The organism is Novosphingobium endophyticum (genome assembly GCF_014640675.1).
In the GTDB taxonomy this organism is placed as follows: Bacteria; Pseudomonadota; Alphaproteobacteria; order Sphingomonadales; family Sphingomonadaceae; genus Novosphingobium; species Novosphingobium endophyticum.
Map to the genome: position 1 here is coordinate 1 of NZ_BMHK01000029.1, position 45755 is coordinate 45755.

At 66.5% G+C, this 45755-nt stretch carries 39 protein-coding genes; 20 read left to right on the top strand and 19 right to left on the bottom strand.

All coding sequences use genetic code 11. The features are described 5' to 3' along the window. The first annotated feature begins 354 nt into the window (after window positions 1-354). The 3 genes from gltX to IEX32_RS16225 all read left to right on the top strand — a co-directional run bounded on the left by gltX (window position 355) and on the right by IEX32_RS16225 (window position 3423). The gene (gene gltX / locus IEX32_RS16215; protein WP_188772595.1) at window positions 355-1689 is read left to right on the top strand and encodes a glutamate--tRNA ligase; all 1335 of its coding nucleotides are present in this window, start codon (window positions 355-357) and stop codon (window positions 1687-1689) included. A 349-nt stretch (window positions 1690-2038) separates the two neighbouring features. Beyond that, window positions 2039-2314, top strand: coding sequence for a ubiquitin family protein (locus IEX32_RS16220; RefSeq protein WP_229736425.1), 276 nt, complete (start codon window positions 2039-2041; stop codon window positions 2312-2314). 17 nt (window positions 2315-2331) lie between these two features. Beyond that, a complete protein-coding gene (locus IEX32_RS16225; RefSeq protein ID WP_188772597.1) occupies window positions 2332-3423 on the top strand; it encodes a WD40/YVTN/BNR-like repeat-containing protein in 1092 nt (363 codons plus the stop codon). A gap of 10 nt (window positions 3424-3433) precedes the next feature. Here IEX32_RS16225 and IEX32_RS16230 read toward each other — a convergent pair whose 3' ends face one another. Further along, complete coding sequence (locus tag IEX32_RS16230; protein WP_188772598.1) at window positions 3434-4807, bottom strand: glutamate--cysteine ligase; 1374 nt, start codon at window positions 4805-4807, stop codon at window positions 3434-3436. Window positions 4808-4880: 73 nt separating this feature from the next. Continuing rightward, the gene (locus IEX32_RS16235) at window positions 4881-5624 is read right to left on the bottom strand and encodes a 16S rRNA (uracil(1498)-N(3))-methyltransferase (protein WP_188772599.1); all 744 of its coding nucleotides are present in this window, start codon (window positions 5622-5624) and stop codon (window positions 4881-4883) included. A 105-nt stretch (window positions 5625-5729) separates the two neighbouring features. Here IEX32_RS16235 and ubiA point away from each other — a divergent pair, with 105 nt between their 5' ends. Continuing rightward, a complete protein-coding gene (gene ubiA / locus IEX32_RS16240; RefSeq protein ID WP_188772600.1) occupies window positions 5730-6662 on the top strand; it encodes a 4-hydroxybenzoate octaprenyltransferase in 933 nt (310 codons plus the stop codon). A gap of 61 nt (window positions 6663-6723) precedes the next feature. Here the strand turns inward: ubiA and IEX32_RS16245 are convergent, their stop codons facing one another. After that, entirely contained in the window at window positions 6724-7095 is a 372-nt protein-coding gene (locus IEX32_RS16245; RefSeq protein WP_188772601.1) for a VOC family protein, read from the bottom strand. Between the two features lie 94 nt (window positions 7096-7189). On the opposite strand from IEX32_RS16245, the gene soxR reads away from it, so the two are divergent. Further along, the gene (soxR, locus tag IEX32_RS16250) at window positions 7190-7630 is read left to right on the top strand and encodes a redox-sensitive transcriptional activator SoxR (protein WP_188772602.1); all 441 of its coding nucleotides are present in this window, start codon (window positions 7190-7192) and stop codon (window positions 7628-7630) included. A gap of 4 nt (window positions 7631-7634) precedes the next feature. Here the strand turns inward: soxR and IEX32_RS16255 are convergent, their stop codons facing one another. From IEX32_RS16255 to IEX32_RS16280, 6 genes are all read right to left on the bottom strand, one after another. Next, entirely contained in the window at window positions 7635-7916 is a 282-nt protein-coding gene (locus tag IEX32_RS16255; protein ID WP_188772603.1) for a BrnA antitoxin family protein, read from the bottom strand. Continuing rightward, complete coding sequence (locus IEX32_RS16260) at window positions 7876-8148, bottom strand: BrnT family toxin (protein ID WP_188772604.1); 273 nt, start codon at window positions 8146-8148, stop codon at window positions 7876-7878. The genes IEX32_RS16255 and IEX32_RS16260 overlap by 41 nt, the downstream gene beginning before the upstream one ends. A 135-nt stretch (window positions 8149-8283) precedes the next feature. Next, window positions 8284-11718, bottom strand: coding sequence for a chromosome segregation protein SMC (smc, locus tag IEX32_RS16265; RefSeq protein ID WP_188772605.1), 3435 nt, complete (start codon window positions 11716-11718; stop codon window positions 8284-8286). Between the two features lie 27 nt (window positions 11719-11745). Next, complete coding sequence (locus IEX32_RS16270; RefSeq protein WP_188772606.1) at window positions 11746-12501, bottom strand: DsbA family protein; 756 nt, start codon at window positions 12499-12501, stop codon at window positions 11746-11748. A gap of 115 nt (window positions 12502-12616) precedes the next feature. Then, window positions 12617-13354 carry a DsbA family protein gene (locus IEX32_RS16275; protein ID WP_188772607.1) on the bottom strand — a complete coding sequence of 246 codons (738 nt, stop codon included), beginning with the start codon at window positions 13352-13354 and terminating at the stop codon, window positions 12617-12619. Next, window positions 13354-13908, bottom strand: coding sequence for a DUF721 domain-containing protein (locus tag IEX32_RS16280; protein WP_188772608.1), 555 nt, complete (start codon window positions 13906-13908; stop codon window positions 13354-13356). Before IEX32_RS16280 ends, IEX32_RS16275 begins: the two co-directional genes overlap by 1 nt. Window positions 13909-13937: 29 nt before the next feature. On the opposite strand from IEX32_RS16280, the gene IEX32_RS16285 reads away from it, so the two are divergent. The 3 genes from IEX32_RS16285 to nudC are packed head-to-tail and all read left to right on the top strand — an operon-like array spanning window position 13938 to window position 17195. Further along, window positions 13938-14996 carry an A/G-specific adenine glycosylase gene (locus IEX32_RS16285; RefSeq protein ID WP_188772609.1) on the top strand — a complete coding sequence of 353 codons (1059 nt, stop codon included), beginning with the start codon at window positions 13938-13940 and terminating at the stop codon, window positions 14994-14996. Beyond that, window positions 14993-16300 carry a serine hydrolase domain-containing protein gene (locus tag IEX32_RS16290; protein WP_188772610.1) on the top strand — a complete coding sequence of 436 codons (1308 nt, stop codon included), beginning with the start codon at window positions 14993-14995 and terminating at the stop codon, window positions 16298-16300. The genes IEX32_RS16285 and IEX32_RS16290 overlap by 4 nt, the downstream gene beginning before the upstream one ends. Window position 16301: 1 nt before the next feature. Beyond that, window positions 16302-17195 carry an NAD(+) diphosphatase gene (gene nudC, locus IEX32_RS16295; RefSeq protein ID WP_188772611.1) on the top strand — a complete coding sequence of 298 codons (894 nt, stop codon included), beginning with the start codon at window positions 16302-16304 and terminating at the stop codon, window positions 17193-17195. 7 nt (window positions 17196-17202) lie between these two features. On the opposite strand, the gene IEX32_RS16300 is transcribed toward nudC, so the two are convergent. The 4 genes from IEX32_RS16300 to mgtE all read right to left on the bottom strand — a co-directional run bounded on the left by IEX32_RS16300 (window position 17203) and on the right by mgtE (window position 20617). Continuing rightward, window positions 17203-18066, bottom strand: a complete 864-nt coding sequence (locus tag IEX32_RS16300; RefSeq protein WP_188772612.1) for a sigma-70 family RNA polymerase sigma factor — start codon at window positions 18064-18066, stop codon at window positions 17203-17205. Then, window positions 18053-18520, bottom strand: coding sequence for a carboxymuconolactone decarboxylase family protein (locus tag IEX32_RS16305; RefSeq protein ID WP_229736426.1), 468 nt, complete (start codon window positions 18518-18520; stop codon window positions 18053-18055). Before IEX32_RS16305 ends, IEX32_RS16300 begins: the two co-directional genes overlap by 14 nt. Before the next feature lie 227 nt (window positions 18521-18747). After that, window positions 18748-19143, bottom strand: a complete 396-nt coding sequence (locus tag IEX32_RS16310) for a DUF1489 family protein (protein ID WP_188772613.1) — start codon at window positions 19141-19143, stop codon at window positions 18748-18750. Window positions 19144-19171: 28 nt separating this feature from the next. Next, a complete protein-coding gene (mgtE, locus tag IEX32_RS16315; RefSeq protein ID WP_188772614.1) occupies window positions 19172-20617 on the bottom strand; it encodes a magnesium transporter in 1446 nt (481 codons plus the stop codon). A gap of 143 nt (window positions 20618-20760) precedes the next feature. Here mgtE and IEX32_RS16320 point away from each other — a divergent pair, with 143 nt between their 5' ends. From IEX32_RS16320 to IEX32_RS16335, 4 genes are all read left to right on the top strand, one after another. Further along, on the top strand, window positions 20761-21228 hold the full coding sequence (locus tag IEX32_RS16320) for a peptidylprolyl isomerase (RefSeq protein ID WP_188772615.1): 468 nt from the start codon (window positions 20761-20763) through the stop codon (window positions 21226-21228). A 571-nt stretch (window positions 21229-21799) separates the two neighbouring features. Beyond that, entirely contained in the window at window positions 21800-21976 is a 177-nt protein-coding gene (locus IEX32_RS16325; RefSeq protein ID WP_373285464.1) for an acyltransferase, read from the top strand. A 156-nt stretch (window positions 21977-22132) separates the two neighbouring features. Next, a complete protein-coding gene (locus IEX32_RS16330) occupies window positions 22133-23041 on the top strand; it encodes a glycosyltransferase family 2 protein (RefSeq protein ID WP_188772616.1) in 909 nt (302 codons plus the stop codon). Between the two features lie 148 nt (window positions 23042-23189). Continuing rightward, window positions 23190-23579: a PilZ domain-containing protein gene (locus IEX32_RS16335; RefSeq protein WP_268236754.1), complete on the top strand. Its 390-nt coding sequence runs from the start codon at window positions 23190-23192 to the stop codon at window positions 23577-23579. Window positions 23580-23620: 41 nt separating this feature from the next. Here IEX32_RS16335 and IEX32_RS16340 read toward each other — a convergent pair whose 3' ends face one another. The 4 genes from IEX32_RS16340 to IEX32_RS16355 all read right to left on the bottom strand — a co-directional run bounded on the left by IEX32_RS16340 (window position 23621) and on the right by IEX32_RS16355 (window position 28952). Further along, window positions 23621-24616, bottom strand: coding sequence for a MarR family transcriptional regulator (locus tag IEX32_RS16340; RefSeq protein WP_188772617.1), 996 nt, complete (start codon window positions 24614-24616; stop codon window positions 23621-23623). Window positions 24617-24700: 84 nt separating this feature from the next. Further along, window positions 24701-25720 carry a ferrochelatase gene (gene hemH, locus IEX32_RS16345; protein WP_188772618.1) on the bottom strand — a complete coding sequence of 340 codons (1020 nt, stop codon included), beginning with the start codon at window positions 25718-25720 and terminating at the stop codon, window positions 24701-24703. Next, window positions 25720-27975, bottom strand: coding sequence for a xanthine dehydrogenase family protein molybdopterin-binding subunit (locus tag IEX32_RS16350; protein WP_188772619.1), 2256 nt, complete (start codon window positions 27973-27975; stop codon window positions 25720-25722). The genes hemH and IEX32_RS16350 overlap by 1 nt, the downstream gene beginning before the upstream one ends. Further along, entirely contained in the window at window positions 27975-28952 is a 978-nt protein-coding gene (locus IEX32_RS16355) for an Mrp/NBP35 family ATP-binding protein (RefSeq protein ID WP_188772620.1), read from the bottom strand. Before IEX32_RS16355 ends, IEX32_RS16350 begins: the two co-directional genes overlap by 1 nt. A 155-nt stretch (window positions 28953-29107) precedes the next feature. Between IEX32_RS16355 and hflK the strand changes: the two genes are divergently transcribed. The 3 genes from hflK (at window position 29108) to IEX32_RS16370 (ending at window position 32759) form a co-directional block, all read left to right on the top strand. Continuing rightward, complete coding sequence (gene hflK / locus IEX32_RS16360) at window positions 29108-30250, top strand: protease modulator HflK (RefSeq protein ID WP_188772633.1); 1143 nt, start codon at window positions 29108-29110, stop codon at window positions 30248-30250. Next, the gene (gene hflC / locus IEX32_RS16365) at window positions 30250-31089 is read left to right on the top strand and encodes a protease modulator HflC (RefSeq protein ID WP_188772621.1); all 840 of its coding nucleotides are present in this window, start codon (window positions 30250-30252) and stop codon (window positions 31087-31089) included. The genes hflK and hflC overlap by 1 nt, the downstream gene beginning before the upstream one ends. 92 nt (window positions 31090-31181) lie before the next feature. Further along, entirely contained in the window at window positions 31182-32759 is a 1578-nt protein-coding gene (locus IEX32_RS16370; protein ID WP_188772622.1) for a Do family serine endopeptidase, read from the top strand. A gap of 168 nt (window positions 32760-32927) precedes the next feature. Here the strand turns inward: IEX32_RS16370 and IEX32_RS16375 are convergent, their stop codons facing one another. Further along, a complete protein-coding gene (locus tag IEX32_RS16375) occupies window positions 32928-35114 on the bottom strand; it encodes a transglycosylase domain-containing protein (RefSeq protein ID WP_188772623.1) in 2187 nt (728 codons plus the stop codon). A gap of 253 nt (window positions 35115-35367) precedes the next feature. On the opposite strand from IEX32_RS16375, the gene IEX32_RS16380 reads away from it, so the two are divergent. The 3 genes from IEX32_RS16380 (at window position 35368) to IEX32_RS16390 (ending at window position 39283) form a co-directional block, all read left to right on the top strand. Continuing rightward, window positions 35368-35886 (top strand): cytochrome b, encoded by a 519-nt coding sequence (locus IEX32_RS16380; RefSeq protein WP_188772624.1) that lies wholly within the window; start codon window positions 35368-35370, stop codon window positions 35884-35886. 148 nt (window positions 35887-36034) lie between these two features. Beyond that, window positions 36035-37786 (top strand): gamma-glutamyltransferase, encoded by a 1752-nt coding sequence (gene ggt / locus IEX32_RS16385; protein ID WP_188772625.1) that lies wholly within the window; start codon window positions 36035-36037, stop codon window positions 37784-37786. Between the two features lie 99 nt (window positions 37787-37885). Beyond that, entirely contained in the window at window positions 37886-39283 is a 1398-nt protein-coding gene (locus IEX32_RS16390) for an aldehyde dehydrogenase (protein WP_188772626.1), read from the top strand. 68 nt (window positions 39284-39351) lie between these two features. Here IEX32_RS16390 and gyrB read toward each other — a convergent pair whose 3' ends face one another. Continuing rightward, entirely contained in the window at window positions 39352-41883 is a 2532-nt protein-coding gene (gene gyrB / locus IEX32_RS16395; protein ID WP_188772627.1) for a DNA topoisomerase (ATP-hydrolyzing) subunit B, read from the bottom strand. 695 nt (window positions 41884-42578) lie between these two features. Here gyrB and guaA point away from each other — a divergent pair. Further along, a complete protein-coding gene (gene guaA, locus IEX32_RS16400) occupies window positions 42579-44138 on the top strand; it encodes a glutamine-hydrolyzing GMP synthase (protein ID WP_188772628.1) in 1560 nt (519 codons plus the stop codon). 371 nt (window positions 44139-44509) lie between these two features. Continuing rightward, window positions 44510-45661: a succinyl-diaminopimelate desuccinylase gene (gene dapE, locus IEX32_RS16405; RefSeq protein WP_188772629.1), complete on the top strand. Its 1152-nt coding sequence runs from the start codon at window positions 44510-44512 to the stop codon at window positions 45659-45661. Window positions 45662-45755: the final 94 nt, after the last annotated feature.

A 45755-nucleotide genomic window follows, 5' to 3' on the forward strand; every position in this document is an offset into this window, starting at 1 on the left:
CTCGTTGCAGGTTGGTCTAGACACCCAAATTCCTACAACAAGCCAATGGTTTACGCTACTCCCGCCAACCATCACGACCAGTCCGATGAATAGGAGAGGCTAGAGCGGCGTGCGGTATATCTGAGGCAACCCCGAAGGGGCGGGCCCCTTTTGGCCGATCGCAGCGTCACTCGTCAGTCACTATGCAAAGGCATGGCTCTTTCCTCGCTCCTCGCGCTCGGCCAAAATCGGCTCCGTCACGGTGGCTCAGATATACCGCACGCCGCTCTAGGGGCGTCCGCGAGGACGACACCCCCGCGGCGCGGCGGCGTAACCCTTTGACGCCGCGCGCCGGCCGCCGTAATCCCGGCGGCCATGACGGCCATCACGCGTTTCGCCCCTTCGCCCACCGGGCATCTGCACGTCGGTAACATCCGCACCGCGCTGCACAACTGGCTTCTCGCGAAGCAGGCGGGCGGCCGGTTCCTGCTGCGGATCGATGATACCGACGCCGCGCGCAGCCGGGAGGAATACGTCGAGGGGATTCGCGCCGATCTGGCATGGCTCGGCATCCTTCCCGAGGGCGAGGAGCGGCAGTCGGCGCGCTTCGACCTCTACGAACGCGAGTTCGAGCGGCTCAAGGCGGCGGGCCGCGTCTATCCGTGCTGGGAAAGCCAGCAGGAACTCGAACTCAGGCGCAAAGTGCTGCTCGGTCGCGGACTGCCACCGATATATGACCGGGCGGCGCTGAACCTTACCGAGGCGGAGAAGGCGGCGAAGCTTTCCGCCGGGGAAGAGCCGCACTGGCGGTTTCGGCTCGACCACGGCCACCCGATCATCTGGGAGGACGGCATTCGCGGCACGCAGCACTTCGATCCGGCGCAGATGTCGGACCCGGTAGTGCGCCGTGCCGACGGATCGTGGCTCTATATGCTGCCTTCGGTGATCGACGACATCGCCATGGGCGTGACCGACATCCTTCGCGGCGAGGACCACGTTTCCAACACGGCCACGCAAGTCCAGATGTTCGGGGCGCTGGGCGCGCCGCCCCCGCGTTTCGCGCACGAGGCGCTTCTGGTGGGGGCCGAGGGCAAGCTGTCGAAGCGACTCGGTTCGCTGGGCGCGGCGCATTTCCGCGGGGCGGGGATCGAACCGCAGGCGCTGGTGGCGCTGCTTGGACGGCTCGGTACCTCCGATCCGGTCGATCCTTCACTCGATGGAGCGGCTCTGGCGGCGGGTTTCGACCTCTCGCGCTTCGGCCGTGCGCCCGCGCGTTTCGACGAGGCGGAACTGGAGCGGGTCAACGCCGCTATCGTCCATGTCCTCCCGTTCGCGGCGGTGAGGGACCGCCTGCCCGAGGGGATGGACGCGGCGGCGTGGGAAGCGGTGCGGCCGAACCTGTCGCATGTTTTCGAGGCGGCGGACTGGTGGCGCGTGGTGAAAGGCCCGGTAGAGGCCCCGGCCTTTTCGGACGAGGATCGCGCCTATCTGGCGCAGGCCGCCGAGGCGCTTTCGACGCTCGATTGGGGCGAGGGCGCCTGGAAGGCGTTGACCGAGACGCTGAAGGCGGCGACCGGGCGCAAGGGCAAGGCGCTGTTCCTGCCGCTGCGCCAGGCGCTGACGGGCATGGACCACGGGCCGGACATGGCGACGCTGCTCCCGCTGATCGGTCGCGATGCGGCCACCATGAGGCTGCGGGCAGCGGCCTGACCCCGACTTGAGCGGAGTCACGCGGTGATTACGTGTGAAAACAATCCATTGACGCGGATCAATGGCGGCATTCACGGACTTTCCTAACCTGGCTCTCGCCGGCACCTGCGAAGAGGTCCGTTGGCGCGCTTCGTCCTACTCGCGGCGCGCGTGTGGCACGGCCTGTCACGCGGCGGATCTTCGAGAACGGCGAGGGGGCTGATCGGGGGGCTTCGCCGTGCCGGGCCAGCCTGCGGGTTCGGGGGGACCTCGCAGGCTGGCGAACCGGCGGGCCGATGAGTCTGGCCTGAAGCGCGCAATCTGGTTACAAAAGCATACCAGCGAATCGGTCGTCGTCCGGGGCCTGCCCATGCCGCGCGTGATCTTCACCAGCCATCTCGGCGGCCTCGTGCCGGAGGGCGAAGCCGTGTTCGCGGGCGAAACCGTGGGCGAGGTGCTGGCCGGGGCTTTCGCCGCCTGGCCCGGCCTGCGGCACTACATTCTCGACGATCAGGAACGCGTACGAAAGCACGTCGTCATCTTCCTCGGCGAGGTCAGGCTGGCGAATGAAGGGGCGCTGGCCGCGCCCGTTTCCGATACATCCGAAATATACGTGCTGCAGGCCCTCTCGGGCGGTGCCTGCTGATAACCGGGAGACACGAGATGTCCGATCGCATCGTCGCCGCGACCCGCAAGGGCCTGTTCTACTTCAGCCGCAACGCCTCCGGCTGGAACCTCGATGGCGAGGCGTTCCTGGGTTCGCCAATGACCAATGTGTTCCCGGACCCGCGCGACGGCATGCTCTATGCCGCCGCGAACCTCGGGCATTTCGGGCCGAAGATGCACCGCTCCGCAGACGGCGGGGTCAGTTGGGAAGAGATCGCCACCCCGGCTTTCGCCAGGGAAGAGCCTGCCGAGGGGGAGGATGAGGCCAGGGGGCCGTCGGTGGTGCAGATCTGGTCGATGGCGCCCGGCAGTGGCGGTGCGGGCGATCTCTGGGCCGGGACCATCCCCGGCGGCCTTTTCCGCAGCCGCGATGGCGGTGCAAGCTGGGAACTGAACGAACCGCTATGGACCATGCCCGAGCGCGAGCGCTGGATGGGCGGGGGCTATGACGAGCCCGGCATTCACTCGATCTGCGTCGATCCCCGAGATGCGGGCCGCATCGCGCTTGCGGTTTCCACCGGCGGGGTCTGGCTCAGCGAGGACGACGGGAAGAGCTGGCGCGTCGCCTCGAAGGGACTGCGCGCCGCGTATATGCCGCCCGACATGGCCTACGACGAGGTCATGCAGGACGCCCACCAGATGGTGCAGTGCGCGGCCTCGCCCGATACGTACTGGATCCAGCACCACAACGGCATCTTCCGCTCGAGAGACAACCTCGCGAGCTGGAACGAGATCGAACCGCAGGTCTGTCCGGCTTTCGGTTTCGCCGTGGCGGCGCATCCCGATGACCCTGAGACCGCCTGGTTCGTGCCGGCGGTGAAGGATGAGTTTCGCTATCCGCGGGACGCCAGGTTCGTCGTCAGCCGCACGCGCGACGGAGGCGAAAGTTTCGACATCCTCGATCGGGGCCTGCCGAGGGAAGCGAGCTACGATCTCGTTTACCGTCACGCCCTTGATGTCGATGCCACGGGCGAGAGGCTGGTCATGGGCTCGACCACCGGCGGCGGCTGGGTTTCCGAGGACGGCGGAGACTCGTGGCAGATGCTGCCCGCGCGTCTGCCGCCGGTCTATGCGATGCGTTTCGTATGAGGCGATCGCCTCAGAAACTCTTCTGCCTGTAAACCTGGCGGAGATCGCCTTCCCATTCGCCGTGATAGCGGTCGAGCAGGCGCTGCGCCGGAACCCTGCCCGTCGTCACGATCTCGTGCAGAGGCTCCAGATAGCCGGTCTCATTGTCCCCGCCCGCATTCAGCCGGCCGCGCGCGGCAAGACCGCACCGTGCGATGTCCAGCACTTCGCCGGCAATGTCGCGCAAGGTGCCGCCGCCGGGGATGGGAGCGTCGAGACCGAGCTTCGGCACCGAACCGCGCAGCGTTTCGCGGCCCTCCATGTCCCAGTCCTTCACCAGATCCCAGGCCGCCTCGAGCGCGGTCTGGTCATAGAGCAGGCCGACCCACAGCGCGGGCAGGGCGCAGATGCGGTTCCAGGGGCCGCCGTCGGCGCCGCGCATTTCCAGGAACGACTTGAGGCGCACTTCGGGGAAGGCGGTGGAGAGGTGGTCCTGCCAGTCGCTCATGCGTGGCAGCTCGCCGGGAAGGGCGGACAATTCGCCCCTGAGGAAGTCGCGGAACGATTGTCCCGCGGCGTCGATGTACCTGCCGTCGCGGAAGACGAAATACATCGGCACGTCGAGCATGTAGTCGACGTAGCGCTCGTAGCCGAAGCCGTTCTCGAAGACGAAAGGCAGCATGCCGGTTCGGTGCGGGTCGGTGTCGGACCAGATGTGGCTGCGGTAGGAGAGATAGCCGTTGGGCTTGCCCTCGGTGAAGGGCGAATTGGCGAAAAGCGCGGTTGCCAGCGGCTGCAGCGCCAGCGAGGTGCGGAACTTGAGCGCCATGTCCGCCTCGCTCGAATAGTCGAGGTTGACCTGGATCGTGCAGGTGCGCAGCATCATGTCGAGGCCCATGGAGCCCACGCGCGGCATGTGCCGCAGCATGATGTCATAGCGCCCCTTGGGCATAATCGGCAGGTCTTCGCGCCGCTTGTCGGGCCACATGCCAAGGCCGAGGAAACCCTTGCCGATGCGGTCGCCGATGGCCTTGACCTGCGTGAGATGCCGCCCGGTCTCCGCGCAGGTCTCGTGCAGGTTTTCGAGCGGCGCGCCGGACAGTTCGAGCTGACCCGCCGGCTCGAGGCTGACGGTTCCGTCCTCGCCTTTCATGGCGATGACGTTGCCGCCCTCGACGATGGGTTCCCAGCCGAACTCGACAAGCGCCATCAGCAGGTCGCGGATGCCGCCGGGTTCGTCATAGGACGGCGCGTGGAGGTCGGCCTTGTCGTAGACGAACTTCTCGTGCTCGGTGCCGATCCGCCACTGCGCGCGCGGCTTTTCGCCCGCTGCCATCGGCGCGGCGAGTTGATCCGGGTTCTCGATCAGCGGATCTTCGCGATCCGTTACCTCGCGGGTACTCATGCGCGGGGAGGTAATGCTCCCGATGACGGGACGCCAGCGTTATTTGTTCAAGTTATAGTCAATTTCTCGCGGGCTACCAATCGCCGGCCAGGGCCATCCAGAGCGCCGTCGCGGCAAGGCTCGCGGTCTCTCCTCTCAGGATGCGCGGGCCGAGTGTGATGGCATGGGCTTGCGGCAAGGCGCGGATCAGGGCGCGCTCGCTGTCGTCGAATCCGCCTTCGGGTCCGATCAGCAGCGCGGCCGGCCCCTTGTGCGCCGCGAACCGCGTGGCGGCGCATTCGCCCCCTGTCTCGTCCGCGAAAAACAGCGCGCGATCCTGGGGCCAGTCGCGCAGGAGCGCATCCAGCTTCAGCGGTTCGCCAATCGCGGGCAGAGCGGTGCGGGCGCATTGTTCGGCCGCCTCGGTGACGATGGTCCGCGCACGTTCCGCATTGAGCCGGTCGGCGACGCAGCGGCGCGTGATTACCGGCTGGATGCTGCGGACGCCCAGTTCGGTGGCCTTTTCGAGCACGAGGTCGAAGTTCGGTTTCTTCAGCAGCGCGGCACACAGCGTGAAGTCGGGTACCTGCTCGCGCGGGCGCAGGCGCTCGCGGGGGATGACGATCACATCGCGCTTGCCCGCCGCCGTGACTTCGCAGGCCCATTCGCCGGTTTCATCGTCGCACAGAATCACGGCATCGCCGGCAGCGATCCGCATGACTTTCGAGAGATAGTGCGCCTGTCCGCCCTCGATGGTGACGGCGGCCCCTTTGGCCAGCGGGCCGGGAACGAAGAGGCGAGGCGCGGAGCGCGGGGGCCAGGCGGGAGTTGCGACCATCGGCGCCCTTCTTGCGCGATCGCACGCGCGGCGCAACGGGTCTGTGCCAGGAACAGCCGGCGGAAACGCGATGACAGCGCGGCCATGATCGACTAGGCCGGCCGCGTGACTGAACCGGCCTTCGTTCCCGACACCCAGCGCCGCGGCCTCGTTTCCATGTTGCCGCCGGCCACGCGCGACTATGCGATGCTGGCGCGCTTTGACCGGCCGATCGGCAGTTGGCTGCTGTTCTGGCCCTGCGTCTGGGGCGTGCTGCTGGCGGGCGGTCAGGATCTTCTGGGCTGGACCGCGTGCGCGGTGCTGATTGCGTGGCTGCTGCTCGGCTCGGTCGTCATGCGAGGCGCGGGCTGCGTCTACAACGATATCGTCGATGCCGAACTCGACCGGAAAGTCGCCCGCACCGCCAGTCGTCCCGTGGCGAGCGGCAGGGTTCCGAAGCGCGCCGCGTGGGTCTGGCTCTTCACGCTTTGCGGCGTGGGGCTGGTGGTCCTGCTGCAACTGCGCTGGCAGGCGCAGCTTGTCGCGCTTGGCAGTCTTGGGCTGGTTGCGGCCTATCCTTTCATGAAGCGCATCACCTGGTGGCCGCAGGTGTGGCTCGGCCTCGTCTTCACCTGGGGTTCTCTGGTCGGCTGGGTGGAGATCCGGGGCGATCAGGTCGGCGTGCTGGCGGCGCTTTATGGCGGCTCGATCTTCTGGTGCATCGGTTATGACACGATCTATGCCCTGCAGGACCGCGAGGATGATGCGCTTGTCGGCATCCGCTCCTCGGCATTACGGCTCGGAACGCGTGTGCGCACGGGTATGGCCGTGTTCTATTCGCTCACGATCCTGCTCTGGGCGCTTGCGTTCTGGATGCTGCGCGGCGACTGGGTGGCGCTCGTCGCACTCTTCCCCGTTGCGGCCCACCTGGGCTTTCAGGTGGTTACGCTGAGGCCCGACGACGGCGCAAACGCCCTGATACGGTTCCGCTCGAACCGCGACACCGGCTTCATCATGGCGCTCGCCTGCTGGGTGGTGGGGAACGCCGGCGTGGTCTGACTTCGCGGGCGGCTGGCAGGGCGCTCACGAACAGCATGACCCCGCCCCGGCGATCAGCGGCTCATTCATAGCTGACCACTTCGAATTCGATACCGTCCCAGTCGAAGAAATAGAACCGCCGTCCGGGCTCGTAGTCGGCATGGTTGAAAGGGACGAGGCCGGCGTCCATCACCACCTGTTCGGCGGCGTCGAGATCGTCGACAAACAGGCCCACATGGTTGAGCGGTGCGCCCTTGGTGAAACGCTCGCGCTCCTTGCGGTCGGTGTAGACGGCGATGTAGCTGAACGCCTCGCCGACGTGGATGGTCTCGCCGTCGTTGAGGGAGGGGCCGCGCCAGCGTTCTTCCCAGCCGCACAGGTCTCGCAGCAGTTTTGACGAGCGCTCAATGTCGCTCACGGTGATGTTGGCGTGTTCCAGTCTTCCCTTGGGCACTTGCGATTCTCCTTCAAGACCGGCGCGAATCAGCCGGCTTGCCCAAGGTGCAACCTCAAGTTAACTTGAGGTCAAACGGATTTTGGGGAGCGCAATGGCAGCGGACCGGTTCATCTCGATCGGCGATCTGGCGCGGCGCACGGGCGTCGCGGTTTCGGCGATCCGCTTCTACGAGGAGAAGGGGTTGCTCACATCGCTGCGCACGAGGGGCAACCAGCGCCGCTTCCTGCGCTCCGACATCCGGCGCGTCAGCTTTGTCCTCATCGCCCAGAAGCTCGGCCTCGGCCTTGCGGAGATCGAGCGCGAACTTTCCTTTTTGCCGCAGGGACGCACGCCCACGCTGGCGGACTGGGAACGTATCAGCCTGTCGATGCGCGAGGCGATCGACGCGAAGATCGCGCTGCTGGAACTGACCCGCCGCAGGCTGGATGGATGCATCGGTTGCGGCTGCCTGAGCCTGACGAAATGCCAGCTCTACAATGCGGACGACGCCGCCGGCAGCGACGGGGCGGGGCCGCGCTTTGTGCTGAAGTAAGGACTCAGATGCCGAGCACCTTGCGCAGCTCCGCGTTGATGCGTGACTGCCAGCCCTTGCCGGTGGCGCGGAACTTCTCGATCACGTCGGGATCGAGCCGCAGCGTGACCTGCTTCTTGGGGTTCGCGGAGGCGGGGCGGCCGGGATGAGAGAATGTGCCTACGGCCTCACGAACGACCTTCCCGCCAACCGAAAGGCGGGCGTAGCGAAAATGGTCTTCGCTCCATTCTGGGGCATCGTCCGGATCAATCCAGGAATCGTCGGTAACGGGCTTGTTCTCGGTCATTGGCTTTTCTCATTGAAATGATGCGGCGTGCTCCGGCGCGAACAGTCCAAGTAACAGCAACCAAACGCTGATCGAGCATTCCGAAGGTGTTGTACCGTACCTCTCCATACTCGACGCGATCATCGATCCAGGTGAACTCGGCGCCATCGAAAATCTCATTGGTCCGGGCAAAATCCAGACCACGCATCCGCAGGGTCAGTTGGCGCTTGGCCTCATCGAATTCAATCTCCACAATCCGCTCCAGTTTTGGACGCTGAAGAACCGACCACTCGGGCAAATGCAGCTTCGTTCCTGGTGTGGACCCCGGAATTGCACAAAAGCCGAGCAATCGCTCGTTAAATAAATGTAACTACAAAAATTGTCAATCCTACTCCGCCGCCAGCAGTTCCTCCGCGCCCACCAGGTCGACGCTGACGAGGCGTGAGACGCCTCTTTCGACCATGGTCACGCCGAACAGGCGGTGCATGCGGCTCATCGTCACGGCATTGTGGGTGACGATCAGGTAGCGGGTGTCGGTCTCGCGCGTCATGGCGTCGAGCAGGTCGCAGAAGCGCTCGATGTTGGCATCGTCGAGCGGGGCGTCGACCTCGTCGAGCACGCAGATCGGCGCGGGGTTGGTGAGGAACAGCGCGAAGATCAGGGCGACGGCGGTGAGTGCCTGCTCGCCGCCCGAAAGCAGCGTGAGCGATTGCAGCCGCTTGCCGGGCGGCTGGGCGTAGATCTCGAGGCCCGCTTCGAGCGGATCGTCCGAATCGACGAGCGCGAGGTGCGCCTGCCCGCCCTGGAAGAGCTGCTGGAACAGGCGGCGGAAATGGGCGTCGACGGCTTCGAAGGCGGCGCGCAGGCGTTCGCGGCCCTCCCGGTTGAGATTGCCGATCGAGCCGCGCAGGCGGTTCACCGCCTCGGCCAGTTCGGCCTTTTCGGTGACGCTGGAACCCAGCTGGGCCTCGGCTTCGGCCAGTTCGTCGGCGGCGACGAGGTTGACCGGGCCGATCCGCTCCCGGTCGGCAACCAGCCTGTCCATGGCCGCCGATTCCTGCTGCGTGCCGGCGACGTCGGCGGAAGCGAAAACAAAGCGTTCGGGAAGGACCGGCGGCGGGCACTGGAAGCGTTCGCCCGAGACACGGGTCATCTCGATGCGGCGCTCGTCCTCGTTCTCGGCGCGGGCGACCGCTCCGGCACGGGCTTCGCGGGCGCTGGCGAGCGTTTCCTGTGCACCTGCCAGCGCGGCGTCGGCCTGGCGCGCGGCCTCCGTCGCCGCGCCAACGGCGGCTTCGGCCCCGGCCAGCTCTTCCGCAAGACGAGAGCGTACAGCCTCGCCTTTTTCGATCTCGGCCATGAGCGAGGCCGGCTTGGCCGCGATCACGGCGCGCTCAGTTTCGATCTCCTCCAGCCGCCCGGCCATCTGCGCGAGGCGGTTGGTGGCATCGCCCGCCCGCGCCTGCCAGTTACGGATGTCGGCGCGCTGGGCCGCCGTGCGCTCGCGGGCGACCGCCAGTGCCTGATCGTGCGCGGCAAGGCCCGCCGTGGCCGCTTGCAGCGCGCCCCTGGCCGTCTCGTTCCTGGACTGCGCGGCCCGCAGGGCGGCGCGGCCGGTTTCGGGGTCTGGCAGCGCCGCGCGTTTCTCCTCCGCGCTGGCAAGATCCCGTTCGGCGGCCTTGCGCTGCTCGGCCAGTTCGCCCACCGAGGCGTCGAGTTCGGCGCGGCGGGCGTGATGGCGCTGGAGCGCGTCCTCGGCCTGATCGACCGCGCGCAAGGCGCCGCGTTCGGTATCGGCGGCCTGCGCGATCGTGCGCTCGGCGGCGATCACCGATGCCTGCAGGGCGGACAGCTGTTGCTGAATCTCGCCTTGCCGCGCATCGGCCTTTGCGACCGCCTCGCGCAGCCGCGGAAGCTGCGTGTCGAGTTCGGCAAAGCGGTTCTCGGCTTCCAGCCGAGCCGCCTCGGCCGCGCCTTCGCCGCGCGCGACGAAACCGTCCCAGCGTCGCAGCAGGCCCGTGCGCGTCACCAGCCATTCGCCGGGGCCGAGCGGGCGCGCGTCATCCTCGTCGGCGACATGGACCAGCGCGAGCCTTGCGGCGAGTTCGGGCGGGCACTGCGTGACGTGGGCGGCAAGGCTTTCCGGAACGGGCTTCGGCGCCTCCGCGCCCGTCCAGAAACGCCCGTCCGCATTTTCGAGATGCCCGAGCGGCGCCTTGGCGTCGCGGCCGAGCACGGCGGCCAGCGCGCGTTCAAATCCGGGCGCGGCGCGCACGGCGTCGATGGCAACGGGCAACCCATGCGCGGCCCTGGCGCCCTTGGCCCGCGCCTCGCGGTCGCGCAGCAGCGCGGCGTGCTCGCGTTCGATACCGGTCAGGTCGGCGCGGGCGCCCGACAGCTCGGAGGCCGCAAGGTCACGCTCGGCCTGCAGCCCGGACTTGCGTGCCTGCTGTGCTTCCAGTCCTTCGCGCGCCTCGGCGAGGGCGGCGGCGGCGGCTTCGGCCCGAGCTTTCGCCTCGGCCACGGCGGCATCGAGGTCGCCTTGCGCCGGGAGCGCCCCGATCTGAGACTGCAGCCGCGCGGCTTCCGAGGCGAGGCGATCGAGCCGGCCGCGCGCCTGTGCCAGTTCGGCATCGGCAATGCGCCATTCCGCTTCGACGCCGGCCTGTTCGGCGGTGGCCTGGGCAAGGCCCAGTTCGGCGGCGCGGGCGGCACGCTCGGCGCCTTCCAGCGCATTGGCCAGGCGCGGGCGGTGGGTCTCGTCCTGTTCGAGCTGCTTCGCGCCTTCGGCAAGCTCGCGTTCGAGGCGTGCCAGCGCCTCGGCCGCATCGCGGGTCAGGCGGTCCGCATCGCGGCGGTCTTCCTCCAGGCGAGTGCGCTGGCGGTCGAGGTCGGCAAGGCGCTGCTCGGCGGCTTCGAGCTGGCTGGTCAGCGTCGCCATGCGGTGGCCCTGCGCGGTGGCGTCGTCGCGCCGGTCGGCGAGTTCGTCGCGTGCTTCGGCCAGAGCCCCGGCAGCGGCGGCCTGCGCGTCCTGAGCCTGTTTCGCCGCTCCCTGCGCCTCGGCGACGCGCGCTTCGGCGGCCTGCGCTTCCTTGCGCGCGGCATCGGCGGCGGCGGCGGCATCGCGCCAGCGGGCGTAGACGAGGCGCGCCTCGGCAAGGCGGATCTGGTCCGACAGCGTCCTGTAGCGCTCCGCCGCCTTGGCCTGCCGCCTCAGCGTGGCGACCTGCTTGTCGAGGCCGGCCATGATGTCCTCGAGCCGCGCGAGGTTGGCCTCGGTCGCGCGCAGCTTCTGTTCGGCGTCCTTGCGGCGCACGTGCAGGCCGGCGATGCCCGCCGCCTCTTCCAGCATGGCGCGCCGTTCGGTCGGCTTGGCGGCGATGACGGCGGCGATCTTGCCCTGGCTGACCAGCGCCGGGGAGTGCGCGCCGGTCGCGGCATCGGCGAAGATCAGCGCGACGTCCTTGGCACGTACGTCACGGCCGTTGACGCGATAGGCGCTGCCCGCGCCGCGCTCGATGCGGCGCACGACCTCGAGTTCCTCGCGCGCGCCGTCGATGGGCGCGGTTTCGCCGGAGAGCACGACTTCGGCGAAACTGCGCGGCGGACGTGTGGACGTGCCCGCAAAGATCACGTCCTCCATGCCGCCGCCGCGCATCGACTTGGGCGAGCTTTCGCCCATGACCCAGCGGATCGCTTCGAGCAGGTTGGACTTGCCGCAGCCGTTGGGGCCGACAACGCCGGTCAGCCCCGGTTCGATGCGCAGTTCGGCGGGCTCGACGAAGCTCTTGAAACCACTGAGCTTGAGCCGCCTTATGCGCATCGGCGCGCGCCTATGGGAGCTGGCGCATCAGCGTGCGCCCGCCTGTTGCAGCTTGGTTTCAAGCGCGGGCCAGCCCATCGAGCCGACGTTGGCGCCGTTGATGAGGAAGGTCGGCGTGCCGGTGACGTTGAATTGCTTGGTCGCCGCCTCGGTCTGGTCGGCGAGGGCCTTGGCCCTGGCGGTATCGGCGAGGCAGGCCTCGGCCTGATCCCTCGCGACGCCGCGCGAAGCGAAGAAGGCGACCATGCCCGCGGCCTCGGCCACGGCTGGGATCTGCTGCGGCGGAGGCATGGCGCCGATGGCCTTGAGCTTGTCCTCGCCCAGCGCCTGGACGTTCTGGAACATGTTTGGCTGCCAGGCCCAGAACTGCTCGGCGAGCGGAATCGCTGCCTCCGTGGAACTGCAGGTGGCGAGCAACGAGGCCGGGACGTCGTACGGGTTGAGCATGAACAAGCGCAGCTCATAGCTGACGCGGCCGCTGGAGACATACTCGTCGCGGATATCGGCGAAGCCTTCCTTGGCGAACTCGGCGCAGTGCGAGCAGCTCAGCGCGCCATACTCGACCAGCTTGATCGGGGCTTCGGGATTGCCGAGGCGATAGCCGCCCTCTTCGGTCTTCGCGACGATCTCCGTCCAGCTCTTGCCCGCTGGCGCGGCGATGGGGGCAATCGGTTCGCTTGACGTGGGGGCGGCGTTTTCCTCCTTCTTGTCCCCGCAGGCGGCGAGGCCGAGGGCGAGCGGGGCGGCGATCAGGCCGAGCGCGATCTGGCGGAAACGGTTCATCGAGGCGAATCCTTTGCGTATAGGAAATGGCTAGCCCATGGCTGGATCAGATCAAGGGCGCAGGGGCGTTTTCCGGGGCATATCTCCACAGCTAACCTGGCGGATTTCGGTGATTTCAGGTGCTACCGGCGCGCAGTGCGGCGATTCGGTCGGAGAGCACCCTGGAGAGCCCGCCCCAATCGTGAACTTCCTGCACCTTGCCGTTGAGGACGAAGCTGGGCGTGCCGCTGATGCCCAGCGTCTGGGCAGTCACCTGCTGTTCCTTGAGCTTCTCCAGCATGGCCTTATCGCCAAGGCACCGGTCGGCCTGCGCGCGGTCGAGCCCCCACTGCTGGACTTTCGCATAGAAACCGAAGTCGCTTGCCACGGCGCGCATGCGGTTGACCATCTCACCCTGGTACCAGCGCGCCTGCTGCTCGCGGCTCAGCTTCTCGACCTTGGGCAGCCACTTGTCCTGCGTGCCCATAAAGGCTCCGTGCCGCACCCAGAAGCGCTTTGGATCGCCGCAGGCGGCGAGCATGGCGACCGTAAGATCGATCGGGTTGCGCAGCAGGTTCGTCACGGTCACCTGTATCTGGCCCTTGGGCACCATGGTCAGGCGCAGCGCGGCGTCCGACTGGCGGTGGAAGTCGGCACAGTGCGAACAGGTGTAGCTGACGTACTCGGTCAGCTTGATCGGCGCGTCGGGATTGCCGAGGGTATGGCTGCCATCGGCAGTCACGCCGATGCGGGCGTTCCAGTTGTTGCCCTTGGCCGGTTCGAGCGGCTTGGGCGGCGTCGCGGCGAGGCCGAGCGCGGCACAGGCGGCGAGGAGTGCTCCCCGTGCGAAGAGATTAACGGCAGCGGATTTCATCACGTGTCTTCCTGGTCCTCTTTCGCTCCGAGGCTGCGCGCCAGCGATTCCAGCACCGCGCGAAGCTCCGGGTCGCCGATGTCGCGCAGCGATTCCCCCAGCTCGAGCGGGACCGGCTTCAGCGACGGCGGTGCGGCCTTGGGCTCTGAAGCAGTCGGAGGCTTAACCTCGCCTTGCCGGATCTTGGCCCGGCCGACGGCGTTGTAGCCGAAAAAGCGGTTCACCCGCTCGATGATCTCGGGGATCACGTGCTGGATCATCGGCGCGTGCGCGGGCACGACGACGAGCTGGAGAATGCCGTCGCTCTTTTCGCCCGGCGGGAAGCGGATCGATTCGGGAGAGCAGACCCTGGCATGGCGCGCGCCCACGATCTCCGGCCATCGCGACACCACGCTCGACTGGACGAAGCCGAAACGGCGGAACGCGGTGCGCCCCACTTCCGGCATGAAGTCCGAAATCGCGCGCGCAGGCCCGCCGCGCGGGCGCTCATAGCGTTTGAGGCCGGACGGTTTCCCGCCCGATTTGCCCGATCGATTTCCGCGTTCCCGTTCCATTGCGCGCGTTCAAATGCCATAGCGCGGCTATGGAAGCCAGTTCCGATACGATCCCGCGCAAGCTTCTCGACTGGTACGACGCCCATGCGCGGGACCTGCCCTGGCGGGCGCGGCCGGGAACCGAGGCGCCCGACCCCTACCGCGTCTGGCTTTCCGAAGTCATGCTCCAGCAGACCACCGTGGCGGCAGTGCGGGGCTATTACGCCGAATTCACGCGCCGCTGGCCGACCGTTGAGGAGCTCGCCGCCGCCGCAGACGAGGAGGTCATGGCCGCCTGGGCGGGGCTGGGATATTACGCCCGTGCCCGCAACCTGCTGGCCTGCGCGCGCGAAGTCGCGGCGCGCGGCGGCGAATTTCCCGGCACCGAAGAGGGCCTGCGCGCCTTGCCGGGGTTAGGGGCCTATACCGCGGCTGCCGTCGCCGCGATTGCCTTCGGCCGGCGCGCCGTGGTCGTCGATGCCAATGTCGAGCGCGTCGTCGCGCGGCTGTTCGCGCTGGACGAGCCGCTTCCCGGCGGCCGCGCGGCAATCCGCGAGAAGGCCGATGCGATCACTCCCGCGACGCGCGGCGGAGACTTTGCGCAGGCCATGATGGATCTGGGCGCGACGGTCTGCACCAGCCGTTCGCCGCGCTGCCTGCTCTGCCCGCTTGCCGCCCGGTGCGCCGCGCGAGCCCTGGGCGAACCCGGGCGCTTTCCGGTCAAGGCGCCGAAGAAAGCCCGTCCGGCCCGCCGCGGTCGCGCGTTCTGGATCGAGTGTGACGAACGCGTCTGGCTGGTCCGGCGTCCCGGCAGGGGCATGCTCGGCGGCATGCGCGCCTTGCCCGATGATGGCTGGCATTCGCGCGCCGACGGATCGGGGGAGGGGCCGCTCGACGGGCCATGGGGGCATGCCGGCAAGGTCGCGCACGTTTTCACCCATTTCGCGCTGGAGCTGCAATTGGCGGTTTATCTCGGCGACCGATGCGATAGTCTCGGCGCCGAGGAAGGCGAGTGGTGGCCGCTGGACCGGCTTGAGGAAGCCGGACTGCCCACGCTCTTTGCCAAGGCGGCGCGGCTCGCGCTGGCCGATACGGGAGAATTGGCATGATCCGGAGCGTGGAGACGCTGGAAGCGGCGATGGACCGACGCGCGCTGCTGGTCATGGGTGCCTGCGCGGGGCTGGGCGCGATGATGCCGCGCCTTGCCCTTGCCGCGAGCGATCCGGAGCTGTTGCCCCGCGTCCGTGCCGTCGTCGAACGCTGGGTAGGTCCGGGCAAGTTTCCCGGCATGGTCGCCTCGCTCGGCATTCCGGGGCGCGAGCCGCAATACGTCGCACGCGGCTCGGAGGGGTTCAACGACGGCGATCCGGTGACCGCCGACAGCCTGTTCCGCATCTATTCGATGACCAAGCCGGTCACCGGGATGGCGGCGATGCAGCTGATCGAACAGGGCAAGCTCGGGCTCGACCAGCCGCTCTACGATATCCTGCCGAAGTACCGGCACATGATGGTGCAGGACACCTACGATGGCTCGATCACCGAACTGCATCCCGCAAATCAGCCGATCACCATCCGCCATCTGATCACGCACACCTCGGGCATCGGCTATTCGATCATCCAGAAAGGGCCGATCAGGACGCTGATGGAGGAGAAAGGGCTGGTAGCGGGCCAGATCAGCCGGATGAAGGTTCCGGGCCTTATTCGCGGAGAAGCCGTCGATGGCCTCGACGTCTTTGCCGACCTGCTCGCCGAAGTGCCGCTGGTCGCCGATCCGGGAAGCCGGTGGAGCTATTCGATGGGGCTCGACCTCATGGGGCGCGTGATCGAGGTGGTCACCGGCAAGCGTTTCGATGCCTACCTGCGCGAGACCGTGTTCGAACCCGCCGGCATGACCAGCACCTTCTTCCGCGTTCCCGCCGCCGAGGCGCATCGCCTGACGACCAACTACGGCGCGCTGGGCGGGGTGCTGGTGCCGATCGATACCGGCGCGGATTCAATCTATCTCGACGAGCCGCCGTTTCCCTTCGGCGGCGCGGGGCTGGTAAGTTCGCCGCGCGACTACGACCGCTTCCTGCGCATGCTGGCGCAGTCCGGCACGATCGACGGTCAGCGCGTGCTGGGCGAGCAGGCCGTGCGGACCGGGACGCGGGACTTGCTGCCTCCCGGCGTGACGATCCCGGCCGGGTTCGGAGGCGCGGCCGGCTTCGGCGCCGGGGGACGCGTCGGAAAGGGCGCGGAAGCGGGAGTATTCGGCTGGTCGGGCGCGGCGGGAACGGTCGGCATGGTCGACATGATCCACGCCCTGCGCTCGCAGATCTTCGTGCAGTTCATGCCGCCCACCGCGCTGGACCTGCTGCCCGAATTCCAGACCGCGCTGAAGGCCGACGTCATGGCCCTGCTGGAGAAGCGCTGACGTGAACGTTCCCATCGCGTTCGCGGGTTCGCGCATCGACCGCGCGGACAATGTCCGCTGCGATCCGGCGGCGCTGGAGGCGCTGATGAACGCGCGCGCAAGGCTGCTGTGCATGGACGGGCTGGATCCCGTCCTCACGGATGACGGCGCGCTCAACTGGGGCAGCCTAGCCGATGCCGCGCCGGACAGCGAACTGGTGTTTCTCGGTCTCGACGGCAATCGCGGGTGTTTTGCCGAAGTGCGCCGTTCCTACGGATCCGGCAGCCCTCATGCTGGACCGGCGAGCTGGAATGCCATGGCGGTGCTCGAAGCCGGCGAACTCGCGACCTACGGCGGTGCCCGCTCGCTGGTCGACTGGCACGCGCGCCACCGCTTCTGTGCCGTCTGCGGCAGTCCCACTGTCCTTGCCAAGGGCGGCTGGCAGCGCACCTGCACCGCCGAAGCATGCGGCGCCGAGCACTTTCCGCGCGTCGATCCGGTCACGATCATGCTGGTCGAGCACGAAGGGCAGGTCCTCCTCGGCCGCCAGCCGCGTTTCCCGGCCGGCCGCTATTCGGCGCTGGCCGGCTTTGTCGAACCGGGCGAGACGATCGAGGAAGCCGTCGCCCGCGAGGTGCTGGAGGAAGCCGGCGTGCGGGTGCGCGACGTGACCTACATTGCCAGCCAGCCCTGGCCGTTCCCGTCCTCGCTGATGATCGGCTGCCACGCCCAGGCCGACGACCCGGCGATCGTCATCGACGCCACCGAACTCGACGACGCCCGCTGGTTCACCCGCGAGGATGTCGTGGACGCGCTGGAGGCCGCGCAGCGCGGCGAAGCGGGCGCGGCCTTTGGAGCGCCGCCAAAGACCGCAATCGCGCACCTGCTGTTGCGTTGGTGGGTGGAGCGGGGGTGACCGCGCCCTACCTCTCCGCAATATGCCGCAGCTTGTCGGGATTGCGGATAAAGTAAACCGCTGCGATCTTTCCGTCCCGCACTTCAACCGCCGTCGTCTGCAGGTTGCCGCTGCGGTCACGGCTGATGTAGCCGGGCAGTCCGTCGATCCAGGTGCGTTCGATGAGCCGGGCGCCTCCGAACTTGCGCGTGATGCCCGTCAGAAGGCGCAGCGCCCGGTCGATACCATGGATGATGTTGGGGAAGGCGAGTACCTTCCCGCCGCCGTCGGACTGGAGAACCACGTCTTCGGCCAGCATCGTCGAGAGCCTCGCGGTGTCGCCGTCATGGAGGGCGGCAAAGAAGGCATCGGTGATGCGTTCCGCCTCGGCCTTCGCCACCACATAGCGCTTGCGGCTGTCTTGTACATGCCTTCGGGCGCGCGAGGCCAGTTGCCGGACGGCCGCAGGGTCGCGTTCAAGGCTTGCGGCGATCTCGTTCAGGGGAACGTCGAACACGTCGTGGAGCAGGAAGGCCGCTCGTTCCAGCGGGGAGAGTCTTTCGAGCGCGAGCATCAGCGAATAGGTCACATCGTCGGTGACAGCCTCTTCTGGGCCTGTGCTGCCGACGAGGGGTTCGGGCAGCCACGAGCCGAAATAGGTTTCCCGCCGCGCCCTCGCGGATTTCATCCGATCGAGGCACAGGCGGGTGACAACCCGGTTGAGCCAAGCGGCCGGGGATGTGATATCGGTTTCCGCCGACGACCAGCGCAGCCATGCGTCCTGCACTACATCCTCGGCCTCGCTCACCGATCCGAGCATGCGGTACGCGAGGCGCTGCAGCCGTGGACGCAGCGCCTCGAATTCATGCGGATCGCGGTCAGGCGGCGGCACGGATCTCGCTCGTCGGGTGCGGCTGGCGCAGGCCCGCCATCAGCCGGTTCCAGGTGTTGATCGCGCCGATCGCCATTGTCAGCCAGACTTGTTCCGTCTCGGTGAAGTGCTCGGCGAGCTGGGCATAGACCGAGTCCGGCGCATGGGTGTCGGCCAGCCGCGTCAGCGACTCGGCCCAGCCGAGCGCTGCCCGTTCGCGTTCGGAGTAAAGTGACGCTTCGCGCCACGCGGGCAGCATCGCCAGGCGCAGCTCGCTCTCGCCGTGGCTGCGCAGGTCGGTCGAATGCATGTGAATGCAGAAGGCGCAGCCGTTCATCTGCGAGACGCGCAGCTTGACGAGTTCGAGCAGATTGTGATCGAGCCCGGATTTGCCGAAGCTGGCTTCCAGCGCCGTCATGGCCTCGATCGCTTGGGGAGCGAGGGCATGCGGGTTCTTGATGCGGGGTTGGATCATGTCAGGTCTCCATGCGCGCACCATGCGCGTCTGGTACCATGACGAGGCAGCGCTGGCGGGTGTGACATGGGGGATGGAATTTTTCACGCGGAGCCGCGGAGACGCGGAGAGGCATGAGGGGGAATGGGTTCGCGCCTTTGCGCGATCCTCATCCCTTTCTCTTGTTATTCTCCGCGTCTCCGCGCCTCCGCGTGATCCAATTTCCCCTGCCAGACCGAGCAGCCAGATCACACCAGCCCCAGCTTCGCCAGTTCGCGTGCCAGTTTCGGCGGCACGGCGTCGCCCGCGTTCTCGTTTTGGCCGAGGTCGCGCGGGGCGTCTTCGTCCTTGAGATAGCGCCAGCCCTGATGGGCGCGCTTGGGCTTGGTGGCCACCGGGATCAGCCGGGGTGCGAGGCGGATCCACCAGCGGCCGTCGTCGCGTTGCTCGAAGCCGAGGATGGGCGAGCGGCCGATCAGCGCGTGCTCGTAAATCCAGTAGAGCGAGCCGCCGGCCATCTCCTCGTGCCGCTTGGGCAGGTAGCGCGTCGTCAGGCGGGCCTCGGCCTCGTGGCTTTCCAGCCATGCGCGCAAGTCCGCCGGGCTTTCGGCGGAGTAGGCAATCTTGGTCATATGCAGCGGCATCGATACCAAGATAGGTGCGGCGCCGCGTTCAGGCCAGTCCGGTGAGCACGGCGAGGCCAAGGAACGAGAAGAAGCCCATCACGTCCGTCGCCGTCGTCACGAAGACGGCGGAAGAGACCGCCGGGTCGACCTTGAATCGTTCGAGCGTCACCGGAACGAGGATGCCCGCGAGGCCCGCCACGAGGTTGTTGATCACCATCGCCGCGCCGATCACCGCGCCCAGCAACGGGTTGCCGAACAGCAGCGCCGTGCCGCCGCCGATCAGCAGGCCGAGCGCGGCGCCGTTGGTCAGCGCGATGCGGAATTCGCGCAGGATCATGCGCACGGTATTGGTATCGGTGAGTTGATTGGTGGCGATGGCCCGCACCACCACCGCTAGCGTCTGCGTGCCGGCGTTTCCGCCCATGCCTGACACGATCGGCATCAGCACCGCCAGCAGCGCGAAGCGGGCGATGGCATCCTGGAACAGGCCGACGACCGAGGAGGCGATGATCGCCGTGCCGAGGTTCACGCAGAGCCAGGTCAGGCGCGCGCGCACGGTCATCAGGATCGGCTCGTTGATGTCGCCGTCGCCCGCGCCGGACAGGCGCAGAATGTCCTCGCTGGCCTCTTCCTGGATGATGTGGACGATGTCGTCGACGGTGATCTGGCCGATCAGGCGGCCCGACGGGTCGACCACGGCGGCCGAGATCAGCGCGTATTTCTGGAAGCGCAGCGCCACTTCCTCCTGATCCATGTCGGCCGGGATCAGGGTCTGGTCGCGCGACATGACGTCGTAGAGCGGAATGTTGCGCGGGCAGCGCAGGATCCAGGACAGCGCGCAAGTGCCGACCGGATGATGCAGCGCGTCGACGATGAAGACTTCCCAGAACTCGGTGGGCAGTTCGCGGTGTTCGCGCAGGTAGTCGATGAGGTCGCCCACGGTCATTGATTCGGGCACCGCGACATAGTCGCGGCTCATCAGGCGGCCGGCGGTTTCCTCCGGGTAGGACAGCGCCGATTCGATGGCGGCGCGGTCTTCCGGCTCCATCTCGGCGAGGACCGCCTGCTGGTCCGCCTCGTCGAGGTCTTCCAGCATGGCGACGGCGTCGTCGGTGTCGAGCTGCTCGGCGATCCCGGCGACGACTTCAGCCGGAAGCGCGCCCACCAGCAGTTCACGAACCCAGTCGTTGAGCTCCGCGATGACCTCGACACCCATGAGATCGCGGATCGAGCGGGCGAGAACGGGGCGCTCGTCCTCGTCGACCAGCTCGAACAGGTCGGCGATATCGGCCGGGTGAAGCGGTTCGACCAGTTCATAGACGCGGTCGAAATCCTCTTCGTCCAGCGCCTCCTTGACGCTGCGCACGAATTCGGGCTTGAGCCGGTTCTCCTCGTCGAGGCTCTCGTGTTCGGGCGAGGCGAAATCCTGCCCCGATTCCGGCGCGGCTGCCTCGTCTTCCTTCAGCTTTTCATCGAGGTCCGGCTCGCTCATAGCGGTCGGTCTAAGCGCCAATTTCGCAATTGCAACAGCGATGCACGGGTGCCCGCGCCTTTCACTGTGGGTGACATTGCCGGCGCGCTGCCTATATCGGGCCGGTGCCGATCCGCGCGGCGCGGACAACAGGAGATTTACAGATGGCCGACGAATACCTCACGCTCACTCTCGACACCGGAAGCGGCGGCGGCGACGTCAAGATCAAGCTGCGCCCCGACCTGGCCCCCGGCCATGTCGAGCGGATCAAGGAACTGACCGGCGAGGGCTTTTACGACGGCGTGAAGTTCCACCGCGTGATCCCCGGCTTCATGGCGCAGGGCGGCTGCCCGCAGGGCACCGGGATGGGCGGTTCGGACAAGCCCGACCTCAAGGCCGAGTTCAACGCCGAGCCGCATGTGCGCGGCGTCTGCTCGATGGCGCGCACCAGCGCCCCGCACACGGCCAACAGCCAGTTCTTCATCTGCTTCGATGATGCCACGTTCCTCGACAAGCAGTACACCGTCTGGGGCCAGGTGGTCGAAGGCATGGAACACGTCGACGCCCTGCCCAAGGGTGAACCCCCGCGCGAACCCGGCAAGATCGTCAAGGCGACCGTCTCCGAAGGCTGATCGCCTCGGCTCGACGAAAGAAGGGGGCGGCTCTCGCGGGCCGCCCCTTTTTCTTGAGCGGCCATGCGGATACGCACAGTCGGAATTTCGTCCATTCCAGATGCAAAAGTGTGGCTCGTGGCGGTTGCCTTTCGCTATGGCCAAGGACAACCCTGCCGAGCTGCCGCAAGGATAGTGGCCGCCGCCATGCACGCTCGCTGGCGCTTCGCGGCGGCGCAAGGCCGCATACCACGCTCTTTCACGAGGTGCCGCTTGCGCGAATCGTTTTTTCTGGCCCTTGCCAACCGCATGCCGCGAGGAAGACTGGGAATTCGGGCGCGCTATGAGCTGCTCAGGCTTGCGGGAAAGGTGATCGTCGTCGGACCAGTGACGATCGTGCCCGTGGGCGGCGGGAAAAGCATCCGCATCGGCGAAAGGACGTTCCTCAACTCAAACGTCCGTTTCGCCAGCCGCGGCGGCGTGACGATCGGCCGCTTCGTCCAGATCGCCGCCAACGTGAACTTCGAAACGGCGTCCCATCCGGTCGCGTTCGAGCCGGGGCGGACAAAGGCACAGCACTTACGCGCCTGTCGTGGTCGAGGATCACGCATGGATCGGATCCGGTGCCATCATCCTGCCCGGAGTGACAATCGGCCGCGGGGCAGTGGTGGCGGCCGGGGCCGTGGTCCATCGCGACGTCGCGCCGCTCACGGTCGTGGGCGGTGTCCCGGCGCGGTTCCTGCGTGCGGTCGAGGAGACAGGCGCATGACCGCTACTTCGTGACCGATGAGGGCGCCGTATCGGTCTTGTCGAACCGGAGCGGATGTATCTCGAGTTCCCCGGCCACTTACAGGTTCGATACCATGCAACGGAACTCGTCGCCGGATCCTGTCCGCCCGACAATAGCGCCAGGGAGCCATGGTCAATGAATGCACTCGCGCTTGCGCCGATCGCCGAGCCCACGGTGGCCGTCGTCATAGCCAGCCTTGGCCGCCCCGAAATGGTCGGACAGATGAAAATGGTAATGGAGGCGCAGACCAGCAGGCCGGACATGCTGCTGTTTTCGGTGGTGGACGAGGCAGACTGTCCCGCCGGCCTCCGTCAGAACCGGCGGATGCGTGTGATCAGGGGCAGGAAGGGGCTCTGCGCCCAGAGGAACAACGCGCTCGACTGGTTGGGGGACAGTTTCGACATCATCGTGTTCTACGACGACGACTTCGTCCCTTCGAAATTCAGCATCGAGCGCATTCGCGAGTTCTTCCGGACCCATCCCGAGGTGGTAGGCGCGACCGGGAATGTACTCAGGGACGGGATAAACTCTGCGGGAATCTCCTTCGAGCAGGCGCAGGAAATCCTGGGCAGGCATGAAGAGCGGAACTTCAGCCCGCTGTGCATCATAAGGGGGCTTCACGGTCTTTACGGCTGCAACATGGCCTATCGCGCCTCGGCGATCAGCAGCACGCGCTTCGACGAGCGCCTGAGGCTTTATGCCTGGCAGGAGGACATCGATTTCGCGGCGTCGATGGGAAAGCGGGGCAGGATCGTCAAGACATTCGCTTTTGCCGGCGTGCACCAGGGCATCAAGGTCGGACGTACGCCGGGCATGAAGCTGGGCTATTCGCAGATCATCAATCCCTCCTACCTCGCGCGCAAGGGCACGATGCGAAAGCGGTTCGCCGCGAAGCTCATGGTCCGCAACTTTCTGGCCAATCACGTCCGGTCGATCAGGTCCGAACCCTGGGTGGATCGGCTCGGGCGCGCCAAGGGCAACTGGATCGGCATCTTCGATCTCGTGCGCGGACGCCTGACGCCGGAACGGATCGAAGCCCTGTAGGAAGACTGTTCAAACACGCCGATGCCGCTTCCGGCCCATACAATACATGGCTGGGAACGTGGCCCTGCCATCAGCGTTTACGAGCGGTATTGCATCCGCTATGCACCGGGACCGGGTCCAAAATCAGAACAAAATGTCGCAGGCAACAATGGAAGAAGAAGCCAGGGGTTCTCGACAGTTGCAGCGCGGACGGCGTTCCGAGAGCCGCCTGCGCGTCCGTCTTCCTGTGAGGATGGAAACACGGACCGAAACCTCGCGCGTGATCCTGGTCGATCTGTCCACCACTGGTGCGCGCATACTGACCGAGAATCCGCCCAAGGTCGGCACGGAAGCGATGCTGCACTGGGGCAGGTACGAGGCGTTCGGTGAAGTCGTGTGGATCGAGGGCGTGCAATGCGGCATCGCTTTCCTCGATCCGATCTCGCCGCAAGACGTTCTGGAAACGCGTGAACTGGATGATGCCGCCCACCTGCCGCAGGACAGGGAACTGCTGCGGCAGGCGGCGCGGCATTGGGTCGAGGGGACGACCCCGCGCTGACCACGGGTGAAGACCGCTCCGTCTGTAAGGGGGGGTGGGGCTCAGACGGGAACGGGTGCGGTCAGCGAAACCTCCTGGAAATAGCGCGCCATGGCTTCGGCGGTCTGATCGTTCAGTTCGATGAATGCGCGGCGGCGATCGCTGTCGTCGCAGACCCGGACAAACAGGCCCGTCTCCACCATCTGCCCAATCCAGCGCAGCGCCGTCGTCGGCGGCGCGCCCGATGCTATGCACAGTGAAGTAACCGAAACCCGCTTTCGCTCGACGCGCGCGGCCGTGAGATCGAGCAGCATTTCCCAGGCCGGGTCCGAAAACAGGTCTCCATCGAGGAACCGCGCACGCAACTGGCGCTGGCGGATGATGGCACGAACCAGTCGTGGATCGGGAAGCGGAGGCCGAGCCGGGCGCTTTCCGTGCCGGTCCTCAGGGGCATGCCCTGGCTGGACGCTGCTGCCGAACGAGAAGGCGGAAACAGATTCGTCGCATCTCGCGCCGCCATCGAGGGCCAGACCTTCCAGACGCCCGGCGATCTGGCCGACCTGTTCGGTCAGGCGCAGGAGCATCAGCCGGTCATCGTCCGACAATTCGCGCAAGCGCGACGCGGGAAATTCGGCCAGCACCCGCCCAAGCGCCAGAACCCGGTCGGCTCTGTCGGGGTCGACGAGCAGGGTCGGCGCCGACTGATCGAGGCACGCGAAGACTGGGTCGAGCGCGTCGATCGTGGTGGAAACAATCAGCCGCGTGCCGGCGCTGGCGGCATGAAGGTCCAGTTCGGAAAGCCCCGCGATCGTCCGGGCATCGACTTGTGGACAATCGACCAGCACCACGTCGCCCAGCGCCCGCGACGGCGCTTCGAGCAAATCCTCAAGCGGACCGGACGCATGGACCCGCAGCCCGGCTGCCATCGCGTCATCCCGCAGGCTGGCGCGAACATGCATCCGGTTGGCAAAGATCGTGAGCGAAACAGGCGCCCCCGCGACCGAGACGCGCCTGTTGTCGTAGGAAAAATCGCCTTCGAAGACGTCCACTGCCGGCATCGCATCTGGGCTCCATGCTCTTGAATGAGAACATAATTGGAACAAGCTGCAGCCAAGTCAAGGATGGAGCGGATTAACTTTCTGTCACCAGCCGGACAGTTCGCGCGAGACGAGCGCTTGCAGCATGGCCATCCCAACGGAGCTGTCGTTCAGGCAGGAAAGCACGGCAAAATGCTCGCCTCCCGCCGCTTCGAACACGTCGCGGCCCCGGATCGCCAGTTCCTCCAGTGTCTCGATGCAATCGGCGGAAAAACCGGGCGCGGCGACGGCCAGGCGGCGGGTGCCGGCTTTCCCTTCCCGCTCCAGAACGGTTTCGGTAGCCGGTTCGAGCCACCTGGCCCGGCCGAAGCGCGACTGGAAGCTGGTTTCGATGCGCATCTGCGGCAGGCGCGCGCCCAGCTTTTCGCCGAGCAGGCGGGCGGTCTTGCGGCAATGGCAATGGTAGGGATCGCCAAGGTGCAGTGTGCGTTCGGGCATGCCGTGAAAGGACAGGAGCAGCACTTCGGGGGTGAAGTCGAGCGCCTCGAGCTGGCGGACGACATCCGTTTCGAGCGCGTCGATATAGGTATCATCGCCGTAATAGGGCGGCAGGGTGCGCAGGGCCGGCTGCCAGCGCATCGCGCGCAGTGTCTCGCCCAGCTTGTCCACTACCGACGCCGTGGTCGCGGCCGAATATTGCGGATAGAGCGGCACGACGAGCAGCCGCTCGCAGCCTGCCTCCATCAGCGCGGCCAGCTTTGCGGGGATCGAGGGATTGCCATAGCGCATCGCCCAATCGACGCGTATGCCCTCTCCGAGCAGGTCCTGCAGCTTGCGCGCCTGCGCCGCGGTGATGGCCGCGAGCGGCGAGCCCTCATCGGTCCAGACCTGCGCGTAGGCATGGGCCGACCGGGCGGGGCGCGTGCGCAGGATGATCCCGTGCAGGATCGGTTTCCAGGCGATGGCCGGAATCTCGATAACGCGCGGATCGGAAAGGAATTCTGCGAGATAGCGCCGCACGGCACCCGGCGTCGGCGCGTCCGGCGTGCCGAGATTGACCAGGAGCACGCCCACGCCGCCACTCGCGACCTCGGGATGATCGTTGGGCCTAGGGTCAGGATCCATCAGAGTTCCTCGGCAAAGAGCGGAAGGCGGCGGAAGCGGTATCCCGTCGCGGAAAACAGGGCATTGGCAATGGCGGGTGAAACCGCGGCGACACCAAGTTCGCCGGGGTCGGCGGGATCGGCATCGCTCTCGACGAACTCGACCTCGATCCCGGGGCTGTCGGCCAGCAGCGGCAGGCCCAGCTCGGCAAGGCGCACGGTGTCGGGACGCCCGCCGCTATAGCGGGTGCTGCAGCCGACGGTGAGGCCGAGGCCAAAGATCAGCCCGCCCTCGATCTGCTGGCGGGCAATGTCGAAGTTCACGATACGGCCGATGTCGGCGACGGCGCTCAGCTTCTCGACCCGCACGCCGCTTTCGTCGCGCCGGGCGCTGGCGACGACGGCGATACGCCCGCCGCGCATGACATGGCAGGCAATGCCCTGGCCGCTGTTGTCGCTGCCTCCGCCCCATTCCGAAAGCGTCGCGACGCGCTGCAGGCACTCGGCGAGGCGTGGGTCCTTGCCCAGCATCGCCATGCGGTATGACAGCGGCTCGCGCCCGGCCCGGTGCGCCAGTTCGTCGACAAAGGATTCGGTGAAAAAGGCGGTGTAGCCGTGGGAATTGCCGCGCATGCGCGCCGTCGGCAGGTCGATCCGCGCGGGGACGTGGTCAATGGCGACGCTGGGGATTCCGTAAGGCGGCACCGCGCCTTCAAGGGCGAGGGCGTCGGCCTCGCCGTCGACCGAGGCGATGGCATCCTGCGGTGTCTCGCCGCCGAAGAACCGGCGGCCGAATTCGCGCGCGGTCGGCGGCACGGCGATGCGCGCGCGCCAGCCTGCCACGCCGCCTTCGCTGTCGGTCCGCGCGGCCATGATGGCGGCGGCAGGCGCGCGGGGCAGGCCCGCCACCTGCTCCTGCTGCCGCGACCACGTGAGCTGCACGGGCTGGCCCAGTTCCCTTGCGAGGATGGCGGCCTCGACGGCATGGCCGAATTCCAGCCGGCGATCGAAGCTGCCGCCGATCGGCATCGGATAGATCACGACCTCACTGGCCTCGATTCCGACGGCCCGCGCGGCTGCCGCGCGCGCCAGCTCGGGCGCCTGGGTGCCGATCCAGAGTTCGAGCTTGCCATTCTCCAACCTCGCCGTCGCGCTGGCGGTCTCGACCGTGCAATGCACGGCCGGTGCGACCTCGTAACGAAGCTGCAACGGCAGCCCTCCCGTTACCGCGTCCATATCACCGCTGGCATGGATGCGTTCGGCCGCCCCCAGGCGGAGCGCCTCGTCGAGCGCGGTATCGATCTGCATGCTGTCGGCGCCGCCCGCCACGCGGTAGCGCGGTTTCGCGCGCGTCAGGGCGGTATCGGCCGTCCACCAGTCCCGAGCGGCGGCGGCAACCCAGCCATCGTGCCGGACAAAGCGCAGAAAGCCGCGCATGCCAATGGCGGCGTCCTCGTCGACTTGCGTGACGCGGGCCGAGCCCAGCGGCGCGTGGCGGATCGAGGCGTGGACCATGCCTGGAAGACGCACGTCACTGGCGAAAGTCCAGGACCCGTCGACTTTCGAAGGCAGGTCGAGCCGGGGATAGGTGAGCCTTGCCCCCGGAGGAAAATCGCCCGGCGATTCCGCGGGAGGATTGGGGCGCAGCGGTGGCGGATCGGGCGGCGTGAACGTCACGGCCTCGCTTGCGAGCGCGCCGAAGGCAAGGCGCTTGTCCTCATGCGTCACGAAGCCGCCGCTCACCTGGCACTCTTCCCACGCAACGCTCCAGCGCGCGGCGGCGGCCTGCATCAACAGGGCGCGCGCGGAGGCTGCCGCCGCGCGCGAAGGCGCCTCGTAGGCCGCCAGCGCGCTGCCGTCCGCCGTCACGTTGAAGCGGCTGTCCCGCGCCCAGCGGCGGGTTATGGCGCTGTCGGGCTCATCGGCGAGTCCGGGGAACACCGGCATCCACAGCGGCGCCCAGCGCGCGGCGAGCACCGGATTGGCATGGAGTTCGCTCGGCGGTACCGGCTCCACCGCCACCTGCCGCCAGTCCGCGCCGAGCTCGTAGGCGACGATCTGCGGAAGCAGCGTGGTCACGCCCTGACCCATCTCGACCTGCGGAACGGCGACCGAGATCACGCCGTCCGCGGCGATCTTGATCCAGGCATCGAAGGCGTATTCGTCTCGCCCCGGCGAAAGCGGCAGGGGAAAGTGGCGGGGGCGCAGGAGGTAACCGATGGCGAGGCCGCCACCAGCCAAGGCGCCGATCAGGATGCCCCGGCGCGTGATCGCCATCAGCCGTCGGCCTTGCCGCCGAGCCAATCGGAGATCTTGCGCGCGAGGTCGGCGAAAGCCTCCGCCTGCGGTCCCTCTCCGGCTGCCGGCGGGGTACCGGCGTCGCTCTCGCGCCGGATCGCGATGTCGAGCGGGATGCGGCCTAGGAAGGGCATTCCCATGGTCCTGGCGGCGGCTTCCGCTCCGCCTGTGCCGAAGGGTTCGCTGACCTCGCCGCAATGGGGGCAGGCGTATCCCGCCATGTTCTCGACGACGCCAATGACCGGTGTGCCGCCCTTCTCGAACAGTTCGGCGGCGCGCATGGCATCCATCAAGGCAAGATCCTGCGGCGTGGATACGATCACTGCCCCGGCCGGCTTGAACTTCTGCATCATGGTGAGCTGGATGTCGCCCGTGCCTGGCGGCAGGTCGACGACCAGGATTTCCGCGCCTTCCCAGTGCCCCTCGAGCAATTGGGTCAGTGCGCCGGACGCCATCGGCCCGCGCCAGGCGATGGCCTGGCCCGGATCGGACAAGTGCGCCATCGAGAGCACGGGCACGCCCCAGGGGCTCGCGACGGGAACGAGCTTCTGGTCATGCGCCACCGGACGCTTGCCCTCGGTACCCAGCAGGCGCGCCTGCGACGGGCCGTAGATATCGGCATCGACCAGGCCGACCTTGTGCCCCTGCCGCGCCAGCGCAACGGCAAGGTTGGTCGCCAGCGTCGACTTGCCGACACCGCCCTTGCCCGAACCGACCGCGATGATCCTGCGCTCGACCTTGTCGGCCATCATCGCGACGCGCACTTCGGCAACACCCGGTGCGCCCTGCAATGCCTGCCTTGCCGAGGCTTCCAGCCGGTCGCGCTCCGCTGCCGCCAGTCCCGTGGCGTCCATCACCAGCGTTGCCCGGCCCTCTGTCAGCCGCAGCGATTGCAGCCGCGCGGTCGCTTCGCGCGGCAGCAGGCCCTTCAGCCCTTCGGCTCCGTTGTCCGTCATGCCTCCTCCGTTGTGATATCTCGCCGCTGAGGTGGCGTGCTGGAGGAAAAAGGGCAAGAGAGGCACTGTTTTTGTCGGGATAGGGTACCTATAGATAGGCCATGAACACGATTAGTGGTGCAATCGCACGCATGAACGCGCTCTGGGGTCTCGCCATGGCCGGACGCCGCAGCCCCTGGGGCGGCGGAGATGCGGGGGGCGACAAGGGCGACGATGATGCCTCGGGCGAGGATGGGCAGGACGGCGACGGCAAGGGCGACAAGCCCCAGGACCGGCGCGGCCCGCGCAATCCGTGGTTGCCGAGCGGGGATGCGCCGCCGCGCCGCTCGGCGAGCATAGAAGACATATTCCGCAGCCGCGATCCGCGCCGTCCCGGCGGCGGGTCAGGAGGGCCAGGCGGCGGATTTCCCGGCCTGCCTCAGCGCCCCGACGGCAAATCCTGGCTGCCGATCGGTATCGGCGCGGCGGTGCTGGCCCTCGTTGTGCTTTCCAGCGTTCACATGATCGGCCCGAAGGAACAGGGCCTGGTAACGCTGTTCGGCAAGTATTCCCGCACCATCGATTCGGGCGTCAACTTCACGGCGCCCTGGCCGATCGAACAGGTTGATGTCGAGGATGTGCGCAGCTTCACGGTCGATGCGATTCCGGAAGGCGAGAATGAAAAGCTGATGCTGACGAGCGACAAGAACCTCGTCGACCTCAGTTATCTCGTGCGCTGGAACATCAACGACCTGAAGGACTACAAGTTCCGCCTGGCCGATCCCAAGGAAAGCGTGCGCGAAGTGGCGGAAGCCGCGATGCGCGCATCGATCGCACAGATATCCCTCAACGATGCGCTTTCGGGTTCCGGCCGCGCGCAAGTCGAGGAGGACGTTCGCAATCGCATGCAGCGCATCCTCGACTATTACAAGGCGGGCGTCGCGATCCAGGGTGTGGAGATCAAGAAGGCGGACCCGCCGGCCAAGGTCGTCTCCGCTTTCCAGCAAGTGACAGTCGCCCAGCAGGAAGCCGAGCGCGACCGCTCCGAAGCGCGTGCCTGGGCACAGCAGCTGCTCGCCCGCGCAGAGGGCGACGCGGAGTCCTTCGAGAAAGTCTACGAACAGTACAAGCTGGCTCCCGAAGTCACGAAACGACGAATGTATTACGAAACCATGGAACGCGTGCTGCGCGACAACGACACCGTGATTTCCGCCGCTGATGGGGTGACACCTTACCTGCCGCTGTCCGAAGTGAGGAAGCGGACGCCGGACAATACTGCCGCCCCCGTTCCCGATGCGACCGCGAGTGGAGGCCAGTGATGTCGAACCTCTGGCAGAACTACAGGGCGTTCTGGATCGCCGCCGGGGTCATCGTCATCGCTCTGATGATGAGCGTGATCATCGTGCCCGAGAGCGAGCAGGCCGTGATCATCCGCACCGGCAAACCGATCGACGTCTACAACCGCTATGATCCCAAAGCCGCTTACGGCCAGACCGATTCCGGCATCCATTTCCGGCTGCCGTTCATCGATCAGGTGCAGCGCATCGACAAACGCCTGCTTTCGGTCGACATGCAGCAGCAGCAGGTGCTCTCGACCGATCAGGACCGCCTGATCGTGGATGCCTATGCCCGCTACCGGATCATCGATCCGATCAGGATGGTCCAGAGTGCCGGCACGACCGAGCGTGTCACCCAGCAGCTCGAGCCGATCCTGTCGTCGGTCCTGCGCCAGGAACTGGGCAAGCGGACGTTCCAGTCGCTGCTGACCGCAGAACGCGGCCGGGCCATGGAGAACATCCGCGACGGCCTCGACCGCGAGGCGCGCGAATACGGTGCCCAGGTGGTCGATGTGCGGATCAAGCGCGCCGACCTGCCCGAAGGGGCGCTCGCGAGCGCGTTTACCCGCATGGAAGCCGCGCGGCAGGAGGAAGCCAAGACGATCACGGCGCAGGGGCAGATGGACGCACAGATCATCCGCGCCGATGCCGAAGGCCGCGCGGCCAAGATCTATGCCACGAGTTTCGGACAGGATCCCCGGTTCTACGACTTCTACCGGGCCATGCAGAGCTACGACTTCTCCTTTGCCAAGGACCAGTCCGGCAAAACCATTTTGATTTCGCCGGACAATGCCTATCTGAAGCACTTCAAGGAGCCGTGATCGCCGGCCCCGAAGGGCCAGAATGGCGGAAATCGGGCATTATTCAATTCCGGTTAAGCTGCAGGAGCTTCAATCGGGCGGGGGCCGGTTGAATGGCAACGAACACCGCCAAGACGGAGGAAACGAAGGACGTGAAGCCAGTGCGATATGCTTATGGATTGACCACCGCCCTCCTGCTCGGAGGCGCAACCCTCTCGCTGACGACGGGCTACCCGGCCGGAGCGCAGGTTGCCCAGAACGAAGCCAGCCAGATGGCCCAGATGGTCCCGCGAAGCGGCGCCCCCGCCAGCTTCGCCGACCTGACCGAGCAGCTCGCGCCGGCCGTGGTCAACATCTCGACCCGCCAGCGCATCCAGATCCAGCAGAACAATCCGTTTGCCGGAACGCCGTTCGAGGGCCTGTTCGGCGGGCCGGGCAACCTCGGTCCGCAGACGCGCGAAGCGCAGTCGCTGGGCTCCGGTTTCATCATCAGCGCCGACGGTTACGTCGTCACGAACAATCACGTGATTACAGCCGAAGGCCGCGGTCAGGTGGAATCGATCACCGTCACGATGTCCAACGGCACCGAATATCCGGCCAAACTGGTCGGCAAGGACGCCGCCTCGGACCTCGCGGTGCTCAAGATCAGCACCGACGAGTCGATGCCCTTCGTCAAGTTCGGCGATTCCCGGCACGCCCGCGTGGGCGACTGGATCATCGCCATCGGTAACCCCTTTGGCCTGGGCGGTACGGTGACTTCGGGCATTGTCTCGGCGGTCTATCGCAACACCGGAGCGGGGGGCGCCTATGACCGCTATCTGCAGACCGACGCCGCGATCAACCGTGGCAATTCGGGCGGCCCGATGTTCGACATGAAGGGCCAGGTTATCGGCATAAACAACGCGATCTTCTCTCCCACCGGCGGAAGCGTCGGCATCGGCTTCGCGATTCCCGCCGAAACCGCCGCACCGATCGTGCAGAAGCTGATCAAGGGCGAAGCGATCGAGCGCGGCTACATCGGCGTGCAGATCCAGCCGCTGACCGATGACCTCGCCGAATCGCTCGGGCTCGAACGCAACAAGGGCGAGTTCATCCAGGGCGTCGAACCCGACGGCCCGGCAGCCAAGGGCGGCATCAAGCCGGGCGACGTGGTCGTCAAGGTGGCGGGCAAGGAAGTGACGCGGGACCAGAGCCTGTCCTACCTCGTCGCGAACCTTGAGCCGGGCAGCCGCATACCGGTCGAGGTGATCCGCAATGGCCGCCGCCAGACGGTGAACGTCACGACCGCCAAGCGCCCCAGCGAGGAGACGCTGCAACAAAACTTCGGGCCGAACAGCGATCAGCAGTCGGATCCGTTCAACAATCCACCTCAGCAGCAGGAGCAGGGGTACGTCGAGAAGTCGATCGGCCTCTCGGTCACGCCCCTGACCGCGCAGATTGCGCGCCAGCTCGGCGTGTCCGAGGGTACGAAGGGACTGGTGGTCGTTGCCGCGGACCCCGGCTCGGATGCAGGGCAGAAGGGCATTTCCCGCGGCTTCATCCTGCTCGAGGCCAACGGCCGCGCAGTTGCGTCCCAGGCCGATCTGGAAGCAGCGATCCGCGCCGCCAAGAACGAGGGCCGCGACGCCATCCTGCTGCGCGTCCAGCCGCGCGGCCAGTCCGCCGTCTTCGTGCCGATCCGCATGCGCTGACGGAAGGCCACATTCAAGACGAAGACACCCGCAGGAGCGATCCTGCGGGTGTTTTTCGTTTGATGGCCGCATCCTTCAACGAGGGCCAGCTTTCGCATGACTGGCGAAAGGGGACGGGGCCGATCGTTCGCCTTCTTCAGCCCGGCATTGCCGCGGGGCGGCCGGCAATCACGGGTTGGTATTGGGATTGGGCGTGCGCGTCGGGGCCGGTCGCGGCGGGGTGATGACCTTTGGCGCAAGACCCTGACCTGCCCTGAGGCCCGGATCGTCGGCAGGGCCGCGGCCCGTCGCGCGGTCGAGGAAATCCTCGGTGGCGGCAGGCGGATCGCTCCGGTCCGGTAGCATCGCCGGACCCGGCCCCGGACCCGGCCCGATCGTACCGTCCTCGTACATCGGGATGTCGTCAGCGCCGCCGCTGCCCGGTCGCACGAGGTTGCCGTTCTCGTCGACGTAGTAATAGTCGTCCGGATCGCCCATGAGGTATTCGTCGTCCGGCTCGAGCTGCCATTCGGGTAGCTGCAGCTTGGTGTCGAACTGCTCGACCGGGCGGTTCCTGACCGCGACGCGCATGAAATCCGCAAAGGCGCGCGCCGGAGCGTGGCCTCCGGAAAGCCCCGCTACCGCCCTGGCATCGTCGCGGCCCATCCAGACGCCGGTGGTGACCCCGCTCGAGAAGCCGAGGAACCAGCCGTCCTTGTTCGAACTGGTCGTGCCGGTCTTGCCCGCGACCGGCCGGCCGATCTGCGCCGCGCGTCCCGTTCCGGTCGCCACGGCCGATTGCAGCAGGTCGGTGATGCCCGCCGCTACATAATGGGGCACCAGCACCTGTCCGCGCACCGACTTGTGCTCGTAGAGCAACTCGCCGTCGGTCGTCGTGACCTTCATGATACCGTAGGGTTCGATCGAGGTGCCTCCGACGGAAACCGCGGCAAAGGCGCGCGTCATGTCGATCAGGCGTACTTCCGAAGTGCCCAGCACCATCGCCGGCCTGGTATTGATCGGCGTGGTGATGCCGAAGCGCCGCGCCATGCTGGCGACGGTGCCGAAGCCGACCTCGTTGCCGAGCTGGGCGGCGACGGTATTCTTCGAATAGGCGAAGGCGGAGCGCACGTCGATCTGGCCGGCGTAGTTTCGGCCCGAATTGTGCGGGCTCCAGCCGTCGATGGTCACCGGTTCGTCAACCACCGGGTCGCTCGGCGTGTAGCCCGCCTCCAGCGCGGCGAGGTAGACGAAGAGCTTCCAGGCGGAACCGGGCTGGCGCTGGGCGCTGGTCGCGCGGTTGTAGTTCGAATTGACGTAGTCGGTGCCGCCGACCATCGCCAGCACCGCGCCGTCGCGGTCGAGGCTGACGAGCGCGCCTTGCGTGCCCTTCGGCACGTTCCTGACGATTGCCGCGGTAGCCGCGGTCTGCGCCTTGGGGTCGAGCGTGGTCCAGACCTCGATCGGCTCGTTGGTTTCGGGCAGCAGCATGTCGAGCTGCGGCAGCGCCCAGTCAGTGAAGTAGCGGACCGAGTTCTGGCCTTTTTCCTTGGCGAGCTTGATCTTGGTGAGATCGACCTGATCGGCGTCCTCCTGGGAGATCACCCCGTTGTCGACCATTACGCCCAGCACGACGTTGCCGCGTGCGATCGAGGCTTCCACATCGGCGGTCGGGGAGTAGTTCGACGGTGCCTTGACCAGGCCGGCGATGATCGCCGCTTCCCCGGTCGAGAGCTCGGTGGCCGGATGGCCGAAGAACTTGCGGCTCGCTGCGTCGATGCCATAGGCGCCGCCGCCGAAGTAGACCTTGTTGAGGTAAAGCTCGAGGATCTGGTCCTTGGTGAATTTGCGCTCCAGCGCAAGCGCCAGGACCATCTCGCGTCCCTTGCGCCCGAAAGTGCGCGCATTGTTGAGGAAGATGTTTCGCGCGAGCTGCTGCGTGATCGTCGAACCGCCCTGCTTCCAGTGCCCGGCCTCGTAGCGCACCATGAGCGATCGCACGATGCCGACCGGATCGACGCCGTAGTGGTTGCGGTAGCGCCGGTCCTCGACCGAGACCATGGCATCTTTCATGATCTGCGGGATCTGGTCATAGCCCAGCCACTTGCCATAACTCGGGCCGAGCGAGACCAGTTCGGTGCCGTCGCGCGCGCGCACGACGATCATCTGGCCGTTCTGGCTGCTCTTGAGCGCGTTGTAGTCGGGCAGCTCGCGCGTGGTGAAGGCGACTGCCGTGACGAGGAAGATTAACCCCAGCAATGCAAGCGCGACGCCCCAGACGAAGACCCTGCGGATCGTTCGGCGCCAGAATGGCTTTCCAGGCTCTCGGGAGGAAGAGGCGCCTGACTTGCGGCGCCGGCCGTTATTTTTGGCCATCTTCTGGTTGCAAACCCCTTTGACGGACTACTCGGTCCGAACGCGTCCTACACCGTGGCCGGGAAATTTGTAACCCTGCCTTAACGGCGCGACGGTGGAAGACGAAGATGGCCCCGCCGCCATAAAAAACCTGTTTGACGAGAACCTCATAACCCGTAAGCCTGCCGGTTCCCGTGGACCTTGCCTGTTTGGGTGCATGGGGCCGGATTGGGATTGAGGCCTGTAAAGCCGGGCCGGATCGTGGGGGCATTTGATGTCGGACGAGAAGTACAATCGCGGTGCACGTGCGCTTCACTGGATTATCGCGGTACTCGTCATTATCAACCTTGCGCTGGGCCTGCTGCACGATCCGTTGGAAAAAGTCGTGCAGCTTATACCCCTGCACAAGTCGATCGGGCTGACGGTGCTGATTTTAACGCTGGGACGAATCGGCTGGCGCTTGAGCTGGACCAGGCCGCCCTGGCCGGGCTCGGTCACACCGTTCGAGCGGGGAGTAGCCGTTACTACGCACTTCCTGCTCTACGTGTTGATGCTGGCGCTGCCGCTGACGGGATGGGTCTTTTCCTCGGCGGGCAAGTATCCGCTGACCTTCTTCGGACTGTTTCCCTGGCCCAAGCTGCCGATCAGCAAGGACAATCCGCTCGCCGGGCTGGCTCATGAGGTGCACGAGGTGTTTGGCTTCGTGATGCTGGGGCTGGTCGTGCTGCATGTCCTAGCGGCGCTGCGGCATCACTTCCTGCTCAAGGATCGCGTTTTGCGGCGTATGTGGTGAACACCACGCCCCTCCGTGCATTCGCTCGTGGCGCTCGTTTCGACCGGATATGGTGAGGGCGAGTTCGGGTGATGATTTCTCGTCACCCTGAAACCGCAGAGCCGGTTGCCGGGTTGCGATCTCCCAGCGACCATGGCCTATAGGCCGCATGCGAGATTTGCGAAAAAGGTCCCTGCGCCGCCTGATCCCTGTCCTCGGCGCGGCCGCGCTGGCGTTTGCCGGATGGGCCGATGCCGCGCCGGGCAGGATTCCCGCCCCGACCGAGAATGCGAGCGCCAGCCAGCAATCAGGCCATGCCCGTCATGCCATGGTGGCCGCAGCCAACCCGCTGGCGACCGGGGTGGGCGTCGAAATCCTCGAGGCCGGCGGTACGGCGGTCGATGCGGCGGTGGCGATCCAGGCCGTGCTGGGGCTCGTCGAGCCGCAAAGCTCGGGGATCGGGGGTGGAGCCTTCATGGTCTACTACGATGCCGGGACGCGCAAGGTCACTGCCTATGACGGGCGCGAAACCGCGCCGATGCAGGCGACCAGGCGCCTCTTTCTCGATGACGAGGGCAAGCCTCTTTCGCATTTCGATGCCGTACTGGGCGGCATATCCACCGGCGTTCCGGGTGCGATCGCCATGCTCGACATGGCCCATCGCGATCACGGACGGCTGCCCTGGGCCGATCTTTTCAGACCGGCCGAGGAACTGGCGCGGGAAGGCTTCATCGTCAGCCCGCGCCTCGCCGACATGATCGCGCTCAAACAGGCCCCGCAACCTTCGGCGCCCGATGCGAAGCGCTATTTCACCAGGCCCGACGGGACGCCCTATGTCGCCGGGGACAGGCTGAAGAACCCCGCCTATGCTCGCACCCTGCAGCGTATAGCCAAGTACGGCGCGTCGGGCCTTCTCACCGGCCCGATCGCGCAGGAGATCGTCGACCGCGTGCAGGAGGGGCCGCGTCCGGGCACGCTGACGCTGGCCGATCTCGCTGCCTACCGGCCCGGATCGGGACCGGCGCTCTGCGAGCCCTATCGCATCTACATCGTCTGCACGCCGCAGGCGCCATCGGGCGGGCCGGGCCTGCAGATCGCGCTCGGCATACTCGGCCAGACGGACATCCACGAGCGCGGCGCGGACGACGAGAAAGCATGGTTCCAGTTCGCCCAGGCGAGCCGTCTCGCCTATGCCGATCGTGATCGCTACATCGGCGATCCGGCCTTTGTCGATGTGCCGGTCAAAGGACTGCTCTCCCCCGAATACCTGAAGAAGCGCGCGGCGCTGATCGGCGAAAAGGCGGGCTCGGTGGCGTTCGGCGTGCCCGAGGGGGCCCCGGAAGTCGGCGTCGATGCGACGGCGGAGCCCGGCGGCACCAGCCATTTCGTGATCGTCGATGCGAAGGGCAACGTCGTCTCGATGACCACCACGGTCGAGAGCATCTTTGGCTCGGGACGCATGGTTGGCGGGTTCTTCCTCAATAACCAGCTGACCGACTTCTCGTTTTCGCCGGCCAACGACGACGGGACCCCGGCGGCGAATGCGCCGGCGCCGGGCAAACGTCCGCGCTCGAGTATGGCACCCACGATCGTGCTGACGCGCGAGGGGCGATTCGTCGCGGCCGCCGGCTCACCGGGAGGCAGCTCGATCCAGGCCTACAATCTCAAGGCGCTGGTGGCGCTGCTCGACTGGGACATGCGCCCGCAGGAGGCGGTGGCGCTGCCCAATCTCGTCGCGCGGGCGGACCGGTTCAATGCTGATCCCTTCCCCGAGGCGATCATGCGGGCGCTTGCGGCGCGCGGCATGCCGCTTTCGACCGCGCGTGGCGAAAACTCGGGCATTCAGGCGATCGTTGCCACGAGTCATGGCTATGAGGGCGGCGCGGACCCGCGGCGGGAAGGACGCGCGCGCGGGTTTTGAGAAGGCCTCCCCGGCGGCCCCGACGTGGCGGAGTGCCTTGCCCATGCCGCGATCTTTGCTATATAGAATAGCCAAATTGGGTTTTCCGGGAGAGTCGCCATGGAGTTCACTCGCATCAATCCGCTGACCGGCGAGATCGCAAGCTCGGCGCAAGCCATGAAGGCCGGCGATATTCCCGCCGTCGCCTCCAGCGCCGCGAAGGCATTTCCCGCCTGGGCCGCGATGGGTCCGAATGCCCGCCGCGCCATCCTGATGAAGGCGGCAGGTGCGCTCGAAGCGCGAGCCGAGGCCTTTGTCGAGGCCATGATGGGCGAGATCGGCGCGACGCGGGGCTGGGCGCTGTTCAACCTCGGCCTCGCCGCGTCCATGGTGCGGGAGGCCGCCGCGATCACCACCCAGATCGCCGGCGAAGTGATCCCGTCCGACAAGCCCGGCTGCCTTTCCATGGCGCTCAAGGAGCCGGTTGGTGTGATCCTGGGTATCGCGCCCTGGAACGCGCCGATCATCCTGGGTGTGCGCGCCATCGCCGTGCCGCTGGCCTGCGGCAACGCGGTGATCCTGAAGGCCAGCGAGACCTGTCCGCGCACCCATGCGCTGATCGTGGAGGCCTTCGCCGAGGCGGGCTTTCCCGAAGGCGTGGTCAATGTGGTCACCAATGCGCCGGAGGACGCAGGCGAGGTTGTCGGCGCGCTGATCGACGCGCCCGAGGTCAAGCGCATCAATTTTACCGGATCGACGCACGTCGGCAGGATCATTGCAAGGCGCGCGGCGGAGCACCTGAAGCCGTGCCTGCTGGAACTCGGCGGCAAGGCGCCGCTGATCGTTCTCGACGACGCCGATCTCGACGAGGCGGTGAAGGCCGCCGCTTTCGGCGCCTTCATGAACCAGGGCCAGATCTGCATGTCGACCGAGCGCATCATCGTGGTCGATGCCGTCGCCGATGCCTTCGCCGGGAAGTTCGCCGCCAAGGCGCAATCGATGGCTACCGGCGATCCGCGTGAAGGCACAACGCCGCTGGGGGCAGTGGTGGATCGCAAGACCGTCGACCACGTCAACGGCCTGATCGAGGACGCGGTGGCCAAGGGCGCGAAAGTGCTTTCCGGCGGCACTGCCGACAGCGTGCTGATGCCGGCGACCGTCGTAGACGGTGTCACCGACGCAATGAACCTCTACCGCGACGAGAGCTTCGGCCCGGTGGTCGCGATGATCCGCGCGCGGGACGAGGAACACGCGATCGCGCTGGCGAATGACAGCGAGTACGGGCTTTCCGCCTCGGTCTTCACCCGCGACACCGCGCGCGGCCTTTCGGTTGCCCGGCGCATTCATTCGGGCATCTGCCACGTCAATGGCCCCACCGTTCACGACGAGGCGCAGATGCCTTTCGGCGGCGTGGGGGCTTCGGGCTATGGCCGTTTCGGCGGGCGCCAGGGCATCGACAGCTTCACCGAAACGCGCTGGATCACCGTTGAGACGCAGCCGGGGCATTTCCCGATCTGACCCGGGGCGAATAAACGGCGGTCGCCCTCCTCGGTAGCGGAGGAGGGGCCGCGTGACCGCGCTCGCCTTTACACGTCCAGGTTGGCGACGTTGAGCGCGTTTTCCTGAATGAACTCGCGGCGCGGTTCGACCACGTCACCCATCAGGCGGGTGAAGATTTCGTCGGTGACGTCGGCATCCTCCACCTTGACCTGCAGCAGCGCGCGGTTTTCAGGATCGAGCGTGGTTTCCCAGAGCTGCTCGGCATTCATTTCGCCAAGGCCCTTGTAGCGCTGGATCGAAAGCCCGCGGCGGCCGGTGGCGAGAACCTTGTCGAGCAGTTCGCTCGGGCGGGTAATCGTGTCCTCACCCGGCGTCGGACGATGCGCTGTGGTTTCAACTTCCTCTTCGCGTTCGGTCGTTTCCGCGGGTTCGGGCTCTGCCGTCTCGGAAACCGCCCCGGCGCGCACCAGACGCGCGGCGCCCGCATAGACATCTGCGTTCTCTGCGGCGAGACGGGCGAGCTTGCGCGCCTCGGCGCTCGTCAGGAAGGCGCCTTCGATCTTGTGGTGATCGGTAACGCCGCGCCACAGCCGCTCGACTTCGAGGTTGCCCTCTTCGGTCATGTGCACGGTCCACTTCGCCTCGCTGTCGCCGCGATCGAGCCACTGCGCGGCGCGGGCCATTGCGGTCTCGCGGTCCTGCTGCGAAAGATCGGGCACAAGCACGCCGGCGAGCGCCAGTGCCTCGATGATATTGTGATCATAACGGCGCGGCACGAAGGCCATCAGGTTGCGCAGGCGGATCGCATGCTCGACCAGCGATTCCAGGTCCGTCCCGCCGCGCGCACCGCCGGAAGTCTCCAGAACGCGGCCGTTCAGACCACCCTCGACCAGATAGCGGTCGAGCGCGGCATTGTCCTTGAGGTAGACCTCGCTGCGGCCCTTGGCGACCTTGTAGAGCGGCGGCTGGGCGATGAAGAGGTGGCCGGCGCGGATGATCTCGGGCATCTGGCGGTGAAAGAACGTCAGCAGCAGGGTGCGGATATGCGCGCCGTCGACGTCGGCGTCGGTCATGATGACGATCTTGTGGTAGCGCAGCTTTTCGAGGTTGAAATCGTCGCGGATGCCGGTGCCCATGGCCTGGATCAGCGTGCCGACTTCCTTGGACGAGATGATGCGGTCAAAACGGGCGCGTTCGACGTTGAGAATCTTGCCCTTCAGCGGCAGGATCGCCTGCGTCTTGCGGTCACGCCCCTGCTTGGCCGAGCCGCCGGCCGAATCACCCTCGACCAGGAACAGTTCGCATTTCGACGGATCGCGTTCCTGGCAGTCGGCAAGCTTGCCGGGCAGGCTGGCGATGTCCATCGCGCCCTTGCGGCGGGTGAGTTCGCGCGCGCGCTTGGCGGCCTCGCGCGCGGCGGCGGCATCGATCACCTTCTGGATGATGGTCTTGGCAGTTGCCGGGTTTTCCTCCAGCCACTCGCTCATCTTGTCGCCCATCAGGCTTTCGAGCGGCTGGCGCACTTCGGAGCTGACCAGCTTGTCCTTGGTCTGGCTGGAGAACTTCGGGTCCGGCAGCTTGACCGAAACGATCGCCGTAAGCCCCTCGCGCATGTCGTCGCCCGAAAGCGAGACCTTCTCCTTCTTGAGCAGGCCCGAACGTTCCGCGTAATTGTTGATCGTGCGCGTCAGCGCCGCGCGGAAGGCGGCGAGGTGGGTACCGCCGTCACGCTGCGGGATGTTGTTGGTGAAGCACAGCACGTTCTCGTAGTAGGAATCGTTCCATTCGAGCGCGACTTCGATCCCGATCCCGTCCTTGTCGGCCGTGATGGCGATCGGATCCGGCATCAGCGCCTGTTTGTTGCGGTCGAGGTATTGCACGAAGGCCGCGATGCCGCCTTCGTAGAACAGGTCGTGCTCGATCGTTTCCTCGTGCCGTTTGTCACGCAGCTTGATGCGCACGCCGGAATTGAGGAAGGCGAGTTCGCGGTAGCGGTGCTCCAGCTTCTCGAAATCGAACTCGGTGACGTTCTTGAAGGTGTCCGTCGAGGCGAGGAACGTCACGCGCGTGCCCTTCTTGCCGTCCGGTGCGGCGCCGCGCACTTCGAGCGGGGAGACGGCATCGCCGTGCGCGAACTTCATCCAGTGTTCCTTGCCGTCGCGCCAGACGGTCAGTTCCAGCCATTCGGACAGCGCATTGACGACCGAGACGCCGACGCCGTGGAGGCCGCCCGAAACCTTGTAGGCGTTGTCGTCCGAAGTGTTCTCGAACTTCCCGCCGGCGTGAAGCTGGGTCATGATGACCTCGGCCGCCGAGACGCCTTCCTCCCTGTGGATGTCGGTCGGGATGCCGCGGCCGTTATCTTCGACCGAGACTGAGCCGTCGGGATTGAGTTCGATCAGGACGAGGTCGCAATGCCCCGCCAGCGCCTCGTCGATGGCGTTGTCCGAAACCTCGAAAACCATGTGGTGCAGGCCCGAACCGTCGTCGGTATCGCCGATGTACATGCCGGGACGCTTGCGCACCGCGTCGAGGCCTTTCAGGACCTTGATCGATTCGGCGCCATAGGAGTTTTCGTTCTTGCCGTTCCCGGGGGCGGCTTCTTCGGAATTTGCCATGGCGATTCTATAGGGATTGCAGGGGGCAAACCCAAGCAAAAGCGGCGTCCTGGCGGCGCTTTTCCACAAGAGTTGGGGGGAAGGTGGGGTGGTGCGCCAAGGTGGAGGGAGTCCAGGGCGGCTTGCCCCTATTGCATCCCGGCTTTCGTTTTTTGCAACTATCGCATTTCATGTATTCGGCGTGGGTCGGACCTGCGCGATGCACCGCACGCATATTGCAGTGCAGCGCGACGGGCGAACGGCAACGATCGCGTTCAATCCGATAGCGTCAGTTTCGTCGAAAGGCGCCAGCGCATGTTGCGCTTCGCGGGTTTGCGGCGAGCAGCCTTGCTTCGGCACATCCGGGAGCCGTGCGCGGGCATAAGGCACGAAAAAGGCGGCCTTATGGGCCGCCTTTCTCGTTGGGTCGGTTTCGCCCCTCAGGCGAGGGTCAGAGCAAACGCGAGGGCACTGGTGCCCAAGGCTGCGGCGAGGCCGACGGTCCGTTCGATGATCGTCATGTCTTGCTCCTGCAGTAGTCGGAGGGTCTCCCCTCTTCGCAGTTGCAAGGTATGGGTGCGGGCAATTTTCGCAATGTCAAAAGCAACAAAACAAGTTGCAAGATTTGCAACTAAGGGCAAAATCCCCCTTCATGGAGGTGGGCCGGCAGGTGCATCTGTCTGGACACCCGGCGCTCGCGATACTAGTGCCCGGCCATGAACAATCCGACCTCTGAATCCATCTTGATCGTCGATTTCGGCAGCCAGGTGACGCAGCTGATCGCACGCCGCGTGCGCGAGGCGGGTGTCTATTCGGAAATCGCACCGTTTTCAGTCGCTGAAGAGGCGTACAGGCGGCTCGATCCGGCCGGCGTGATCCTCTCGGGCTCACCCGCGTCGGTGCTCGACGAGAGCGGGCCGCGCATTCCTGACGTGATCCTCGAAAGCGGTCGGCCGATGCTCGGAATCTGCTATGGCCAGCAGGCGCTGATGCACCAGCTCGGCGGCGAGGTGCTAATGGGCGATACCGGCGAATTCGGTCGCGCCTTCATCGAGATCGAGGACGAATGCGCCCTGTTCGACGGCCTCTGGAAGGTCGGAGAGAAGCACCAGGTCTGGATGAGCCACGGCGACAAGGTGACGCGCCTTGCCGAGGGGTTCCGGCCGGTGGCCGCAAGCGCGGGGGCGCCTTTCGCGGTGATCGCCAATGACGAGAAGCGCGTCTACGCGATGCAGTTCCACCCCGAGGTCGTCCACACGCCCGACGGTGCCCGACTGCTCAAGAACTTCGTGCGGCATGTCTGCGGCCTTGCCGGCGATTGGACCATGGCCGAGTTCCGCAAGACCAAGATCGAGGAAATCCGCGCGCAGGTCGGCCAGGGCCGTGTGATCTGCGGCCTTTCCGGCGGCGTGGACTCGGCGGTTGCGGCAGTGCTGATCCATGAGGCGATCGGAGACCAGCTCACCTGCGTCTTCGTCGACCACGGCCTGATGCGCATGGGCGAGGCGGAGCAGGTCGTATCGCTGTTCCGCGGGCACTACAACATCCCGCTGGTGCATGTCGACGCTTCCACGCTGTTCCTCAAGGGCCTGGAAGGCGTCACCGACCCGGAGGCCAAGCGCAAGTTCATCGGCAAGACCTTCATCGACGTGTTCGAGGACGAGGCGAAGAAGATCGGCGGCGCCGAGTTCCTCGCCCAGGGTACGCTCTATCCCGACGTGATCGAGTCGGTTTCCTTCACCGGCGGGCCTTCGGTGACGATCAAGAGCCACCACAACGTCGGCGGCCTGCCCGAACGCATGGACATGAAACTGGTCGAGCCGCTGCGCGAGCTGTTCAAGGACGAAGTGCGCGAACTCGGCCGCGAGCTGGGCCTTCCCGACGTGTTCGTGGGGCGCCATCCGTTCCCCGGCCCGGGCCTCGCGATCCGTATCCCCGGCGAAGTCAGTCGCGAGCGCTGCGACATCCTGCGCAAGGCCGATGCGATTTACCTCGAGGAGATCCGCAATGCGGGGCTCTATGACGCGATCTGGCAGGCTTTCGCGGTGTTGCTCCCGGTCAAGACCGTGGGCGTCATGGGTGACGGCCGTACCTATGACAACGTCTGCGCCCTGCGCGCGGTAACCTCCACCGATGGCATGACCGCCGACATCTACCCCTTCGATTCGGCCTTCCTCAGCCGTACCGCGACACGCATCATCAACGAGGTGAAGGGCATCAATCGCGTGGTCTACGACTACACCTCGAAGCCGCCGGGCACGATCGAGTGGGAGTGATTTTTGCCCTTCCGGCAGTATCCAAAAATGCGCAAGAACAGATCGGAATGAACGGACGCCATCACTCGCCGCACAGGCGGTCGCTGGCTTCCCGCAATATGATTTGCGGAATCCAAGCGGCCTCGTCGTAGATCCTGCGCTCTGGGCGCTCGGTCACCCGGGACGGCGCCTTCGTCCGCAAATGCGCATCGCGTGCTTTCGGTGGACCCATCTGCGTCAGGCCGCCGGCAGGGGCTAGGCGTCGCCATTGGCGGCCTGGATCGGGATAGCCTGTCCCGTTGGACTGCGGGATCGCTTCATGATCGAGTTTCGGCATGGCTTGCGCTCTGCGCCTATGGTCAAGGACGCGGGCTTGTGCGATGGGCCGCCTTATGTCCCAGACCGCGCCCGCCACTGCAAGCGTCGCCGAGCTTGCCGAAGCCCTGATCGCCTGCCCGAGCGTCACCCCGGCAACGGGGCTGGTATTCGACTGCCTGGAAGGCCAGCTTGCGCCGCTCGGCTTCGAGGTAGTGCGCTTCGTGGCCGGTGAGGCGCCGGACGGGCCGGTGGAGAATCTCTTCGCCATCCGCAGGGGACCCGAAGGCTCGCGCCACTTCGCTTTTGCCGGGCACCTCGACGTTGTGCCGCCGGGCGAGGGCTGGACCACGGCGCCCTTCCTGCCCGAACGGCGCGGAGAGCTGCTTTACGGACGCGGCGCGGTCGACATGAAGGGCTCGATCGCGGCCATGGTCGCGGCGGTGCGGGAGATTCCCGCAGAGGCCGGCACGATCAGCTTCGTCATCACTGGCGACGAGGAAGGCCCGGCGCGCTTCGGTACGCTCGCCCTCATCGACCTGATGCGCGAGCGTGGCGACATTCCGGACCTGTGCCTCGTGGGCGAGCCCACTTCGGTCAACCGCCTTGGCGACACGATGAAGATCGGCCGGCGCGGGTCGGTGAACATCTTCCTCGAAGTCGAAGGCATGCAGGGCCACGTCGCCTATCCGCATCTGGCGCACAACCCGATCACGCCGCTGGTCGCCATGCTGGCCGAACTCAACGCGCTGGTACTCGACGAGGGGACCGAGTGGTTCCAGGCCTCGAACCTGGAGGTCACCGACCTTACCGTCGGCAATCCGGCGCACAACGTGATCCCCGCCAAGGCCATGGCGCGCCTCTCCATCCGCTTCAACGACCTGCACACCGGCGCCGAACTCGGCGCGCGCGTGACTGCCATCGCCGAAAAGCACGGGGGCACCGCGCGTCCCGTGATTTCGGGCGAGGCCTTCCTGACCGAGCCGGGTGCGTTCTCGACCATTCTTGCAGACGCAATTCGCGCCGAGACCGGAATCGCGCCCGAGCTTTCGACCAGCGGCGGCACGTCGGACGCACGCTTCCTGAAGGACATCGTGCCGGTCATCGAATTCGGCCTGTGCAATGCGACGATGCACAAGCGTGACGAGGCGGTGGCGCTGGAAGACCTCGACGCGCTCGCGCGCATCTACGCCCGAGTGGCGCAAGGCGCTCTCAAGGCTGGACAATAGCCGCCGCGCTTGCGACCGTGGCGGCGTGAAGACAAAGTCTGGTCACGACAGTTCCGTCATCCTGAACTTGTTTCAGGACCCATTGTGCCAATCA

Coding starts and splice junctions, on each gene's coding strand:
- gltX (WP_188772595.1), top strand. CDS start 355: ATGACGGCCATCACGCGTTTCGCCCCTTCGCCCACCGGGCATCTGCAC.
- IEX32_RS16220 (WP_229736425.1), top strand. CDS start 2,039: ATGCCGCGCGTGATCTTCACCAGCCATCTCGGCGGCCTCGTGCCGGAG.
- IEX32_RS16225 (WP_188772597.1), top strand. CDS start 2,332: ATGTCCGATCGCATCGTCGCCGCGACCCGCAAGGGCCTGTTCTACTTC.
- IEX32_RS16230 (WP_188772598.1), bottom strand. CDS start 4,807: ATGAGTACCCGCGAGGTAACGGATCGCGAAGATCCGCTGATCGAGAAC.
- IEX32_RS16235 (WP_188772599.1), bottom strand. CDS start 5,624: ATGGTCGCAACTCCCGCCTGGCCCCCGCGCTCCGCGCCTCGCCTCTTC.
- soxR (WP_188772602.1), top strand. CDS start 7,190: ATGGCAGCGGACCGGTTCATCTCGATCGGCGATCTGGCGCGGCGCACG.
- IEX32_RS16255 (WP_188772603.1), bottom strand. CDS start 7,916: ATGACCGAGAACAAGCCCGTTACCGACGATTCCTGGATTGATCCGGAC.
- smc (WP_188772605.1), bottom strand. CDS start 11,718: ATGCGCATAAGGCGGCTCAAGCTCAGTGGTTTCAAGAGCTTCGTCGAG.
- IEX32_RS16270 (WP_188772606.1), bottom strand. CDS start 12,501: ATGAACCGTTTCCGCCAGATCGCGCTCGGCCTGATCGCCGCCCCGCTC.
- IEX32_RS16275 (WP_188772607.1), bottom strand. CDS start 13,354: ATGAAATCCGCTGCCGTTAATCTCTTCGCACGGGGAGCACTCCTCGCC.
- IEX32_RS16280 (WP_188772608.1), bottom strand. CDS start 13,908: ATGGAACGGGAACGCGGAAATCGATCGGGCAAATCGGGCGGGAAACCG.
- IEX32_RS16285 (WP_188772609.1), top strand. CDS start 13,938: ATGGAAGCCAGTTCCGATACGATCCCGCGCAAGCTTCTCGACTGGTAC.
- IEX32_RS16290 (WP_188772610.1), top strand. CDS start 14,993: ATGATCCGGAGCGTGGAGACGCTGGAAGCGGCGATGGACCGACGCGCG.
- IEX32_RS16305 (WP_229736426.1), bottom strand. CDS start 18,520: ATGATCCAACCCCGCATCAAGAACCCGCATGCCCTCGCTCCCCAAGCG.
- IEX32_RS16310 (WP_188772613.1), bottom strand. CDS start 19,143: ATGCCGCTGCATATGACCAAGATTGCCTACTCCGCCGAAAGCCCGGCG.
- mgtE (WP_188772614.1), bottom strand. CDS start 20,617: ATGAGCGAGCCGGACCTCGATGAAAAGCTGAAGGAAGACGAGGCAGCC.
- IEX32_RS16320 (WP_188772615.1), top strand. CDS start 20,761: ATGGCCGACGAATACCTCACGCTCACTCTCGACACCGGAAGCGGCGGC.
- IEX32_RS16330 (WP_188772616.1), top strand. CDS start 22,133: ATGAATGCACTCGCGCTTGCGCCGATCGCCGAGCCCACGGTGGCCGTC.
- IEX32_RS16335 (WP_268236754.1), top strand. CDS start 23,190: ATGGAAGAAGAAGCCAGGGGTTCTCGACAGTTGCAGCGCGGACGGCGT.
- IEX32_RS16340 (WP_188772617.1), bottom strand. CDS start 24,616: ATGCCGGCAGTGGACGTCTTCGAAGGCGATTTTTCCTACGACAACAGG.
- hemH (WP_188772618.1), bottom strand. CDS start 25,720: ATGGATCCTGACCCTAGGCCCAACGATCATCCCGAGGTCGCGAGTGGC.
- IEX32_RS16350 (WP_188772619.1), bottom strand. CDS start 27,975: ATGGCGATCACGCGCCGGGGCATCCTGATCGGCGCCTTGGCTGGTGGC.
- IEX32_RS16355 (WP_188772620.1), bottom strand. CDS start 28,952: ATGACGGACAACGGAGCCGAAGGGCTGAAGGGCCTGCTGCCGCGCGAA.
- hflK (WP_188772633.1), top strand. CDS start 29,108: ATGGCCGGACGCCGCAGCCCCTGGGGCGGCGGAGATGCGGGGGGCGAC.
- hflC (WP_188772621.1), top strand. CDS start 30,250: ATGTCGAACCTCTGGCAGAACTACAGGGCGTTCTGGATCGCCGCCGGG.
- IEX32_RS16370 (WP_188772622.1), top strand. CDS start 31,182: ATGGCAACGAACACCGCCAAGACGGAGGAAACGAAGGACGTGAAGCCA.
- IEX32_RS16375 (WP_188772623.1), bottom strand. CDS start 35,114: ATGGCCAAAAATAACGGCCGGCGCCGCAAGTCAGGCGCCTCTTCCTCC.
- IEX32_RS16380 (WP_188772624.1), top strand. CDS start 35,368: ATGTCGGACGAGAAGTACAATCGCGGTGCACGTGCGCTTCACTGGATT.
- ggt (WP_188772625.1), top strand. CDS start 36,035: ATGCGAGATTTGCGAAAAAGGTCCCTGCGCCGCCTGATCCCTGTCCTC.
- IEX32_RS16390 (WP_188772626.1), top strand. CDS start 37,886: ATGGAGTTCACTCGCATCAATCCGCTGACCGGCGAGATCGCAAGCTCG.
- gyrB (WP_188772627.1), bottom strand. CDS start 41,883: ATGGCAAATTCCGAAGAAGCCGCCCCCGGGAACGGCAAGAACGAAAAC.
- guaA (WP_188772628.1), top strand. CDS start 42,579: ATGAACAATCCGACCTCTGAATCCATCTTGATCGTCGATTTCGGCAGC.
- dapE (WP_188772629.1), top strand. CDS start 44,510: ATGTCCCAGACCGCGCCCGCCACTGCAAGCGTCGCCGAGCTTGCCGAA.